Annotated in this window: 66 protein-coding genes and 1 tRNA gene (2 of these 67 cut by a window edge); 64 read left to right on the top strand and 3 right to left on the bottom strand. The window is 27.8% G+C overall.

Features of this window, described 5'->3' with window-relative positions; all coding sequences use genetic code 11:
• Positions 1 to 95, top strand: the 3' end of a protein-coding gene (locus tag BM119_RS04355; RefSeq protein ID WP_090039232.1) for a CD0519/CD1768 family membrane protein. The gene continues 1,060 nt to the left of window position 1, outside the view; only the last 95 of its 1,155 coding nucleotides appear in the window; its start codon lies beyond the left edge, outside the window; it ends in the stop codon at positions 93 to 95.
• A 90-nt stretch (positions 96 to 185) separates the two neighbouring features.
• Here BM119_RS04355 and pdaA read toward each other — a convergent pair whose 3' ends face one another.
• Complete coding sequence (gene pdaA / locus BM119_RS04350; RefSeq protein WP_090039231.1) at positions 186 to 1,025, bottom strand: delta-lactam-biosynthetic de-N-acetylase; 840 nt, start codon at positions 1,023 to 1,025, stop codon at positions 186 to 188.
• Positions 1,026 to 1,055: 30 nt separating this feature from the next.
• Here pdaA and BM119_RS04345 point away from each other — a divergent pair, with 30 nt between their 5' ends.
• Positions 1,056 to 2,828, top strand: a complete 1,773-nt coding sequence (locus BM119_RS04345; RefSeq protein WP_090039229.1) for an Eco57I restriction-modification methylase domain-containing protein — start codon at positions 1,056 to 1,058, stop codon at positions 2,826 to 2,828.
• Positions 2,829 to 3,033: 205 nt separating this feature from the next.
• Positions 3,034 to 4,131, top strand: a complete 1,098-nt coding sequence (gene ychF / locus BM119_RS04340; RefSeq protein ID WP_090039227.1) for a redox-regulated ATPase YchF — start codon at positions 3,034 to 3,036, stop codon at positions 4,129 to 4,131.
• 318 nt (positions 4,132 to 4,449) lie between these two features.
• Here ychF and BM119_RS04335 read toward each other — a convergent pair.
• Positions 4,450 to 4,546, bottom strand: a tRNA-Sec gene (locus BM119_RS04335).
• A 473-nt stretch (positions 4,547 to 5,019) separates the two neighbouring features.
• Between BM119_RS04335 and rsmH the strand changes: the two genes are divergently transcribed.
• The 22 genes from rsmH (at position 5,020) to BM119_RS04225 (ending at position 25,813) form a co-directional block, all read left to right on the top strand.
• A complete protein-coding gene (rsmH, locus tag BM119_RS04330) occupies positions 5,020 to 5,961 on the top strand; it encodes a 16S rRNA (cytosine(1402)-N(4))-methyltransferase RsmH (RefSeq protein WP_090039226.1) in 942 nt (313 codons plus the stop codon).
• Positions 5,962 to 5,979: 18 nt separating this feature from the next.
• Positions 5,980 to 6,465: an FtsB/FtsL family cell division protein gene (locus BM119_RS04325; RefSeq protein ID WP_090039224.1), complete on the top strand. Its 486-nt coding sequence runs from the start codon at positions 5,980 to 5,982 to the stop codon at positions 6,463 to 6,465.
• 28 nt (positions 6,466 to 6,493) lie between these two features.
• Positions 6,494 to 8,671 carry a stage V sporulation protein D gene (locus BM119_RS04320; protein ID WP_090039223.1) on the top strand — a complete coding sequence of 726 codons (2,178 nt, stop codon included), beginning with the start codon at positions 6,494 to 6,496 and terminating at the stop codon, positions 8,669 to 8,671.
• Between the two features lie 86 nt (positions 8,672 to 8,757).
• The gene (locus BM119_RS04315; protein ID WP_090039222.1) at positions 8,758 to 10,203 is read left to right on the top strand and encodes a UDP-N-acetylmuramoyl-L-alanyl-D-glutamate--2,6-diaminopimelate ligase; all 1,446 of its coding nucleotides are present in this window, start codon (positions 8,758 to 8,760) and stop codon (positions 10,201 to 10,203) included.
• Between the two features lie 12 nt (positions 10,204 to 10,215).
• On the top strand, positions 10,216 to 11,580 hold the full coding sequence (locus tag BM119_RS04310; protein WP_090039220.1) for a UDP-N-acetylmuramoyl-tripeptide--D-alanyl-D-alanine ligase: 1,365 nt from the start codon (positions 10,216 to 10,218) through the stop codon (positions 11,578 to 11,580).
• A 123-nt stretch (positions 11,581 to 11,703) separates the two neighbouring features.
• Entirely contained in the window at positions 11,704 to 12,612 is a 909-nt protein-coding gene (gene mraY / locus BM119_RS04305) for a phospho-N-acetylmuramoyl-pentapeptide-transferase (RefSeq protein ID WP_423230996.1), read from the top strand.
• Positions 12,613 to 12,634: 22 nt separating this feature from the next.
• On the top strand, positions 12,635 to 13,738 hold the full coding sequence (spoVE, locus tag BM119_RS04300; protein ID WP_090039217.1) for a stage V sporulation protein E: 1,104 nt from the start codon (positions 12,635 to 12,637) through the stop codon (positions 13,736 to 13,738).
• Positions 13,739 to 13,955: 217 nt separating this feature from the next.
• Entirely contained in the window at positions 13,956 to 14,732 is a 777-nt protein-coding gene (locus BM119_RS04295; RefSeq protein ID WP_090039215.1) for a cell division protein FtsQ/DivIB, read from the top strand.
• A gap of 11 nt (positions 14,733 to 14,743) precedes the next feature.
• Positions 14,744 to 15,466, top strand: a complete 723-nt coding sequence (locus tag BM119_RS04290) for a DUF881 domain-containing protein (RefSeq protein ID WP_090039214.1) — start codon at positions 14,744 to 14,746, stop codon at positions 15,464 to 15,466.
• Between the two features lie 15 nt (positions 15,467 to 15,481).
• The gene (locus BM119_RS04285; RefSeq protein WP_090039212.1) at positions 15,482 to 15,823 is read left to right on the top strand and encodes a small basic family protein; all 342 of its coding nucleotides are present in this window, start codon (positions 15,482 to 15,484) and stop codon (positions 15,821 to 15,823) included.
• A 12-nt stretch (positions 15,824 to 15,835) separates the two neighbouring features.
• The gene (locus BM119_RS04280; RefSeq protein ID WP_090039211.1) at positions 15,836 to 16,573 is read left to right on the top strand and encodes a DUF881 domain-containing protein; all 738 of its coding nucleotides are present in this window, start codon (positions 15,836 to 15,838) and stop codon (positions 16,571 to 16,573) included.
• Between the two features lie 88 nt (positions 16,574 to 16,661).
• On the top strand, positions 16,662 to 17,330 hold the full coding sequence (locus BM119_RS04275; RefSeq protein ID WP_090039209.1) for a YggS family pyridoxal phosphate-dependent enzyme: 669 nt from the start codon (positions 16,662 to 16,664) through the stop codon (positions 17,328 to 17,330).
• Positions 17,331 to 17,348: 18 nt separating this feature from the next.
• Entirely contained in the window at positions 17,349 to 17,804 is a 456-nt protein-coding gene (locus tag BM119_RS04270; RefSeq protein ID WP_090039207.1) for a cell division protein SepF, read from the top strand.
• 2 nt (positions 17,805 to 17,806) lie between these two features.
• Positions 17,807 to 18,574: a YlmH family RNA-binding protein gene (locus BM119_RS04265; RefSeq protein WP_090039206.1), complete on the top strand. Its 768-nt coding sequence runs from the start codon at positions 17,807 to 17,809 to the stop codon at positions 18,572 to 18,574.
• A gap of 12 nt (positions 18,575 to 18,586) precedes the next feature.
• Positions 18,587 to 19,201: a DivIVA domain-containing protein gene (locus BM119_RS04260; RefSeq protein ID WP_090039204.1), complete on the top strand. Its 615-nt coding sequence runs from the start codon at positions 18,587 to 18,589 to the stop codon at positions 19,199 to 19,201.
• A 310-nt stretch (positions 19,202 to 19,511) separates the two neighbouring features.
• Positions 19,512 to 20,312: a 3-deoxy-7-phosphoheptulonate synthase gene (gene aroF, locus BM119_RS04255; RefSeq protein WP_090039202.1), complete on the top strand. Its 801-nt coding sequence runs from the start codon at positions 19,512 to 19,514 to the stop codon at positions 20,310 to 20,312.
• A 94-nt stretch (positions 20,313 to 20,406) separates the two neighbouring features.
• A complete protein-coding gene (locus BM119_RS04250) occupies positions 20,407 to 21,015 on the top strand; it encodes a TraR/DksA C4-type zinc finger protein (protein ID WP_090039200.1) in 609 nt (202 codons plus the stop codon).
• Between the two features lie 24 nt (positions 21,016 to 21,039).
• Positions 21,040 to 21,486 carry a signal peptidase II gene (gene lspA, locus BM119_RS04245; protein ID WP_090039199.1) on the top strand — a complete coding sequence of 149 codons (447 nt, stop codon included), beginning with the start codon at positions 21,040 to 21,042 and terminating at the stop codon, positions 21,484 to 21,486.
• A complete protein-coding gene (locus BM119_RS04240) occupies positions 21,486 to 22,403 on the top strand; it encodes an RluA family pseudouridine synthase (RefSeq protein ID WP_090039197.1) in 918 nt (305 codons plus the stop codon). The genes lspA and BM119_RS04240 overlap by 1 nt, the downstream gene beginning before the upstream one ends.
• Before the next feature lie 152 nt (positions 22,404 to 22,555).
• On the top strand, positions 22,556 to 23,092 hold the full coding sequence (gene pyrR, locus BM119_RS04235; protein ID WP_090039196.1) for a bifunctional pyr operon transcriptional regulator/uracil phosphoribosyltransferase PyrR: 537 nt from the start codon (positions 22,556 to 22,558) through the stop codon (positions 23,090 to 23,092).
• A 51-nt stretch (positions 23,093 to 23,143) separates the two neighbouring features.
• Positions 23,144 to 24,412 (top strand): uracil permease, encoded by a 1,269-nt coding sequence (uraA, locus tag BM119_RS04230; protein WP_090039194.1) that lies wholly within the window; start codon positions 23,144 to 23,146, stop codon positions 24,410 to 24,412.
• A gap of 276 nt (positions 24,413 to 24,688) precedes the next feature.
• A complete protein-coding gene (locus BM119_RS04225; RefSeq protein WP_090039192.1) occupies positions 24,689 to 25,813 on the top strand; it encodes a THUMP domain-containing class I SAM-dependent RNA methyltransferase in 1,125 nt (374 codons plus the stop codon).
• Positions 25,814 to 26,212: 399 nt separating this feature from the next.
• Here the strand turns inward: BM119_RS04225 and BM119_RS04220 are convergent, their stop codons facing one another.
• On the bottom strand, positions 26,213 to 27,910 hold the full coding sequence (locus tag BM119_RS04220) for an Rqc2 family fibronectin-binding protein (protein WP_090039190.1): 1,698 nt from the start codon (positions 27,908 to 27,910) through the stop codon (positions 26,213 to 26,215).
• 146 nt (positions 27,911 to 28,056) lie between these two features.
• On the opposite strand from BM119_RS04220, the gene dapF reads away from it, so the two are divergent.
• From dapF to BM119_RS04025, 39 genes are all read left to right on the top strand, one after another.
• The gene (dapF, locus tag BM119_RS04215) at positions 28,057 to 28,884 is read left to right on the top strand and encodes a diaminopimelate epimerase (protein ID WP_090039188.1); all 828 of its coding nucleotides are present in this window, start codon (positions 28,057 to 28,059) and stop codon (positions 28,882 to 28,884) included.
• 13 nt (positions 28,885 to 28,897) lie between these two features.
• Complete coding sequence (locus tag BM119_RS04210; RefSeq protein WP_090039186.1) at positions 28,898 to 29,941, top strand: hypothetical protein; 1,044 nt, start codon at positions 28,898 to 28,900, stop codon at positions 29,939 to 29,941.
• A 104-nt stretch (positions 29,942 to 30,045) separates the two neighbouring features.
• Positions 30,046 to 31,419 (top strand): GspE/PulE family protein, encoded by a 1,374-nt coding sequence (locus tag BM119_RS04205; protein WP_090039185.1) that lies wholly within the window; start codon positions 30,046 to 30,048, stop codon positions 31,417 to 31,419.
• Positions 31,416 to 32,576, top strand: coding sequence for a type II secretion system F family protein (locus BM119_RS04200; protein WP_090039183.1), 1,161 nt, complete (start codon positions 31,416 to 31,418; stop codon positions 32,574 to 32,576). The genes BM119_RS04205 and BM119_RS04200 overlap by 4 nt, the downstream gene beginning before the upstream one ends.
• 9 nt (positions 32,577 to 32,585) lie before the next feature.
• Positions 32,586 to 33,023 carry a prepilin-type N-terminal cleavage/methylation domain-containing protein gene (locus BM119_RS04195; RefSeq protein WP_090039181.1) on the top strand — a complete coding sequence of 146 codons (438 nt, stop codon included), beginning with the start codon at positions 32,586 to 32,588 and terminating at the stop codon, positions 33,021 to 33,023.
• On the top strand, positions 33,013 to 33,441 hold the full coding sequence (locus tag BM119_RS04190) for a hypothetical protein (RefSeq protein ID WP_090039179.1): 429 nt from the start codon (positions 33,013 to 33,015) through the stop codon (positions 33,439 to 33,441). Before BM119_RS04195 ends, BM119_RS04190 begins: the two co-directional genes overlap by 11 nt.
• Positions 33,419 to 33,865, top strand: a complete 447-nt coding sequence (locus BM119_RS04185) for a hypothetical protein (protein ID WP_090039178.1) — start codon at positions 33,419 to 33,421, stop codon at positions 33,863 to 33,865. The genes BM119_RS04190 and BM119_RS04185 overlap by 23 nt, the downstream gene beginning before the upstream one ends.
• Positions 33,838 to 34,263 (top strand): hypothetical protein, encoded by a 426-nt coding sequence (locus BM119_RS04180; RefSeq protein WP_090039176.1) that lies wholly within the window; start codon positions 33,838 to 33,840, stop codon positions 34,261 to 34,263. Before BM119_RS04185 ends, BM119_RS04180 begins: the two co-directional genes overlap by 28 nt.
• A complete protein-coding gene (locus tag BM119_RS04175) occupies positions 34,253 to 34,966 on the top strand; it encodes a hypothetical protein (RefSeq protein ID WP_090039174.1) in 714 nt (237 codons plus the stop codon). Before BM119_RS04180 ends, BM119_RS04175 begins: the two co-directional genes overlap by 11 nt.
• Complete coding sequence (locus tag BM119_RS04170) at positions 34,918 to 35,331, top strand: hypothetical protein (RefSeq protein ID WP_090039172.1); 414 nt, start codon at positions 34,918 to 34,920, stop codon at positions 35,329 to 35,331. The genes BM119_RS04175 and BM119_RS04170 overlap by 49 nt, the downstream gene beginning before the upstream one ends.
• Before the next feature lie 11 nt (positions 35,332 to 35,342).
• Positions 35,343 to 35,708 carry a hypothetical protein gene (locus tag BM119_RS04165; protein WP_090039171.1) on the top strand — a complete coding sequence of 122 codons (366 nt, stop codon included), beginning with the start codon at positions 35,343 to 35,345 and terminating at the stop codon, positions 35,706 to 35,708.
• A gap of 12 nt (positions 35,709 to 35,720) precedes the next feature.
• A complete protein-coding gene (locus tag BM119_RS04160) occupies positions 35,721 to 36,215 on the top strand; it encodes a shikimate kinase (protein WP_090039169.1) in 495 nt (164 codons plus the stop codon).
• Between the two features lie 314 nt (positions 36,216 to 36,529).
• The gene (efp, locus tag BM119_RS04155) at positions 36,530 to 37,087 is read left to right on the top strand and encodes an elongation factor P (protein WP_090039168.1); all 558 of its coding nucleotides are present in this window, start codon (positions 36,530 to 36,532) and stop codon (positions 37,085 to 37,087) included.
• Between the two features lie 79 nt (positions 37,088 to 37,166).
• Complete coding sequence (locus BM119_RS04150; protein WP_090039166.1) at positions 37,167 to 37,550, top strand: CD1247 N-terminal domain-containing protein; 384 nt, start codon at positions 37,167 to 37,169, stop codon at positions 37,548 to 37,550.
• 156 nt (positions 37,551 to 37,706) lie between these two features.
• Positions 37,707 to 38,636, top strand: coding sequence for a stage III sporulation protein AA (gene spoIIIAA, locus BM119_RS04145; RefSeq protein WP_090039357.1), 930 nt, complete (start codon positions 37,707 to 37,709; stop codon positions 38,634 to 38,636).
• Positions 38,626 to 39,147: a stage III sporulation protein SpoIIIAB gene (gene spoIIIAB / locus BM119_RS04140; RefSeq protein WP_090039165.1), complete on the top strand. Its 522-nt coding sequence runs from the start codon at positions 38,626 to 38,628 to the stop codon at positions 39,145 to 39,147. The genes spoIIIAA and spoIIIAB overlap by 11 nt, the downstream gene beginning before the upstream one ends.
• Positions 39,148 to 39,168: 21 nt before the next feature.
• Positions 39,169 to 39,366 carry a stage III sporulation protein AC gene (spoIIIAC, locus tag BM119_RS04135; RefSeq protein ID WP_090039163.1) on the top strand — a complete coding sequence of 66 codons (198 nt, stop codon included), beginning with the start codon at positions 39,169 to 39,171 and terminating at the stop codon, positions 39,364 to 39,366.
• Positions 39,367 to 39,374: 8 nt separating this feature from the next.
• Positions 39,375 to 39,761, top strand: a complete 387-nt coding sequence (gene spoIIIAD, locus BM119_RS04130; protein ID WP_090039162.1) for a stage III sporulation protein AD — start codon at positions 39,375 to 39,377, stop codon at positions 39,759 to 39,761.
• A gap of 9 nt (positions 39,762 to 39,770) precedes the next feature.
• On the top strand, positions 39,771 to 40,964 hold the full coding sequence (gene spoIIIAE, locus BM119_RS04125; RefSeq protein WP_090039160.1) for a stage III sporulation protein AE: 1,194 nt from the start codon (positions 39,771 to 39,773) through the stop codon (positions 40,962 to 40,964).
• Between the two features lie 3 nt (positions 40,965 to 40,967).
• Positions 40,968 to 41,555 (top strand): stage III sporulation protein AF, encoded by a 588-nt coding sequence (spoIIIAF, locus tag BM119_RS04120; RefSeq protein ID WP_090039159.1) that lies wholly within the window; start codon positions 40,968 to 40,970, stop codon positions 41,553 to 41,555.
• A 14-nt stretch (positions 41,556 to 41,569) separates the two neighbouring features.
• Positions 41,570 to 42,169, top strand: a complete 600-nt coding sequence (gene spoIIIAG / locus BM119_RS04115; protein ID WP_090039157.1) for a stage III sporulation protein AG — start codon at positions 41,570 to 41,572, stop codon at positions 42,167 to 42,169.
• Between the two features lie 34 nt (positions 42,170 to 42,203).
• On the top strand, positions 42,204 to 42,710 hold the full coding sequence (locus BM119_RS04110) for a SpoIIIAH-like family protein (RefSeq protein ID WP_177199307.1): 507 nt from the start codon (positions 42,204 to 42,206) through the stop codon (positions 42,708 to 42,710).
• A gap of 85 nt (positions 42,711 to 42,795) precedes the next feature.
• A complete protein-coding gene (locus tag BM119_RS04105; protein WP_090039153.1) occupies positions 42,796 to 43,182 on the top strand; it encodes an Asp23/Gls24 family envelope stress response protein in 387 nt (128 codons plus the stop codon).
• Positions 43,183 to 43,333: 151 nt separating this feature from the next.
• Positions 43,334 to 43,735 (top strand): transcription antitermination factor NusB, encoded by a 402-nt coding sequence (gene nusB, locus BM119_RS04100; protein ID WP_090039152.1) that lies wholly within the window; start codon positions 43,334 to 43,336, stop codon positions 43,733 to 43,735.
• Positions 43,736 to 43,760: 25 nt separating this feature from the next.
• Positions 43,761 to 44,609: a bifunctional 5,10-methylenetetrahydrofolate dehydrogenase/5,10-methenyltetrahydrofolate cyclohydrolase gene (locus BM119_RS04095; RefSeq protein ID WP_090039150.1), complete on the top strand. Its 849-nt coding sequence runs from the start codon at positions 43,761 to 43,763 to the stop codon at positions 44,607 to 44,609.
• On the top strand, positions 44,599 to 45,801 hold the full coding sequence (gene xseA, locus BM119_RS04090) for an exodeoxyribonuclease VII large subunit (RefSeq protein ID WP_090039149.1): 1,203 nt from the start codon (positions 44,599 to 44,601) through the stop codon (positions 45,799 to 45,801). Before BM119_RS04095 ends, xseA begins: the two co-directional genes overlap by 11 nt.
• Positions 45,802 to 45,812: 11 nt before the next feature.
• Entirely contained in the window at positions 45,813 to 46,031 is a 219-nt protein-coding gene (locus BM119_RS04085; RefSeq protein WP_090039147.1) for an exodeoxyribonuclease VII small subunit, read from the top strand.
• 5 nt (positions 46,032 to 46,036) lie between these two features.
• Complete coding sequence (locus BM119_RS04080) at positions 46,037 to 46,900, top strand: polyprenyl synthetase family protein (protein WP_177199312.1); 864 nt, start codon at positions 46,037 to 46,039, stop codon at positions 46,898 to 46,900.
• Between the two features lie 26 nt (positions 46,901 to 46,926).
• Positions 46,927 to 48,795: a 1-deoxy-D-xylulose-5-phosphate synthase gene (dxs, locus tag BM119_RS04075; protein WP_177199311.1), complete on the top strand. Its 1,869-nt coding sequence runs from the start codon at positions 46,927 to 46,929 to the stop codon at positions 48,793 to 48,795.
• A gap of 16 nt (positions 48,796 to 48,811) precedes the next feature.
• Positions 48,812 to 49,633 (top strand): TlyA family RNA methyltransferase, encoded by an 822-nt coding sequence (locus BM119_RS04070; RefSeq protein WP_090039142.1) that lies wholly within the window; start codon positions 48,812 to 48,814, stop codon positions 49,631 to 49,633.
• A 24-nt stretch (positions 49,634 to 49,657) separates the two neighbouring features.
• Entirely contained in the window at positions 49,658 to 50,506 is an 849-nt protein-coding gene (locus tag BM119_RS04065; protein ID WP_090039140.1) for an NAD(+)/NADH kinase, read from the top strand.
• Positions 50,506 to 50,955, top strand: a complete 450-nt coding sequence (locus BM119_RS04060) for an arginine repressor (protein WP_090039138.1) — start codon at positions 50,506 to 50,508, stop codon at positions 50,953 to 50,955. Before BM119_RS04065 ends, BM119_RS04060 begins: the two co-directional genes overlap by 1 nt.
• A 23-nt stretch (positions 50,956 to 50,978) precedes the next feature.
• The gene (gene recN / locus BM119_RS04055; protein WP_090039137.1) at positions 50,979 to 52,697 is read left to right on the top strand and encodes a DNA repair protein RecN; all 1,719 of its coding nucleotides are present in this window, start codon (positions 50,979 to 50,981) and stop codon (positions 52,695 to 52,697) included.
• 190 nt (positions 52,698 to 52,887) lie between these two features.
• The gene (gene spoIVB, locus BM119_RS04050) at positions 52,888 to 54,099 is read left to right on the top strand and encodes a SpoIVB peptidase (protein ID WP_090039135.1); all 1,212 of its coding nucleotides are present in this window, start codon (positions 52,888 to 52,890) and stop codon (positions 54,097 to 54,099) included.
• Positions 54,100 to 54,287: 188 nt separating this feature from the next.
• On the top strand, positions 54,288 to 55,106 hold the full coding sequence (spo0A, locus tag BM119_RS04045; RefSeq protein WP_090039134.1) for a sporulation transcription factor Spo0A: 819 nt from the start codon (positions 54,288 to 54,290) through the stop codon (positions 55,104 to 55,106).
• A 269-nt stretch (positions 55,107 to 55,375) separates the two neighbouring features.
• Complete coding sequence (locus tag BM119_RS04040) at positions 55,376 to 55,894, top strand: NUDIX hydrolase (protein WP_090039132.1); 519 nt, start codon at positions 55,376 to 55,378, stop codon at positions 55,892 to 55,894.
• A gap of 75 nt (positions 55,895 to 55,969) precedes the next feature.
• Positions 55,970 to 56,593, top strand: a complete 624-nt coding sequence (gene spoIIM, locus BM119_RS04035) for a stage II sporulation protein M (RefSeq protein ID WP_090039130.1) — start codon at positions 55,970 to 55,972, stop codon at positions 56,591 to 56,593.
• Positions 56,594 to 56,689: 96 nt separating this feature from the next.
• On the top strand, positions 56,690 to 57,568 hold the full coding sequence (gene xerD / locus BM119_RS04030) for a site-specific tyrosine recombinase XerD (RefSeq protein ID WP_090039129.1): 879 nt from the start codon (positions 56,690 to 56,692) through the stop codon (positions 57,566 to 57,568).
• A 19-nt stretch (positions 57,569 to 57,587) separates the two neighbouring features.
• Positions 57,588 to 57,671, top strand: the beginning of a protein-coding gene (locus BM119_RS04025) for a phosphopentomutase (RefSeq protein ID WP_090039127.1). 1,089 nt of this gene lie beyond the right edge of the window; 84 of the gene's 1,173 nt are visible here — the first part of the coding sequence; its start codon is at positions 57,588 to 57,590; its stop codon lies off the right edge, out of view.

The following is a 57,671-nucleotide window of genomic DNA, read 5'->3' as shown; positions in this document are numbered from 1 at the left end:
GTAGGAATTTAACAGGTAAAGCTATATTAAGTCATACTTTAGGTGGTTTACTTGCTGGAACTGCAGCACACTGGATATATGTACTTATAGCTTAAGACCAAAATATTCTATGAGAGATTATAATAATTACATAGAATTATCTAGAAATAAAAGTTACAAAGATTTAAACCTTTGTAACTTTTATTTTATTCATGTAAGAATATTGGAGTATCTGGAAGTTCAGTTAATGGTTTGATTTCATATCCCATTGATTTCCATTCTTTTATTACATCATCTAAAATTTCTGTGTTTGTTTTTGATACTGCATGTAATAATATTATTCCTCCATTGTGAGTACGTTTTAATATAGTTTCCTTTGCTTTAGTTTTTTCAGGTTGGTTTTTAATATCCCAATCGTGATATGCAAAACTCCAAAATATACTTTTATAACCTAAATCTTTAGTGTATTTTAGAGATGTTTCACTATATTTTCCCATAGGAGGTCTAAAGAATTTTGGAATATCTTCACCAATTAGATTTTTATATTCTTCTTCTACATTAGAAAACTCTTTATTAAATTTATCTTTGTCAGTAATAGATGCCATTGAAGGATGAGTTGTACTGTGGTTGCACACTAAGTGACCTTCATCGACCATTCTTTTTATTAAATCAGGATTTTGCTTTATATAAGGTTTTACAACAAAAAAGGCAGCGGGAACATTATTATTTTTTAGAATGTCTAGGATTTCAGGAGTAAAACCATTTTCATAACCTTCATCAAAGGTTAAGTAAATTACTTTTGATGAAGTATCACCTAAGTAATAGGAATCGTAATTGGCTATAAAGCGTTTACTTTCTTTTGGAGCATTTGGTGGAATACCATCATTTCGTATTTGAAAGTACCAATTTAACTCTTTGGTTTCTAAGTTACTAGATATGGTTTGGGTATCTGTAATAACACTATTGTTTAAGTTTTCAATCATAGATATTTTTGGTAAACTACATATATGGAGACCAATTAAAGAGTATATAAGAAATTTTCTCATAAAATCACCTCATCTTAGGAGTTGTAATGTATGGATAAATTTGATTTGATTATAAAAAAATATTATAAAGAAATATATTCATCAGATAATAGTATTAACATAAAAGAGAAAATTAATGAGTGTAAAAACTATCTAAACATGGAACAAGAAATATATTTTAGTGATTTTTACAATGAAATTGTAAAGAAACAAAAGGAAAAGGGTGCAGTATATACACCAAGAAATATTGTAAGATATATAATAAAGAATTCTATAAATAAAGAGATGATAATAAAAAATCCATTTATCAAGATACTAGATCCTAGTTGTGGGGGAGGAAATTTTGTAATCGAACTATATAAATATTTATTTGAAATTTATTGTGATAACATAGAAATGATAAATAAAATAAATAATCTTAATTTAAATAAGTATATGTTACATAAGCATATATTAGAAAAAAACATATATGGATTTGATATAGATAAAAAAGCTATAGAGATATTAAGATTAGATTTATGGTCTTTAATTGATGATAACGATTTTAGTGACAACATAAGAAATGATGATTTTCTTATGTTAGATGAAAAAGAAAAGTTTGATGTTATTTTGGGGAATCCTCCATATATAGGTCATAAATCTATAGACAAGTCTTATATAAAGAATATAAAAGAGTTTTATTGTGATGTTTATAAAAATAAAAGTGATCTATGCTATTGTTTTATAAAAAAGGCAAAAAAAATATGTTTAGAAGAAGGTATAGTTGTATTTATAATATCAAGATATTTTTTAGAAGGGCAAAATGCTATTAGTATTAGAAGTTTTATAAAAAACAACTATGAAATCAAAACAATAATTGATTATTATGGATTGAGACCTTTTAAAGGTACTGGGATAGACCCAGCCATATTATTTTTAAAGAACTCATCATGTGTAAACAAAGAATACAATTTTCAGGTTCTTAGACCTTTCTTAAACCAAATAAGAGAAAAAAAATTTAATTTTATAAGTGAAGTTGATACAAAAAAAAACATACATATAATAAAATGTAAATTCGGTGATTTAGAACATGAAAATTGGATTATTCTAGATGAGATTGAAAAAAGTATAGTAAATAAAATTATAAGAAGAAGCAATTGTAAACTTGGAAATTTAGTGGAGAGTTTTCAAGGCGTTATTACAGGTTGTGATAAAGCATTTATAGTGAATGAAGAAATAATTAATAATCATAAAATAGAAAGGGATTTAATACATTCTTGGATTAAAAGTAGTAATATAGATAAGAATAAAGTAAACAAAAGTAATCTAAAATTGATATATTCAAATGATATAAAGGAAGAAATTCATAAAAATTCATTAAACTATATAGAACCATTTAAAGAAAAATTAAATAATAGAAGAGAGTGTATAAGAGGTATTAGAAAATGGTATGAATTACAATGGGGTAGGGATAAGGAGAGTTTTAAAAAGAAAAAAATAATACATCCATATAAATCTAATGAAAATAGATTTGCCATAGATGAGGATGGAAGTTATTTTAGTGCAGATGTATATGGGTTTATACTAGCTAAAGATATATTGTCATATGAAAATCTTACAAAAATTTTAAATAGTAAAATATATGAGTTTTATATAAAAACTGTACTTAAAAAGTTAGGAGATTATTTATATGAATATTATCCTAATAATCTTTTGAAAATAGGTATATTAAGTGATTTGAACAGGTTTTTAAGTTGTAATTTTACAGAGGAAGAATTATATGATTTTTATAATTTAACATCAAAAGAGATAGAATTTATAAACCAAAGCATAAAAAAACAATAAAAACACTTAAAATCTGTAATACTTGACTATTAAGTGGGGCTAACGGTATAATCGTATTCTAGGGATAAAATGCCCTGGAGTAGGATTGAAATTTATACATAAGTTTATTAATAAACCAGTTGTGATAAACAATAATACGTTGTTTTAATACAAGCTAATGGTGGTTTAAAAATATAGATTTAAAACGAGAAAGGAATGTACATAGATGAAACTTGGAATAGTTGGGTTACCTAATGTTGGTAAAAGTACTTTATTTAATGCAATAACAAAGGCAGGAGCGGAGTCTGCAAACTACCCATTCTGTACTATAGAACCAAATGTTGGAGTTGTAAGTGTTCCTGATAAAAGATTAGATGTTTTAGAAAAGATGTATAACACTAAAAGAAAAGTATATACTGCTATAGAATTTTATGATATAGCTGGATTAGTTAGAGGAGCAAGTAAGGGAGAAGGTCTTGGAAATAAGTTTTTATCTCATATAAGAGAGGTATCAGCAATAGTTCATGTTGTTAGAAGTTTTAGTGACGAAAATGTTGTGCACGTTGATGGAAGTGTAGATCCTATAAGAGACATAGAAACAATAAATCTTGAACTTATATTTTCAGATTTAGAAGTTCTAGAAAGAAGAATGGAAAGAGCCTTAAAGCTTGTGAGATCAGGAGATAAAAAGGCTAAAGCAGAATATGCAATAATGGAAAGAATGAAAGAACAGTTAGAAGCAGGAAAACCTGTAAGAACATTAGAAGCTACTGATGATGAGAAAGAATTCATAGATAGCTTGTTTTTAATAACTTCAAAATCAGTTTTATACGTTGCAAATATATCAGAAGATGATTTAATGGATGGAAATATTGAAAATGAATATGTTAAAAAAGTAAAAGAATATGCAGAATCTGAAAATTCAGAAGTTGTAGTTATAAGTGCAAAAATAGAGGAAGAACTGTCAACTTTAGAAGATGATGAAAAAATGGCTATGCTTGAAGAGTACGGTCTTCATGAAACAGGTCTTGATCAATTAGTTAGAAAGAGCTATAAGTTATTAGGACTAATGAGCTATTTAACAGCAGGTGTTCAAGAAGTAAGAGCATGGACTATACACAATGGAACAAAGGCTCCAGCAGCTGCTGGTAAGATACATTCAGATATAGAGAGAGGTTTTATAAGAGCTGAGGTTGTTTCTTATAATGACTTAATTGAGTGTGGTTCTGAGGCTGCTGCTAAAGAAAAGGGATGTTACAGACTTGAAGGAAAAGAGTATGTGATGAAAGATGGAGATGTAGTTCAATTTAGATTTAATGTTTAATTAAAGAAAGAAACACATAATTAGGTTATTATCCTAATTATGTGTGTTTTTATTTATATCAGGGCTACAGATGGTGCCCAACACACCATTTTACTATGTGGGTAAACAGGTAATAAAATATATAACATTTAGATAGTTGAAATAACACCACGTAAATGAAGATTAGTTCTATAATAGATAGATTTAACATTGAAATGGTGTACTAATAAAAGATCTATATATTTTATTAGTTATCAAAGTTATCTACAGATTCGAAATTTTATAATATCCTATAAAGTAAAAAAAGACCGAGAATATTAAATATCTCAATCTTTTTGTTGGCGGGAATATGTGGGAATCGAACCCACCCATGGTGGTCTTAGCACCACAACACGGTTTTGAAGACCGGCGAGCACACCAGCACTCATCTACTCCCATGTAGCTTACGTTTTATATAATATTACAAAATGAAATAATTGTCAACACTTTTATTCTATTTTGTAATATTATAGTGAATTTAATTATAATGTAGCGATTAATGCGAAATATTTTATATCTATATAAGATATTCAACGATTTTTAAAATAATTAGATAAAAACTTGGAATTTATTAGAAGAAAATAATTAGATTGAAAAATACATTTAAAAAAGGTTTTTTAAATTTTTTAGAGAATAAATTTCTATGATGTGAATTAAATATAGTTGAAATTATGCACTTTACAAAAGTTTTAAAATAAAATTTAATACAAAAGCACATTTTTACTAGTTCAAATGAGAAAAGAATATTATAATATATAAAAGGAAAGAGTAAATGTAGTCATATTAAAGGGTTTAGATAATAAAAAAATAATATTAACTATTGAGAAAAAATTAAATAATAAACAAGCAAAATTTAAAAGGAGATTTACTATGGAGTTTAAACACATATCAGTTTTATTAGAGGAATGTATAGATGCATTAAATATAAAAGAAGATGGAATATATGTTGATTGTACATTAGGAGGAGCAGGACATTCTAGTGAAATAATAAAGAGGTTATCCTCAAAAGGTACATTAATTGGTATAGATCAGGATACAGATGCATTAAAAGCTGCAAAAGAAAGATTAAAAGAATATGAAAATGTAATATACGTACATGACAACTTTCATAATATTGAAGAAATACTTAAGAATTTAGGTATAGATAAGGTTGATGGAATACTTATGGATTTGGGAGTTTCATCATATCAATTGGATGCAGGGGAAAGAGGATTTAGTTATATGCATGATGGTGCATTAGATATGAGAATGGATAGAGATAGTGATTTCTCCGCATATGATATTGTTAACGGATATTCTAAGGAGCAGCTATACAAAATAATTAAAGAATATGGAGAGGAAAGATTCGCTAAACGTGTGGCTGACTTTATTGTTGATAGAAGAAGCCCTAAGCCTATAGAAACTACTTTTGAACTTGTAGATATAATAAAAGCGGCTATTCCAGCTAAAGCCAGGAGAGAAGGACCACATCCAGCTAAAAGGACATTTCAAGCAATAAGAATAGAGGTTAATAGAGAACTTGCAATATTAAATAAAGCAATAGAAGATGGGGTAGAACACTTAAATGAGAATGGAAGAATGGGAATAATAACATTCCATTCATTAGAAGATAGAATAGTAAAGGTTAAATTTAAGGCGTTAGAAAATCCCTGTACTTGTCCTAGAGACTTTCCTATGTGTATCTGTAATAAGAAACCCAAGGTGAAAGTTTTAACAAGAAAACCTATTGACCCAAGTGAACAAGAGTTAGAAATTAACCCAAGAAGCAGAAGTGCTAAGCTTAGATGTGTAGAAAAAATTTGTTCTAAATAATCTTAGGGGTGAATAAGAATGATAATAAATGAGAAAAGCATTAATGGATCTACTGTGAGTGTACCAAATGAAGAGCAAGACAGAAAAATAAGTAAAGAATATAGAGAACTTAAAAGGGTGAAAAAAGAACGAAATAAAAGAAATAAGGAACGTCAATGGCAAGTGAAAAAAGGTACTTTGAAAGTTATTGCTTTGTTATTTATATGCGGTTTTTCAGTGGTATATAGCTATGGCAATACGTTTACTAAACAAAAAACATTGTTAGATTTAAAAAAAGAAGTTAGAAAAGTAAATGAGGCAAATGATAACTTAAAAGTAGAACTTCTTAAATTTAGTAATTTTGAATATGTAAAAAGTAGTGCAGAACAGAAGCTTGGAATGGTAGCTCCAGATAGGAAAAATGCTCTTTCTCTTGATTTGAACAAAGACAATTTTCAAGAAGATGAGAAAATAGAGGCTAAAGATAATAGCATGCTGAATTTTTTTAAAGATTTATTCTTTTAGTAATTAGTGCTAGTTTGGAGGTAGCAATGTGTCGAAAGGTGATTACAAAGATGAAGTTGTAGTAAGAAAAAGGATGACAATAGTTCTACTAGGTTTATTCCTACTACTCTTTGTTCTGATTTTTAGATTATTTTATATAATGATGGTGAAGGGAGATTACTTATCATATAAGGCAAAGGAACAATGGACAAGTGAAGTAAAATTATCAGCAAAAAGAGGAAGAATTCTTGATAGAAATGGAAATGAACTTGCTGTAAGTGCCAATGTATATAGAATTGACTTGGATCTGAATGCAATAAGACAAAATAATAATAAAAATAACATAACAATGGAAGAATTGGCAGGTAAGCTTTCAGAAGCTACGTCTATGGAAAGAGATACTGTTTTTAAGATTCTAACAAAAACACTTCCAAGTGGAGAACCAATGGGTTCAGCTAATCTTGTTAGAAGAATTGAAAAGTCAGAAGCGGACAAGGTTAGTGCTTTAAACATAAAGGGAGTTATGGTATCACCAGATACCAAAAGATATTATCCTAATAATAATTTTCTATCACATGTACTTGGATCAACCAATGTAGATGGAGAAGGTTTAACAGGGGTAGAGTTAACATATAATAAATACTTATCGGGTGTTCCAGGGATGCGTATAACAGAGTTAGATAGAAATAGTGGAGAGCTTCCTAACGTAATATCAGAGTATACAGATCCAATACCAGGTAAGGATGTATACTTAACCATAGATGAAAAAATCCAATATTTTGCAGAAAAAGCTGCAGAACAGGCAATGAGTGACAATAAAGCTAAGGCTGTGTCTATAATAGTAATGGATCCAAAAAGTGGTGAGGTTTATGCCCTTGTAAATAAACCTGATTTTAATCCAAACAATCCAAGAGAGGGTGCTGAAAACAGTGATGAACTCCAAAAAATGTGGAGAAACAGAGCTGTAAATGATACCTATGAACCAGGATCAATTTTTAAAGTAATAACATCAACAGCTGCTTTAGAAGAAGGTATAATAAATGATGGTACAACTTTCACATGTCCAGGAAGTATTAAGATTGGAAATAGAACTATTCACTGCTGGAACAGAAATGGACATGGAACTCAAAAATTTCCAGATATAATAAAAAACTCTTGTAATGTTGGATTTGTTGAGTTAGGTAAAATGCTTGGGGCAGAGAAATTAAATAAACATATAGATGAATTTGGATTTGGAAAGCCAACGGGAATAGATTTGCCAGGAGAAGCTAAGGGAATAGTTAAGAAAACGGAAAGTATTAGTGAGATTGACTTAGCAACTATTGCGTTTGGACAAACTAATACAGTTACACCTATACAGTTTTTAGCAGGCTTTAATGCTGTAGCTAATAATGGTGTTTGGATAAAGCCACATGTTATGAAGGAAATTAAAAGCGAAGATGATAGTGATATTACAAAATATGATGACTATGATTCAAAAAGAGTAGCAAGTGAAGAAAATACAACATTATTAAGACAATATCTTGAAAGAGTTGTAACTGAGGGTAGTGGTAAGAAGACCTTTATAGACGGATATCATATAGCTGGTAAAACAGGAACGGCTCAAAAGGTTAATCCACAGAATGGTTCATATGAGGCAGGTAAATATGTTGCTTCATTTGTTGGAATGGCACCATCAAATGACCCTAAAATAACAGTGTTTGTTTCAGTAGATGAGCCAAGTGCAGGGACCTATTATGCATCTGAAGTTGCTGTTCCAGTTGCAAAACAAGTATTTAATGATATATTTAATTATTTAGAATTTAAGTCAGATGCTAGTGCAGAAGATGTTGCAAAAAGCTTATTAAATGATGTTATGGTTCCAGAAGTTAGAGGAATGTCAAAGGATAAAGCTATAGCAGCATTAAAAAATTCTAAGTTGGAGGTAGAAGTTCAAGGAAATGGTGGAAATATTAATGATATGAATCCTAAGCCAGGATATATAGCAAAAGAAGGAGGAAAAATCATACTTTACACTGAGGGAGCTGCAAATTATAATAAAGAAGTGATGGTACCAGAATTAATTGGTATGACTAAAGAAAAGGCCACACAGGTTTTAAATAGTTTAGGTCTTAAAGCAAGCTTTGAAGGAGAAGGATTAGTTTCAGGTCAAAGTGTTGAGGCTAAAACTGTTGTAGCAAGAGGTAATATAATAAACATTACTTTATCAATAAATGGCGGAGATTAATTTTTTAGGCATGTGGTATGTTAAATATTTTAAACGCCACATGCCTATGTTGTGTATATAACTAACTGATGTTAAGGAGTGTAATTATGAAACTAAGTGATATTTTAAAGGGAGTAGATTACGAACTTATACAAGGAAGTGTTAATAAGGATATAAATTATTTGAATTATAATTCAAGACTTATTCAAGAAAATGATATTTTCATATGTGTAAAGGGATTTAAGACAGATGGACATAAATATGTTGAATCTGCACTTACAAATGGGGCAAAGGTAATTATTTGTGAAGATATGGTTGATGTTTCAGAGGATATAACAGTGATTAAAGTTGAAAACTCTAGACGTGTATTAGCTATATGTGCCAAGAACTATTATTGTAATCCATGTGACTCTATGAAGGTAATAGGTATAACAGGAACTAATGGTAAGACTACATCTGTATTTATGCTTAAAACAATTCTAGAAGAAGCTGGGTTCAAAGTGGGGCTTATAGGAACAGTTGCCAATTACATTGGAAGTAGAAAAATAAAGACAGAAAGAACAACACCTGAATCATTAGAACTTCAAAAACTATTTAGGGAAATGGTTGATGAAAAAGTAGAGTATTGCTTAATGGAGGTATCGTCACACTCACTAGCATTAGACAGAGTTTATGGAATAAAATTTTCAAGTAGCATATTTACAAATTTAACTCAAGACCATTTAGATTTTCATAAGACATTAGAAAATTATTTTCAAGCTAAAAAGAAGTTATTTAGTATGACTGAAAATGAAGTAATAAATATTGATGATGATTATGGAAAAAGAATATATGCAGAATTTAAAAATACAGCATTAACTTATGGAATTAATGAAGGTTGTGATTTAAGAGCTTATAATATTGAAAATGAATCTAAGGGTGTTAAGTTTAATTTAGATATAAATGGCAAGACTTATTTAATGGATTTAGTAATACCAGGAAATCATAATGTTTATAATGCTTTAGGGGTTATTGGTGTAGCTTTAAAAGAAAATATAGAAGTTAATAAAATAATTAAGGGTTTAGAGAAAGCTGTTGTACCAGGAAGATGTGAAATAGTGTCAGTGAATAAAGGATTGGACTATGATATAGTTGTGGATTATGCTCATACTCCAGATGGTCTTAAAAATATACTTAATTGTTCTAGAGATTTTACTACAGGAAAACTTATAACTGTTTTTGGTTGTGGTGGGGATAGAGATAAGACTAAAAGACCTATAATGGGAAAGATAGCTTCAGATTTATCAGAATTATGTATTGTTACTTCGGATAATCCAAGGACTGAAGAACCTATAAGCATAATAGAAGATATATTACAAGGAATAAATAAGGATAATTATTTAGTGGAGGAAAATAGAAGAAACGCTATTAAAAAAGCTATGGAAATGGCTAAAAAAGGTGATGTTATTGTAATTGCAGGAAAAGGACATGAAGATTATCAAGTGTTGAAAAATGGTAAGATTCATTTTGATGAACGCGAAATTGTAGATGAAATATTAAAAGAACTTAGATAGGGATGTGAGTGTATGAAACTAGCTATTAATGAAATTTTAGAATCTACAAATGGTAAAATCATATTAGATGGAAAAGAGTATAATTATGAATCAGTAGAAACAGATACTAGAAAATTAAAGGAAAATAGTATATTTATAGCTTTAAAGGGCGAGAATTTTAATGGTAATGATTTTATTTTAGATGCTATTAAAAAAGGCAGTACTATTTGTATAGTATCTGAAATAAAATTTAATAAAGAGGATATTCCAAGTGGTGTAACTATAATACAAGTTAAAGATACAAAAGAGGCTTTATTATTATTATCAAAAGCATACAGGGAAAAACTTAATATAAAAATAATTGGTGTTACAGGATCTACAGGAAAAACTTCTACAAAAGATATAATAGCAGCATTTTTAAGTGATAAATATAAAGTTTTTAAAACAAAAGGTAATTTTAACAATGAAATTGGATTGCCTCTTATGATTTTTTCATTAGATGAAACTTATGATGTTGCTGTGTTAGAAATGGGAATGAACAACCTTGGAGAAATTCATAACCTAGCAAATGCAGCTATGCCAGATATAGCTGTAATAACAAATGTAGGTATATCTCATATTGAGAATTTAAAGACAAGAGAAAATATACTAAAAGCAAAGATGGAAGTAACAGATTTTTTTAATAAGGATAATGTACTTGTAATAAATGTGGATAACGATATGCTTAACACCATCTCTAAAGATAAATATGAAGTTGTTTCTATTGGAATGCAAGAAAATAACGCACAGGTAAGAGGGGTAAATATTGTTTTAGAAGATAACTCTATAAAATTTGATATTGAAGATAATGGAGAAAATGTTGGAACAATAAATTTACCTATGATTGGAAAACATAATGTATTAAATTCATTACTGGCATATGTTGTAGGAAAAAAACTTGATTTAAAAGTTGGGGATATGAACAAAGGAATAGAAAATTTAGAAGCTACTTCTATGAGATTAGATATAATAAAAAAAGATGACTTTACAATTATAGATGATTGTTATAATGCAAGTCCTGACTCTATGAAAGCGGCCATAGATGTGTTAAACTCTATGAATGGTAAAAGAAAAATATTGATTCTTGGCACAATGAGAGAATTAGGACGTGAGTCAGAAAATGCCCATAGAGATGTAGCTAAATATGCAAAAGAAAAAAATATAGATGAACTTATAGCTGTTGGAGAATATAGTAATATGTTTAAAGAAGGTTTTGAAAAAAATATATTAACTTTTAATACTACAGAAGAGTGTTCACAGAATATAGGTGACTTAGTTCAAAAGGGAGATATTATATTAATTAAAGCTTCCAGAGGAATGAAGTTTGAACAAATAGTTAAGAAATTAAAAGAAATATAAATAACTAGCAAATGAAGGGAGGATTCTATCTTTAACAAAGATAGATAATGGGGAATGATTAGTGGAAATTTAAACACAATAATAAACTATAAAACATTGATTGCCATTGTTTTAGGATTTGGTATGGTTTCAATTATAGCACCAATGGTGTTACCGATGCTTCACAAACTGAAATTTGGGCAATATATAAGAGAGGATGGTCCTAAAAGCCACTTAAAAAAGGCAGGAACACCTACAATGGGTGGTTTAATTTTTATAGTAGCTACAACAATTGCTATGTTTATAATGGTTAGATCATTTAATGATAAAGCTATGATTGCTTTATATTCATTTATAGCTTTTGGATTTATAGGGTTTTTAGATGACTTATTAAAAATAATTCATAAAAATAACTTAGGATTAAAATCATGGCAAAAAATGATTTTGCTTATAATAGTTTCATTTGGATTGGCTTATTATGCAAACATAAAAATAGGAACAAAAGTTTTTATACCATTTGCAAATATTTATTTTGATTTAGGAGTTTTATTTATACCCCTTTTGATTTTTTATTTTGCGGGTGCAACTAATGCTGTCAACTTAACTGATGGATTAGACGGTTTAGCTACATCAGTAACAATATTAGTTGTTACATTTTTCGCTTTAGTTAGTTATGGTATGGGAGAATATACACTAGCTATATTTTGTTTAATACTAGTTGGAGCTTTACTTGGATTTTTAAGATATAATGCTTTTCCAGCCAGAGTGTTCATGGGAGACACTGGATCATTAGCATTAGGAGGGGCAGTAGCCGCCACAGCAATGATATTACAATTAGAGGTTATACTAGCTATAGTTGGAGCTATATATGTAATAGAGACCTTATCAGTAATAATCCAGGTGACATCTTTTAAGCTAACTGGTAAAAGGGTATTTAAAATGGCTCCAATACATCATCATTTTGAACAAGAAGGATGGAGTGAAACAAAAATAGTATCAGTATTCTCTATACTAACGGTCATATTCTGCTTTATTGCATTTTTATCGTTTTAGTAATCTTTAGGAGAGGATTTATATGAAAAAAGGTTTACCTCGTAAGAAAGTTGATTTTATATTGTTTTCAACTATAATGATACTTCTTTCTATTGGTATTGTAATGGTATATAGTGCAAGTTCATATTTTGCACTTCATAATAAATTATACCAAGATAGTATGTACTTTTTTAAGAGACAATTGGTGTTCGGAATTTTGGGGTTTATAGCTATGTTAGTTACCATGAGTATAGACTATCATAAGTATAAGAAGCATGGGTTTTGGATACTAGGAGTATGTATAATTTTATTAATAGCAGTATTCTTTTTTCCAGATGTAAATGGAGCAAGAAGATGGATAAAACTTGGCCCAATGTCATTTCAACCTTCTGAAATGACCAAATATGCTATTGTTCTTTTTACAGCAGCAAGCATGTCTAATATGGGTGAAAAAATGAAGGAATTTAAAAAAGGTGTTATTCCATACTTATGTATTTCAGGTTTTTTTGCAGGATTAATACTTTTAGAGAAAAACCTTAGTATAGCAACTATAATCATGATGGTTACAATTATCATTATGTTTGTAGCAGGAGCAAGGGCTAAACATATATTTGGTTTTGTAGGACCAGTACTTTTATCAGGAGTTCTTGCTTTAGCATTTTCAGCTGACTATAGAAGAGCTAGAATGCTTAACTTTTTGGATCCTTGGAAAGATGCTGCTGGAAATGGATATCAACTTATTCAGTCTTTGTATGCATTAGGTTCAGGAAGGTTACTAGGTTTAGGAATAGGAAATTCAAGACAAAAAGCCTTTTATATGCCGGAGCCACATAATGATTTTATATTTGCAATAATAGGTGAAGAATTAGGGTTGATAGGATGTTTATTTATAATTGCACTTTTTATAGTCTTTATATGGAGAGGAATATCAATAGCTCAAAATTCTAAAGATACTTATGGAACTCTACTTGCAGTAGGTATAACATCAATTATAGCACTTCAAGCTATAATAAACATAGCTGTTGTAACAGGATCTATGCCAGTAACAGGAGTGCCTCTTCCATTTATAAGTTATGGAGGAACTTCTTTGGTGATTAACTTGGCAGCAATGGGAATATTACTAAATATATCAAGGAATTTAGAGTAATAAACTTAGAATCAATATATTTTATATTGATTCTAAGTTTATTTTTTATTCAAATTGTATATATTATTTAATCAAATTTTAAGAATTTTTTAATGAAATAAGTTACTATAAATGATATGATATAAATATATATGCTTATAAATTATGCATGAAAAAATAAGAATTGAAATTTAAGAAATAAAAAATATACATATACGCAGCACTTTGGGGGGAAATTATGAAGAAGAAGTTAGAAAACCCTTATTCTAAGGAAAAATTAAAGAAAAGAAGAATAAGACGAAATATAAGGAGAGCTGTATTTTTTGTAATTTTTATTATAGCAATACTTGTAACCATAGCTATAAAAGCTCCTTATTTTAACGTAACTACCTTTTTAATAGAAAATAACAATATTGTGAATAGCGAAGAAATAATAGCAAAATCACCTATAAAAGAAGGAAATAATATCTTTTATTTTAATAAAAAAGATGTTGTAGAGAGCATAAAAGAGATACCTTATATTCAAGATTTAGAGATAATAAGGCAACTTCCTAATACCATACTTTTTAGTGTGAAAGAAAGAGAAGCTTTTTTTTATGGGGTTTTTAACAATAAATTTGTTGTATTTGATAAGGATTTAAGAATATTAGAAATTAGGGATAAAATAGATGGATTAAAACTTGTTAGAGTTATGGGACTTGACTACTCAAATGTTAATGCTGGAGACGTAATAGAGGATAGCAATGAGAGAAGAGACTATGTAATAAAAGAAGTGTCTCATTTATTTAAAGTTAATAAATCAGGTATTAGTTTTGATTGTGTGAACTTAGAAGACTTACTTAATATAAGATTTTATTATAGAAATATTGAAATTAGAATAGGAACAGATGAAGAATTAAAAGATAAATTAAATCAAGCTTTAAATATATTAGAGCAAAAACCAGAGTTTCAAGATAAAAAGGGATATATAGATGTAAGTTTTAAAGGAAATCCGGTAGTTTACATGGAAAAATAGGAGGTTTTATTATGAAGAAATATACATCTCAAATAACAGTAGCCTTTGTATGTGCAATACTAGGATTTCTATTAGCATATCAATTTAGAATTTTAAATGATAATAATAAAAATCTAAATAAAAACGCTTATAACTCTCAAGATTTAGTATCAGAAATTGAACAATTAAAGAAAGAGAAGACAGAGTACGAAAAAAAGAATGAAGAAGTAATGAAACAGATTAAGCAATATGAGGATGCAGCAACTAGCAATGGCGATGTAACAAAAGGACTTAAAGAACAGCTAGATGATACTAGATTATTGATTGGTAGTGTAGATGTAGTTGGTGAAGGAATAACATTAACTTTAACACCAAAAAGTAATATATTTTCAACTAATCTTACAGCTCAGTACTTAAGAGATGAAGAACTTATTTACATAGTAAATGAACTTAGCTACTCTGGAGCTGAGGCTATAGCTATAAATGATAAGAGAGTAACATTACAGACAGGTATAAAGAGCTCTAGTGGAAACAGTCAAATTTTAATCAATGATGAGAGGATTTCGCCTAGAGATAAGATAGTTATAAAAGCCATAGGAAATAAAGAAAATCTTATACAAGGATTAAATTTCCCTGGTGCATTGGATTTTCAAGCATTACAATATTATGATAAAAAAATAGAGGAATCTTCTAAATTAGAGATACCTAAGTTTGGAAAAAGTTATAAATTTGAATATATGAAACCTGTAAAATAATTAGGAGTGAATAATATGATAGCATTTGTAGGGTTATTACTAGGTATTTTAATTGGACTTATTCCAGAAGTAAATATACCAACACAATTTTCACCATATATGTCTGTTGCTATTTTAGCATGTTTGGATTCTGTATTTGGTGCGATAAGATCTTCAATGTCAAACAACTTTCATGCAAATATTTTTATTTCAGGATTTTTTGGGAATGCGGCATTAGCAGCAGCGTTAGCATATCTTGGAGATAAGTTAGGAATACCTATATACATGGCTGCAGTTATAGTATTTGGTGGAAGAATATTTGATAATTTCGCAATAATAAGAAGGCTTTTAATAGAAAAGGCAAAATCTCATGATTAATGAGGTGATTTAATGAAATTAAATGAACCTAAGATCGTTGTTTTTATAGCTGCTGTTGCAATAGGTATATTGATATCCTTAAACATAAATTTAAGTAGTACAGGTGGAGATAGAACCATTTTAAACACAAAAGAATATCAAGATGCATCTAACTTAAAAAATCAAGTCTTAAGTGATGTAATAAGAGTTAAGAATAATTATTTTGAAAACGAGAAAAAATTAGATGGATATAAGAATGTTGAAAATGATAAGGATAAAATTGTGAATGAAATAAACCAAGAAATAAATTTAAATAAAGAAGTTTTAGGATATACTTCTGTAAAGGGGCCAGGACTCAAGATGACTCTTGTTGATGGTACAGGAGAAAAATTTAACAACTCAATTACAGAACAAAGTAATGAATATATAAGATCAAGAATTATTCATGATATAGATATGATAGCAACAGTTAATGAATTGAAAAATGCAGGGGCAGAAGCTATATCATTAAACGGACAGAGGATTATTTCAAACACTGATATTTATTGTTCATGGGCATTTTTAAGTGTTAATGGGGTAAAAACCCCAGCACCATTTTATATAACTGCTATTGGTAATAAAGAGGTTATGAAAAAATATTTATTAAGTAGTGAGAGTTACTTGAAAAGGTTAATAAATAGAGGAATTAATGTAAATATATACGAAGAAGATGAAGTTGTAATTCCAGCATACATAGGAGAAATGGAAAATAAAAACTTAAATTATCAATAAAATAAATAAAAAATGAAGGATTTTCTCAATGAATGCAGAATTATCAATATAATAATAAATATTTAAATTATAGCAAGGAGAGACTGTTTTGGGAATATACGAAAATGTATTAAAATTAAAAAATGATATACCTGAAGAAGTTACTTTGATTGCTGTTAGTAAAACAAGATCTTTAGATGAAATGGAAGAAGCATATAAAGCTGGGGTAAGAGATTTTGGGGAAAATAAAGTTCAAGAATTTAAAGATAAAGTTCGAGAATTTCATCAGGAGATAAGATGGCATTTTATAGGACATTTACAAAGTAATAAAGTTAAATATTTAGTAGATAAGGTATACTTAATACATTCCATGGATAGAGTTTCTTTACTTCATGAAATAGAAAAGCAATATAAGTTGAAAGGTAAAATTTGTAATGTACTTATAGAAATAAATATAGGAAGAGAAGAGAGTAAGACAGGGTTACTTATTGAAGATTTAGAAGAACTTTTACTTGAAGTTGAAAGATGTGAAAAAGTAAAAGTAATGGGTTTGATGACTGTAATACCTAAGGGAGATGAAGAATCTTGTAGAGGTTATTTTAGAGAGATTAAAAATATATTTGACTCTTTAAAGGTTAGAAAATTTAATAACATTTCCATGGATATATTATCCATGGGAATGACCAATGATTATAAAATTGCACTAGAAGAAGGGTCTAATATTATAAGAATTGGTGAAGGAATTTTTGGGAAAAGAACTTACAAAAAACAGATTTAAATTTTAGGAGGTTTTGTTATGGCAAATGTATTACACAAAATGAGAGGTTTTTTAGGATTAGATGATGAATATGATGATGAATATGATGATGATGAAATGGAATTAGAAGAAGAGGAAATTGAACCAGTTGTTTCATCAAATAGAAGAGTGAGTAAGGTTGTTAACATAAATGCAGCACCTTCTGTAAAAAATTCAGCTACAAAAATGTCAATAATTAAACCAACAGATTTTGAACAAGCTACTGATATAGTTGATGATTTACAAGGTAGAAAAATAGTAGTGTTTAATACAACATTATTAGAACCTAAAACAGCTCAAAGATTATTAGATTTTATAAGCGGTGCTAGTTATTCACTAGGTGGTGAACTTCAAGAAGTTGAAAGAGGAGTGTATGTTTTATCTCCATCTAATGTTGAAGTATCAAACGATTTAAAAACTGAAATATCAAGTAAAGGCTTATTTAACTGGAAGTAATAATGAATAAAAAAGATTTTATAAACTGTTTTAAATTTGAGGATAAGGATGCTTTAGCATTGCTATATGATAAAATAAATATAGCGGGTAAGGTGACTTATCCTCTATATACTAACGAGTTTTATCCACCTAGTGTTTGCAACACATTAAACAATCTTAATATGAAATATAATATGAATATTACATTTCTAGGGGGATTTGAAGAGGCAGAAAGAAATGTAATAGCATTTAACCATGAAAGTTATTATGATATGCCATTTGTTATATTAAATATAAAATGTAAATCTAAGTTTCATAAATTGGGTCATAGAGATTTTTTAGGTGCTATAATATCATTAGGAATAGTTAGAGAGAAGTTTGGAGATTTAATAGTTAATGATAATGAAGCATTTATAACTGTTATTAGAGAAGTTTCTCAATACATAATTGATAATATTACATCTGTTTCAAGTGCTCCATGTAATGTATCAGAGGTTAAGGACTATAAAGAACTTCCTAAAATAAACTTTCAAGACTTAAACACAATATCAACGTCTCTTAGAGTAGATTGTGTGGTTAGCGCAATAACTAAGATATCAAGAGGAAATTGTGAAAAATTACTTAAAGAGGGTAAAGTATTGGTTAATTATAGCGAAGTTAATGAAAAGAGTAAAGAGTTAGCTTTGGGAGACACTATAACAATACGAGGATATGGAAAATTCAAGCTTTCAAGTATTTTAGGAAGTACTTCTAGTGGAAGAATTAAGTTAAATGTAAAAAAATATAATTAGAGGTGACATACCATGAAAATAACTCCAATGGATATAAATAATAAAGAATTTAAGCGTATAATAAGAGGGTATAATCCAGAAGAAGTAGATGAATTTTTAGATAAAGTTGTAGAAGATTATGAGTCATTATTTAAAGAAAATGCAGCTTTAAAAGAAAAAATAGCTGCTATGAATGAAAGAATAGAGTATTACACTAAAATAGAAGCAACAATACAAAACACTTTAGTTTTAGCACAGAATGCAGCGGAACAGGCTAAAGATTCAGCTAAAAAAGAAGCAGAGTTTGTTATAAGAAATGCTAATGACACAGCACAAAAAATAATAGATAAAGCTCATAATGATGTAATGCAAGTAACTCAAGAGTACGATAAAATGAAACAAGAATTTATAAAGTTCAGAGCTAAATTTAGAAACTTTATGCAAATTCAATTGGAAACTTTTGATGACTTGGAGAAAGATTTTGTGAAAAATTATAATGTAGGATCACCTATAGAAAAAGAGATAGAAGAAAAAGAAATAGAGCTAGGAGAGCCTATAACATTAAATCTTAATGAAGTTAATGAAGAAGATTTTAAGAAAGATGATTTAGAGGCTATAAAAAGTTTTTTTATAAAAGATGAATCATAAAAACTCACTCAATTGAGTGAGTTTTTTCTTGATTATTTATGATAAAATAAATATTATAAATAAAGTAGATAATGATAATAATAACTTTTTAATTGAAATATAACTTTATTATTACATTGATATTTATTTGTAATGTAAAATACATAAATTGTTATCTGTTTTAAAGTATGTTATCATATACAATACATATATACGTTATATGGTATAATAATTGGAATTAACTTTGATTTTACATAAATAACTTTATAAAAGATAATATTTAGTTGGTAATTAAAGGTTTTTAATTTAAATACAGAAGGTGAATATGAAGATGAATAAATTATTAGTAGAAAAAAATAGTGGTAGTGATATAAAAATAAAGATAGGAAATAAAATATTAGGTGAAAAAGAGAAAATTGTATTTTCAGGACCTTGTGCAGTGGAAAACTATGAAAATATGAAAGATATAGCTGTAAAGCTAAAAAAAATAGGTGTTCATGCATTAAGAGGAGGAGCATTTAAACCAAGAACGTCTCCTTATGATTTTCAAGGCTTAGAAAAACAAGGTTTAGAAATTTTAAAATCTGTTGGAAAAGAAACAGGAATGATTGTATCTACTGAAATAATGGATACAAGAGATGTTGAATATGCATTAGACTACATAGATATAATTCAAATTGGTTCTAGAAATATGTATAATTATTCTTTACTTAAGGAAGTAGGTAGAACTAAGGCACCTATAATATTAAAAAGAGGCATGAGTGCGTCAATAAAGGAATGGGTCTATGCAGCTGAGTATATAATGAGAGAGGGAAATGAAAATGTAATACTTTGTGAAAGGGGTATAAGAACATTTGAAACATATACAAGAAACACTTTAGATTTAAATGCAGTAGCATATATAAAGGAAAAATATAGATTGCCTGTAATTGTAGATCCAAGCCATGGTACAGGCTTAAGAGAATTAGTACATAGTATGTCATTAGCTGGAATAATGGCAGGTGCAGATGGACTCATAATAGAAAGTCATATAAATCCAGAAGAAGCTATATCAGATTCAAGACAGACTATTAACATGGAAAGCATGGAGAAAATCTTAAAAAATGTTAAAATATTGGAAAAAATTATATAGTTTATTGTTATAAAAAATCATCCTATTGTAAAGAGTAATTATATAAAATATAAATTTTATATTTTAAAATTATATTTACAAAGGAGTAAGTGATATGAATAATATAGAAAAAGATTATTTTAAAAATAAGCTTATAAAAGAGAAAAAAAAGGTTGAGGCTTTGATAGATCAATTAAAAGAAAATGAGGCCATTGACTCAAATGAAGAATTTGCTAGTGAATTATCAACATACGATAATCACACAGGAGATTTAGGAGAAGAGTTATTTAATAAAGAAAAGTCTATAGCCATAAAGGGAAATGAATATCATATACTTAATAAAATAGAAACTGCATTAAAATCTATAGAAAATGAAAAGTATGGAATATGCGAAGGCTGTGGCAAAAATATACCTAAGGAAAGATTAGAATTTTTGCCTTATGCAAATCAATGTGTGAAATGTCAAGAAAAAGAGAATGAATTACAGTCAGATAATGTTCTTTCGAAAATTAATAAAGATGAATTTTTGAAAAATCCATTTAGTTATGGGATTAATGATTATAGAGATAAAACTTATTTTGACTGTGAGGACAGTTTACAAAGTGTTGATAGGATAAATTACATTGATGGAGTGCCAGAATATGAGTATGATAATGATGAAGTTTATGTAGAGCCAATCGAAGCTATTAGCAATGAAGAATATAAAAAGCAATTACCAGATTAAAGAACTTAAAGGGGATGGGGACTTTTGGAAATAATTATAATAATATTAGGAATTATATTAGATAGAATATCTAAATTATGGGCTATAGGAACTTTAAAAGAACAATTAGATATAATTGTAATAAAGAATTTTTTTCAACTGTCATATTTAGAAAACAGAGGAGCAGCTTTTGGTATTTTTAAAGGAAAAACTATTTTTCTTACATTGTTTGCATTAATTTTAATCATAGGTATGATTATATTTTTATTTAAACATAGAAAGGATAATAAACTTCTTACAATAAGTTTAGCACTTATAATATCAGGAGCTATAGGGAATTTGATAGATAGAATTTACTACAATTACGTTGTGGATTTTATATTAGTACACTTTAAAAATGTTTATTATTTTCCCACATTCAATATAGCGGATGTATTAGTAGTTATAGGAACGTTTTTACTTGCAATATATATAATAAAGGATGTTAAATAATGGAAGGAAATAATTTTTTAATAGAACAAAACAATGTTGGTATAAGAATAGATAAGTTTCTTAATGAGAAAATAGAAGATAAATCTAGATCGTTTATACAAGGGTTAATAGATGATAATCAAGTATTAGTCAATGAGAAAAATGTTAAAAGCAATTATAAACTTAGATTAGAGGATAAGGTAGTTGTAAATATACCAGAACCTAAAGAATTATGGGTTGAACCTGAAGACATACCATTGGATATTTTATATGAAGATAGTGATGTAATTGTAGTTAATAAACCTCAAGGAATGGTTGTGCACCCAGCAGCAGGAGTTTATAATGGAACTTTAGTAAATGCATTATTAAATCATTGTAAAGATTTATCAGGTATAAATGGGGTTATAAGACCTGGAATAGTCCACAGGATAGATAAAGATACATCAGGAGTACTAGTTATTGCTAAGAATGATTATGCTCACAATAAGTTATCAGAGCAATTTAAAGCCCATTCAATGAAAAGAGAATACTATGCTTTAGTGGAGGGTATAATTAAAGATGAAGAAGGAATAATAGAAACAAACTTAGGGCGTCATCCAACAGATAGAATTAAGTTTGCTGTAGTTTCTAATGGTAAACATGCAATAACTCATTATAAAGTAATAGAGAGATTTAAAACTGCTACATTAGTTAAATGTAATTTAGAAACAGGGAGGACACACCAAATAAGGATTCATATGGCGTATATAGGTCATCCTTTAATCGGTGATTCAGTTTATGGATATAAAAAACAAAGATTTAAAGCAACAGGACAACTTTTACATGCTAAAGTCTTAGGATTTATTCATCCTACTAAAAATGAATTTATTGAATTTGAAAGTCCATTACCAGAATACTTTCAAAAAGTATTAACTATTTTTAAAAATGAATTGAAATAATATAATAAATGTGATATGCTTTTATAAACATAAACCTTTAAGTGGCTCTGTGAAGTCATAAGGAATGAGTAATTTATAAGAGTATTCTTAGTCTTATTCCTTTTGGAGTAAGACTTTTATTTTTATGTTATTATTTTATGAGGTGATTGTTTATGAAATTAAAGACTATTTTATTAGATAATGATGCTGTAAGAAGAAGTTTAGTTAGAGTTTCACATGAAATAGTAGAAAAAAATAAGGGTACAGAAGGTATTGTACTGGTTGGAATAAAAAGAAGAGGATATCCAATAGCCATAAGAATAGCTGAAAATATAAAGAAATTTGAGGGTGTAGATGTAGAAGTTGGACAAGTGGATATCACATTATATAGAGATGATTTAGATACATTAAGTGATTTACCAACAGTAAATAATAAAGAAATTGGGATAGATGTAAAGGGCAAAAAAGTTATATTAATAGATGATGTTTTATATACAGGAAGAACTGTAAGAGCTGCAATAGATGCTATTATGGACTCAGGAAGACCGAGTAGTATACAATTAGGTGTTCTTATAGACAGAGGGCATAGAGAGTTACCTATAAGGGCAGACTATGTTGGTAAGAATATACCAACATCAAAAGAGGAAATTGTATCAGTTGAAATTATTGAGTTTGATAATGAAGATTCAGTAAAGATATATGAAAAATAAAAAATAGGCTTTTTAAAATAACCCTGTGAGGTTATTAAGAGGAGGAAAAACATGAAAAATTTTGTCGATGTAGAAGAAAGATTACCTATAGGGAAGACCTTACCGTTAAGTTTGCAACATTTATTTGCTATGGTTGGAGCAACGATTCTAGTGCCAATGCTTACAGGGATAAGCCCATCAGTAGCATTGTTTTCTAGTGGTGTAGGAACCCTATTATACATTATATGTACGAAGGCTAAATTGCCTGCATATATAGGTTCATCCTTTGCATTTATAGCACCTATGGTTGCAGCTTCAGAAAAGTTTGGCACCAGTAGTATGCTCTCAGGAGTTGTAGCAGCAGGAGTTATATATGTAATTGTAGCATTTATAGTAAAGCTTACTGGTAGTGGATGGATTGATAAAATATTACCTCCAGTTGTAGTTGGTGCAGTAGTTATAGTTATAGGACTAGGACTTGCAGGCGTTGCTATTAACTGGGCTGGTATGAATCCAAATTTCACTACAGATGCGCTTAAGGATGTACCGAGACTTTACTGGATTTTAGTTTCTTTAGTGACATTAGGTATTGCTGTTTTTGGTAGCATGTATTTTAAAGGATTTTTGGGTGTTATACCTATTTTAATTGCTATGATTGTTGGATATATATTATCCCTTATATTAGGACTTGTTCCAGATACAGCAATAGAGGCAATTAAAACTGCAAAATTAATACAAATTCCTGAGTATACTAGACCTACATTTAACATTCAGGCTATAATGCTTATGGCACCAGTAGCTTTTGTTACACTAGCGGAGCATATTGGCCATGTGTATGTTACAAACAATGTTTGTAGTAGGGATTTTACAAAAGATCCAGGACTTCATAGATCATTTCTTGGAGATGGTGTTGCAACCATTTTTGCAGGTTTGATTGGAGGACCTCCAAATACAACTTATGGTGAAAACATAGGAGTAATGGCTATTACTAAGGTATATAGTGTATGGGTAATAGGATTTGCAGGAGTAATTGCTATCATACTTTCATTTATAGGACCAGTAGCACAGATAATAGCGAATATACCTATGCCAGTTATGGGTGGCGTAAGTACATTGTTATTTGGAATAATAGCATCATCAGGTTTTAGAGTTTTTGTTGAAAATAAAATAGACTTTGGTAAAAAGAAGAATCTTATAATAGTATCAGTTATAGTTGTTTTAGGTATAGGTGGTGCTGTTATAAATATAAAAGGAGTTGAACTTTCAGGAGTTGCACTTGCCACATTAGTTGGAGTAATATTAAATCTTGTTTTGCCAGAGAAGAGTAGAACTGAAGAATAAAATACTATATTAATATAACTTTTTGTAATATAATAAGATAAGTGAGGTTTGCCTCACTTATTTTAATGTCTAAGAAAGTATAAAGTTTTTGATTCTAAAATGGTGATAAAATTTAGAATTAAATAGTTTTTTATTAGTAAAAAGTTGCAAGTGATAAGTGATAAGAAAGAAATGTTTTTTAGAAAAACTGTGGTTTTCAACCGCAACTTGTCACTATAAATTTGTCGCTTTAAAATGAAGATTAAGATAATTTTACATAAAGGAGTTTAGATACATATGGATTTTTCTTTAATAGCAACTAGCACATTTGGAATTGAAGCTATAACAGCGAAAGAATTAAAAGAACTAGGATATGAGGACTTAACAATAGAAAATGGAAAAGTAACATTCGAGGGAGATGAAATGGATGTTGCTATTTGTAATACTTGGTTAAGAACGGCAGATAGAGTGCTTATAAAAATGGCGGAATTTAAAGCAGAAAGCTTTGAGGAGTTGTTCCAGGGAACTTTAAATGTTGATTGGGGAAATTTAATACCTAAGGACGGTAAAATGCATGTAACAGGTAAATCTATAAAATCAACATTACATAGTGTACCAGATTGTCAATCAATAGTAAAAAAAGCTGTTGTAGAATCAATGAAGAGAAAATACAATACAGATTGGTTTAATGAGGATGGTCCAGTTTATAAAATTGAAGTAGCAATACTTAAAGATATAGTAACACTAACTATTGATACAACAGGACCAGGGCTGCACAAAAGAGGATATAGAGCTTTAGCAGGGGTAGCACCGTTAAAAGAAACTTTAGCAGCATCATTGGTTTTAATAAGTAAATGGAATGGAGAAAACTTACTTATGGATCCATTCTGCGGATCAGGTACTATTGCAATAGAAGCAGCATTAATAGCTAAAAATATGGCACCAGGAATTAATAGAAGGTTTGTATGTGAAGAATGGCCAACTATGGATAAAGATATATGGGATCAAGTAAGAGACGGAGCAAGAAATACAATAAATGATAAAGAAGTTCAAATATTAGGCTATGATATAGATGGTGGTATTTTAAGAGTGGCTAGAGATAATGCCAGAAAGGCTGGAGTAGATGAATATATAAGTTTCCAACAAATGGATTATAATGATTTTACTACTAAAAAGTCATATGGATTTGTTATAAGTAACCCACCTTATGGAGAAAGAATAGGAGAAGAGAGAGAAATTCAAGAGTTATATAAAAAACTAGGATTTGATTATAAAAAATTAAATAATTGGAAGTTTTTTGTTTTAACATCTTATGATAGATTTGAATCATATTTTGGGAAAAAGGCAGATAAAAATAGAAAATTGTATAATGGAAAGATACAGTGCTATTATTATCAATATTTACAATTAGATAAACAATGAAATTGATAAATTTATTATAGATGAACATTGCAAGTTTTAAGCAGTGACAAGTTGCAATTTAAAAGTTAAGGATGATTTTCTTCATATTGTTCAGAAAAACCATCCATAATTTATCACTTGTCACTACAAATTTGTTACTATAATTTTATTACATTAACAAAAAAGAGAGTATCAATAATTAAAATTATTGATACTCTCTCTTTTTAATTTGTATGAAAATATAAAAAATTTAATTCTAAAATGCTGATAAAATCTAGGGTTAAATGGTCTTTGAATTGAAAATTTAGAATTTACAATTGACAATGTTGGATGAGATCTTCTTAATAAGATTTCTAAAATAACAATAATTGTAAATTATAAACTGTCAATTCTCAATTAGAATGTGGCTTAACCACTTTTTTAAGCTTTATCTATTGTAGGTTCAGTTGGATCCATGTATATAGTTTTATTAGTATAATAAATAACCATACCAGGTTTACTGCCAGAAGGTTTTCTTACATTTTTAACTTCTGTGTAATCAACAGGAACCTTTGAAGAGGTTTTTGCTTTGCTATAAAAGGCAGCTAGGTTAGCAGCTTCTAAAAGCGTAGTATTTGGTATATTGAAACCTTTTATAATAACATGTGATCCAGGAATATTTTTAGTGTGCATCCAAATGTTGTGTTTGTCAGCAAACTTAAGCGTTAAGTAATCATTTTGAATGTTATTTTTACCAACATATATGTCGTATCCTTCAGAAGATACAAAGTGCATTGGTTTTGAAAGTTTCTTTTTTTTCTTATTGTTTTTTTTGAATCTAAGATATCCACTTTCCATAAGTTCACTTCTAACTTCATCAATTTCATCATAAGAATCAATATTATTCAAATTATTTAAAACAGAAGTTAAATATGAAATTTCATCATGGGCAATATCTAATTGAATCAAAGCAGATTTTTCAGCCTTTTTATATTTATTATATTTTTTATAATAAATTTGTACATTTTCAGATGGAGATTTATTTTCATCTAAAGAGATTTCAATATATTCTTCTTTATCCATATTATAATAGTTTAATAGGGATATTTTATTCATACCTGGTTTTATAGAATAAATATTTGCAGTTAGAAGTTCACCTTTTATTCTAATGGATTCTTTTTCTTTGCATTTATCCAAATTATCTTCAAGAATTTTGATTTTCTTATTGCATCTATCCATATTTGTATGAATAACTTTTTGTATATCTAAAGTTCTACTGTTAAGTCTATCTTGTCTATCTTTTTCCAAATAATAATTATCTAATAACTCACTACCACTTTCAAATTCTACTGTTTGATAGTCATAAAGAAAGCTTAAAGGAGTACAATAGAAATCTTTAAGGATATTTTCATTATTTAAATAGGTTAAGAATTTTAGACTTTTCTTGCTATAAAAATCATTAAAAAAATCTTTGGAAAAATCATAAAGATTTTTAGAAGTTTGATTAAATCTTAAAAATAATTCTTTAGACAGAGGTTTACTAACTCCAGTAAACAACATAGAAAAAATTTTGTCATTTATTTCTAATGAATTTGAAAGATTATTAAGTTCTTCTAAGGTAAAGGTTTGAGTATTTAGTTTATTAGACTTTGGTGCATAAACATATTGAATACTAGGATATAAACATCTATAGCTATTTATAGCTGGAGTTATATGTTTAATGCTGTCCATTATAATGTTATCTCTTTCTCTAACCAAAGTTATATTACTATGACGTCCCATAATTTCTATAACTAAATTATAAATACTATCAAAACCAAGCTCATCAGTACTTTCAAACTTAAAGATTAAAATTCTATCTCCGTCTAATTGTTTTAGATCAATTAGTCTAGAATTTAAAAGATATTTTCTAAGAACCATACAAAACATAGGAGCTTTCATAGGGTTTTCTTTAGATGTTTTTGTAAGATAAATTCTAGGGTATGATGAACTAGCACTTATAAGTAATTTCTTGTTACCTCTGAATGTAACAAGAATCTCATCTTTTTCAGGTTGGTTTATTTTATCTACTTTTAAATTTAATAATTTGGTTTTTAATTCTTCTTTTATCGTATATAGGAAAATCCCATCAAGAGCCATTTTAGTCACCCTTTCTTTTGCTAAATATACTTAATAGTTTAACACATAATTTAATTATATATAAATTTCAACTATTTGTAATGATTTTTTTATTAATATCAAGTATTATATAATTGTAACAATAGTATTAGGAAAAGGTGAAAAGAATGAAATTTACTAAAATGCATGGGAATGGGAATGACTTTATAGTTATTGAGGATTTTGAAAGAAGATATTTAAAAAATCAAGAAAATATAGCTATGGAACTTTGCCATAGGAATTTTGGAATAGGTGCAGATGGTGTTTTATTTGTAAGAAATACAGATGAAGCAGATATTGAAATGGTTATAATAAATTCAGATGGCTCTTATGCAGCTATGTGTGGAAATGGCTTAAGATGTTTTGTAAAGTATGTTTACGAAAAAGACATTGTCAAGGCTGATTTAATTAATGTTAAAACAGGTGATGGAATAAAATCTGTAGAAATTAAAGGGGAAAATGGAATCACTCAGCATATTAAAGTTAATATGGGAAACCCAAGTTTTGATTATAAAGATATTCCATTAAGTGAAAATAAAACACTTATAGATTACCCTATAATAATAAAAAACAGAAATTACAATATAACAACCCTAAGAATGGGAGTTCCTCATACGGTAATATTTGGAGAACTTAAAGATTTTAATATTGAAGATGGAAAAGACATAGAAACAAATGAAATATTTAAAGAAGGAACCAATGTGAATTTTTGCGAGATTGTAAATAGAAATCATATAAAGGTTATAACTTGGGAAAGAGGTGCAGGACCGACATTAGCATGTGGGACAGGTAATTGTGCTAGTGCTTTTGCTGCGAAAACTCTTAATTTAGTGGATAATAAAATTCTAGTTGAAGTTCAAGGAGGCAAACTAAATATTTTAATAGAAAATAATCATGTATTTATGATAGGAAATGCCGAGTTTATATGTGAGGGAAATATATTGATGGATTTGTAGGAGATGGGTGAACATGAGATGGAGAAGCGGAGGGTTGTTAATTCCTATAATTATAACTATTTTATTTTTTCAGGGATGTGGAAAAAAATCCAGTATAGCTGAAGAAAATAAAGTAAATTCCTTAATATTACCTGAATATGTTATTGCTGAGGTTGTTGATAATGCAACTAAACTATATAATATTAACAATGGGATTGGTGGAGGAATTGGTCAGGTTGAAAATCTTTTAGATTTACAATATAATTCAAAATCCCAAACCACTGTAAAAGTTATTTATATAGAAAATGGTGAAAATTTAATAAAAAATAAAATTGTTATAGAGCATAATGGTGAACAAGAAGAGTTAAATACTTTTTATAGTGCATTAGACTCAAAGATAAGTCCATCTGGAGATAAAATAGCATATAGGTACTATAAACAGGATTCAATGGATTCAATAGAAGATATGACTGTTTATAATATAAAAGATAAAAAAGTTATTAAATTAAATACAGATACAATAATTTCTGGTAATTTATATGAGTTTATAAATGATAATGAAATTCTATACTATGGGGTTAATTTAAATACTAATGATAGAGGGATATTTAAATATTCTTTAGATACAAATATAGAGGAATTAATATACAAGTTATCAGATGGAAATATAACATCTCTAAAATATGCAGGTGACAACGAAGTATTAGCTGTAAAGAGTGACAATACAGGTAGTGGATTATATAGTATAGATTTAAAAAAATCAGAAATGAAAAAGATACAAAGTGATATAGAAGAAATCTATTCATTTAATAATGTAGGTGAAAATTCATATATATTAGCTAAAGAAAAGGGTAAAAATAGTGCTATTTATAAATGGAGTGGGAATTTAAAAAGATTAACGTATTCATTTCCTAAAAATATAGATTCAAAATCTCCCATAATAAATGATGACAATGGAAATTTATATTTTGTAGGATATGATGATGACAAAAGTAAAAGTGATATATATATGATAAAAAAAGATGGATCGGTTAATTTAGTTTCAAATAGATCAGGTGCATATAAAATCTTTAAATAATATAAAAAAGACATTAGCAATTAATTGCCAATGTCTTTTATTTTTGGAAAATATGATTAAAAACTATAAAAGTTGAAATAATACTCAATAAGAGGTGAGAATGAATGGAAAAAATGGATAATATTTTACTGGATTTAATACCAAGAGAATTTTGTAAAGATAAAAACATTGTTCCATTATCAATGGAAAATAATAAGGTGAATATTTTATGTACAGATAACTTTGATGAAAAGCACATACCTTACTTAAAGTTCTTACTTAAGAAAGATATAAATTTAATTAAAAAGGATAAAAAATATGTTGATACACTATTGAAAAAATACCATTGGCTTTCAAACCCATCAAATACTTTAAATAAAAAGAATAATGAATTTTTAATATCAAAGGAAAATGTAACATCTCCATATGTAGAATTTGTTGAAGAATTAATAATTAAAGCCATAGAAAAAAGAGCCAGTGATATTCATATCGAACCATTTAAAAATCAAGTTCTAATTAGATTAAGAGTGTTAGGAGTTTTACAAGAAGAAATAATAATAAATAGAGATGATTATGAAGGAGTAGTAGGAAGAATAAAAATATTAACTAATATGAATATAACTGAAAAAAGAAAATTTCAAGATGGAAAAATGAGTTTTAATTATAGTAATAAAGAGTATGATCTAAGAACTTCCATAATACCTACAATAAATGGTGAAAAGTTAGTTGTGAGGATCTTATATAAGGATACAAAACTGATATCATTAAATGAATTGAAATACAATGAAATAGTTCTTAAATACTTAAAGAGAGAATTAAAAAATCAAGGCGGAATAATACTTGTTACAGGACCTACTGGAAGTGGAAAAACTACATCACTTTATGCAATGTTAAATTATTTAAATAATGAAAAGGTGAATATAACCACTATAGAAGATCCAGTTGAATATACAATAAAAGGAATAAATCAAGTTAATGTAAACTATTGTCAAGGAGTAACTTTCTCAAGTGGACTTAGAAGTACTTTAAGGCAAGATCCAGATGTGATAATGATAGGAGAAATAAGAGATGAAGAGACTGCAAAGATAGCAATAAGAGCAGCTATCACAGGACATTTGGTTTTATCTACATTACACACTAACAATGCAATAGGAGCAATAAATAGACTTCAAGATATGGGTATTGAAAAATATTTATTATATGATGCTGTTAAGCTTGTAATATCACAAAGACTTGTAAAAGTACTATGTAGTGATTGTAAAACTATAATAGATAATAAAGAGGAAGCTTTAGGAATAAAGAACAGCTTTATATCTAAAGGGTGCGATAAATGTAATTTTAAAGGAGTAACTAAAAGACAACTTATAAGTGAGGCTATGATAATAGATAAAAAACAAAAAAAACAAATATGCTTAGAAACTTTAGAAAACGATGTGAAAAATAAAATTAAAGAAGGAACAATATCGCTAGAAGAAGGGAGGGGTTATTTAAATCTTTGAGTAGTGAATTTTTAAAATATGATTATAAAATATTAAAACACAATGGGGATATAATAAAAAATACTTTTCAAGGAAATGAAGATGAGTTTAAAAAGTGTATAAAAGGCGAGGATGGTTACTTAATAGACTATAAAATTAAAAAACAAAGAAATAGAAGTAAAAAGATATTAACTGATAAATCAATGTATATAATATGTAAGAATCTATATGTTCAAATAAAAAGTGGATTAAATATAAAGTATGCATTTAAAAATTTAAGTGAAATGAATTTAAATAAGGATATTAAAAATATTTTTGAAAACTTATATAAATCAGTATTAACGGGTACTAGCATTAAAGAATCAATGGTAAATTTAAGTTTGCCTAGAGAGTTTATAGTAATGATGGGTGCAGGTGAAACTAGTGGAACAATGGAAGATGTACTTAAAAAATTAACTGAATTTTACATGCATAGATGGAAAACCAAAAAAACAATAATAAACAGAATAACATATCCATTGTTACTATTAATAATATTCAACATAATGATACTGATAATTTTTTCGAAAATTTTACCGAAGTTTAATAATATATCAGAATACAAGATAAGCAACAATGTAAGATGGATATTTGAAATAAGCAATTTTATAAATCAACACATGGTATTAACTATAATTATTAATATAGCTTTATATTATGTATGCTACAAATTTATAAGAAATATTACATTAAATAGAATACCCATTTTAAAGAAATATGTTGAGAAATATTACTATTTAAGTTTTTTTAGTACTTTTGAAATTTTGCATGACACAGGGATTAAGTATGATGAAATATTATTAATATGTTCTGAAGCTGTTGGAAACAAGGAATTAGAAGAAGCAGCAAAAGAAATACGCTTAAATATATTAAGAGGACATGGTCTTACTGAAAGTTTTATATATTCAAATAAATTCCCCCAAATTATAAATAATATTTTAAATAATGGAGAGAATTGTGGCGATTTAACAAGTTCTCTAGAATTAATTAATGAGATATATAAAGAAGAGTTCTTAGATACATTGGATAGACTGATAAAATTTATAGAACCTTTTATAATATTAACTATTGCATTTATAGTAGGAATGTTTCTTGTTAAGATAATGGTTCCTATAATGAATAGTTTTTATGAAATATAGGAGGCAGTTTTGAAGAAAAATGGATTTACATTAATTGAGGTTATGGCTGTTATAAGTATAATAGTTCTATTTTTTACGTCTATAAATTTTTCTATATCTTATTTATATAAATTACAAGAACCTAGTTTAGATGAATTTTCAGACACTATTATTAAATGTATAAATGATGCAAGATTTTATTGCATAAATAATGAATCAAGAGGTGAAATACAACAAATAGAAGAAAATAATGTAATTAGATTCAGGACAACTAATGAGGAGCTTATGAGAATAAATGTACCTAAAAACATAAAAATATATTCAACAGATACTAATAATTTTAAGAAAGGTATCACTATTGATAAATATGGAAGTATAACTCCAGTAAAAGATATTGTTATAAAAAGTGAAAATAAGGAAAGAAGAATAAAAGTTAATTTTTATTCAAGAGGGATATATGAAAAATAAAGATGGAATTATTTTAAGTGATGTATTAGTTGCAACTACTGTTTTTCTTATAATGAGTTTGAGTGTATTTACTCTTCTTTCTTGTGAAAGAGATTTCATTGCAAACAGGAATGAAAGGATAGAAAAGTCAAAGATATTAAAGATGATTAAAAACGAATTAAGATATAATATATCATATTCTTCTTTAGAAGAATACATTAATAAACATGTGTTTATAGATATAGAAGAAATAACAATAAAAGAAATTAAAGAATGTAATGATATAAGGTTATTATTTAAAGACAGTGGCAAGAAAAAAGATATTAAACTAAATTTTACTGAGTCTCATGATAAAAAAATGTCAGTGAATTTTATAAATATAGAATATGAAGTTGATATTTCAAAGGGGAAATTAAATGGTAAATGGATTAAAGGATAATAAAAATGGATTTACATTAGTTGAAATCATAGCAGGAATGTCATTAACATTAATGCTTTTATTTTTAATGAGTTCTTTTATATTTAATACTATAAAATGCTACAAAAAAGTCAATGAAGTAAAGTTAGAAGATGAATATTTAAGACAAAGTATCATTTGTATACAAAAAAATTTAGAGAATTTAAAAGAAATTAATGTAAGTGAAAAACAGGTAGAGATAAAAAATCTTAAAAATCAGATGAAGGTAGCATTAAATAGTTCGGATGACTTAGTCATAAAATATAATAGAGTAAAAAAAGAAGAGATTTTAGCGAGAAATATAGAAGATCTAAGTTTTTATGAGAAAAACAACTTGCTTTATATAAATATAAAGAACAAAAATGGTGGTGAAATAATGTGGTCAATTCCTATAAATATATTATAAAAAAGGGCTTCATAACACCTCTTGTTTTAGTTACAATGATGAGTTTGTTTTTGTTATTAGCATATAATGTTCCTAAAGTGCATGGGATATATAAGAATATAGAGGGATTAGAGGACACTAATAAAGAAAAAAATTTAGAGGTTGTGCAGGGATATTTAAGAGTTATTCTAAAAGATTCAGAAATTCATAATAAAGATGATGCATTAAATATTTTTAGTAATAAAAATGTTAATTTAAACTTAACTGAATTTCAAATATTTTTTGATAGGGATAGAAAATCTTTTGTCAAAAAAGGATTTAAAGAAGAAGTATTATTTTTAGATTTCGATTTTGATTCCGAAAGTAAAAGAATTAACTTTATACCAATAGAAAAAGGAGAGATTTATAATGATTTTTAGTGAAAACAAAATAGTAATAACTAAAGATAACATATATAAATTAAAGGAAAAGACATTGCAAAGTATAAATTTAAAAGATAAAATTTTTTTTGATAAACCCTTAGAAATACTGATTTTAGAAGAAGATATGTATATAGAAACCATAGATATACCAGTATGCAATATTAAAACGATTGAAAAAATAATATATAACCACATAAAAGAAAGATTTTTAAATTGGGATGAGCTATTATTTGATTATTCTATTATAAATAAAAGTTCAACTGGTTATAAAATAGTTTTTTATTGTATTGATTCTAAAGAATTAAGTAAATTACGTTGTTTAAATGAAAAAATAAGGATAAGTAACATAAAGATATTTCAGCATGTTATTGAAGAAGAAAGCAATAAACTTATAAAAGATCAGCAATACATTATATGCACTTTATTTAATAAAAGATTTTATATTTATTTTATCTTTAAAGGTGTTATTATATCAGGGGCTACTTTTTATAAAGATAAACTAACATATAAAAATATAGAAGAATATGTGTTAAGCCTCAAAAATACAGCAGCTGAGCTAAACATAAAGGAAAATATTAATATATGGCAAATAGATTTTAATTTGAAATTCAAACCTGCAAATTTAAGAAAATATAGATGTATGGAGGACATATGTTTAAATATAGAAGAAAAAGAAACATTCCATATTGGTATAAGCTAATAGAAGAAAGAAAAATAGTTAATAAATATAAAGTTTATGCAATAATTATTTTAACAATAGATTTAATATTGTTTCCAATTATTATTAAAGAGATTAGTAATTATAAAAGTAATTTGCATAAGGAAGTAAATGTAGAATATGTAGAAAATGATAGAAAAATATTAGATTTATACAATAATCATATAAATGAAGAGGTTTTTAAAAAGAATTTAAAGTCTATTCATTATATGGAAAATAGCATAAAGTTAGTTTTTGTTTTTGATTCTTTAACTGAAGGTGACAATTCAATGGAAAATCTAAAGTATGATTCTAATATTAAGGTAACACTTAATGAGGGTAAATATATTTATTATGTAGATATATAGGAGAAGGATAAATGATAAAGTCAAAAATATCTTTAATAATTTTAGTAATAGCTATGGTGCTTGAAAGTTTTAGCATACAAATTTTAGACTATAAAAATAAAACTATATCGAAAGAAACTGAAGAATATTCTAATAATAAAAATACAACAAAAGAATTTAATATAGATAACATAGAAGCTTATAGTAATGTTTTTAATATAGAAGAGATGAGCAAAGTTAACCAAAATGTATATTTGTGTTATAATGTTAAGGGCACAATAAAAGAGTGTTTGTATGGAGTAGATTACTATGTAAAAGAAGGTTGTAAAATAGAAGATTTAACGTTGGAAATTTTAGATGGAGATCAAGTATATGGTAAGATAAAAATGAGTTTTTAGGGAAGAAAAAATATGAAAAACATAATTTTAGTAGGAATGAGTGGTTGTGGCAAGTCCACATTAGGAAAGTTCTTGAGTGAAAAATTAAATATACCTTTTTTAGATACGGATAAATATATAGAAAAAAAAGAGAATATGAGCATAGACGAAATTTTCCGTACAAAAGGAGAAAAATATTTTAGATATTTAGAAAATGATATTCTAAAAGATTTAGAAAATTTTAATGGAATAATATCGACTGGGGGAGGTCTCCCAGTTTTTAATAATAATATGTATATTTTAAACAGTTTAGGTAATACTATATTTCTAGACGTAAATGTTGATATATGTATAAAAAGAATATTAAATGATAAATCTAGACCGTTAGCTAAAAAAGGTAATGTTTATTTAAGAAATTTATACAATGAAAGAAAAACTATTTATAAAAAGGCCCAATACACCATAGAATGTACATATAAAACATTAAATGAAATTTTGCAAGAAATGTACATTATAACAAAAAATTAAATGATTTATATAATAAAATGTTTATTAATAATTGCAAATATCCATTTCTTTTGATAAAATAACATTGTTATTTTTAGCTAAGTATGTTATTTTATCATATGGAACTTTAATTTATATAAATTAAAGTTTTATTATCTAGTTATACTATGAAAATATTAAATAGATAATATTCAGCAATATACTTACAAAGATATACAAGAAATATTCAAATACAATATTTGAAAATAAAAAATAATATTTATATCTATTTAGTATCTATGAGGCCTGAAAAGGTTATGTTATAGATGAATTATGGATTTTGGAGGGATACTTTAATGATATCAGCAGGAGATTTTAGAAAAGGTACTACTTTTGAATTAGATGGACAAGTGTTCACAGTTATCGATTTTTTACATGTTAAGCCAGGTAAAGGAGCAGCTTTCGTAAAAACTAAGCTTAGAAACGTTATAGCAGGTGGAATTACAGAGACAACGTTTAACCCAACTACAAAGTTACAAGAAGCAGTTATAGAAAGAAAAGAAATGCAATATCTTTACTCTGATGGAGAGTTATATTACTTTATGGATCAAGAAACTTTTGAGCAAATTCCTTTAAACTTTGAAAAAGTTGAAGATGCAATAAGATTCTTAAAAGAAAATATGTTTGCAGTAATAAAGTTTTATAAAGGAGAGGCATTCTCAGTAGAAGCACCAAACTTTGTTGAACTTCAAATAACTGTAACAGATCCAGGATTTAAAGGTAATACAGCAACAAATACATTAAAACAAGCAACTGTTGAAACAGGAGCTATTGTCAATGTACCTTTATTTGTAAATGAAGGAGACTTTATAAGAATAGATACAAGAACAGGAGATTACATGGAAAGAGTTTAATCTCTTTTATGTATTCATAAAATATGCTAAGCTTTAGGGCTTAGCATATTTTATAATAAAGAAAAAGGTAGGTTACGATATGAAAGAAATAGAAGGTAGAGTTTCTTACATTAAGGGCCTAATGGATGGCCTGAATATAGATAAGGAATGTAAAGAAGGAAAAATATTTACGGAAATTTTGAATCTTATTAATGATTTAGCTTTAGACATGGATAGTAGTCACGATGACCTTGAAGAATATATAGATTCCGTTGACTCTGAGCTTTCTGTTATAAAAAGAGATTATTATGACTTAGATGAGGCTATTGGAGATATTGAGGAAGAAGATGTTGAAGAAGAATACTGTGAGGTACAATGTGATTCTTGTAATGAGGTAATATATGTTGAAAAAAACTTGTTAGAAGAGGACAACAGTATTCCATGCCCTTTCTGTCAACATGAAATACAACTTAAAAAAAAGTAAGAAATTCACTAGGATTAAAACCTAGTGGATTTTTTTTATGTATTTATTTAAAAGAATATTTAAAAAAGAGTAATATTTTCTAGATAACAGAAATAAAAATTAGATATAAAGGGAGGTGAAGGCAAGAAGAAACTGCATGTTTTATTCTTGGGATATATGGATAAAAATTTGAAAGAGATTATAGATGTGTTACCTAACGATGTAAATTCTTTAATTAAAGGGAGAAGCGATGTAAATATGCTTCAAGAAATAAGACTTAGAGTTAATAGGCCAATTTGTATGCAGATTGGAAATAAAGAAGTAGTAACATCATATATAACAAACATGGAAGAAATAAAGTTTATAGTTCAAAGAATAAGTAATTATTCTATATATGCATTTGAAGAAGAAATACGTCAAGGTTATATAACAATAAAAGGTGGACATAGAGTAGGACTAAGTGGAAATTGTGTTATGGAAAATGAAAGTGTAAAAACAATAAAAAATATATCGTCAATAAACATAAGAGTATGTAGACAAGTTATAGGTTGTGGTAAAAAGCTTGTACCTTTTATTTTAGAAGGAAATGATGTATTAAATACTATTATAATTTCACCACCTAAGTGTGGTAAGACAACAATTTTGAGAGATATAAGTAGAATATTATCTAACGGATATTTAAATATACCAGGAAAAAAAATATCTGTAGTGGATGAAAGGAGTGAGATAGCTGCATGCTATATGGGGGTTCCACAATTGGATATTGGAATTAGAAGCGATGTATATGATAACTGCATAAAAAGTGAAGGAATAATCATGGCTATAAGAGCTTTATCACCAGAAGTTATTATATGTGATGAAATAGGAACTGAAAAAGATATGTATAGTATTATACAGGCAATAAATTCAGGCGTTAATGTGATAACAACAATTCATGGATTTGGAGTTGAAGATTTATTTAAGAGAAAGGTATTTTCTAATATTATTGATAATAAAGTATTTAGTAGGGCTATAGTTTTAAGCAATAGAAAAGGAATTTCAACTATAGAAAGTGTTTATGATTTAAGTAAAAATAAAAAGATATGGGGGGAAGGAGATGTTTCTTAAAATATTCGGTCTTCTTATAATTTTTATTGCATGTTCTTTTGGAGGTGTTCTTTTAGGAAATAATTTTATAAAGAGAGAGAATGAACTAAAAGACTTGGAGAGAGCTCTTACAGAGTTAGAAAATCAAATATTATACATACATGAACCCCTTCCATTTGCATTTAAATCAGTAGGTGAGAGAAATAAAGGGAATATTAAAAGTTTGTTTTATGAGACATCAGAATTGTTAAGTAATGGAGAGGTTAAAGATGTATATAACGCTCTAAAAGTATCCTTTGAAAATTTGAATGAATACTTAGCAATGAAGGAAGATGATAAGAATTTGGTATTAAACTTAGGGAAAAGCTTAGGAGCGCTAGACAAAGAGGGACATAGAAAGATATTTGAATTATGTCTAAAAGAATTAAAGGTAAGGATAGAAGAATCCCATGAAGAAAGCTTAAAGAATTCAAAAATGTATAGATGTATAGGTGTTTCTGTAGGACTTACAATAATAATTTTTTTAATATGAGTTTAAATTGGGGGGAGCAAATTGATGGATATTAATATACTCTTTAAAATCGGGGGGTTAGGAATAATACTTTTAATTTTGGAAAAAGTTCTAAAAAGCAGTGGTAAGGATGATATAGCTACCATGGTTAATATAGCAGGAGTAGTTATAATACTTCTTATGGTTATAAGTATGATTGCAAAGCTATTTGACTCTGTTAAGACTATGTTTATGTTTTAGGTGATGATATGGAAATATTAAAGATATCAGGATTTATTCTTATAGCATTATTCTTAGTAATGTTATTTAGAAATGCAAAAAGAGATGACATAGGAATTCAAATATCTATTGTAGTTGGAGTAATAATATTATTATTTCTAACACCGAAGATAATGGGGATAATAACTTTTCTAAATAACCTTTCTCTTAAAGCAAATATAGATACGGTTTATTTAAGCACTGTACTTAAAATTATGGGAATAGCATATATAGCATCATTTTGTAGTGATATCTGTAAGGATGCTGGAGCCGGAAGCTTAGCGTCAAAAGTAGAGCTTTCAGGTAAGATATTAATTTTGGTTTTAGCAATTCCTATACTTATGGCAGTTTTAGATTCTATTCTAAAGATATTGTAGGTGTTAATTATGAAAATAAGAAGAAAAATATTTATTGTATTTTTAATGTTGATAACTATATTTTCAGTGCCAACAACAGTTAATGCAGATGAAGACAAAGGAAAAATAGATACAAATAACACAAGTAATATTGATAAAGAAACTTTAAAAGAAATTGATGGACTATATAACTATATATCAAATATACAAAATGAGAATGAAATTTTAAATGCAATTAATCCAAAAGAGTTTATCAAGGAAAATATGAAAGACGGAAGAGGGGATTTTTCTATAAAGCAATTTTTGCCTGCTATTAAAAAGTTGTTTTTGAAAGAAATATCATCCACAGTTAAGTTGATGCTAGTAATTATAGTTATAGGCACTATTTGCGCTCTGTTAAAAAACTTACAAAGTGCGTTTAATAATGAAAGTGTATGTAAGGTTGCATATTTTGCATGTTATGCATTATTCATAATAGTTTTATCTAAAAGTTTTATTTTAGCATTAGATGTTGCTAAAAATACCATAAGTGACATAACCAATTTTATGGCAGCATTGATTCCGGTTTTATTTGTATTATTATGCTCAATTGGAGGAATAGCTCAAGCTGCAACAATGGATCCTATAGTATTAGGATTAGTTAACATAGTTCCTAGAATATATGTAGATTTTATAATACCGCTTATATTAATGGTGTTTGTACTTCAGTTTATAAATAATATATGTGATGAATACAAAATATCTAAGCTTGTAAAATTGATAAAACAAGTTGCTATTGTAAGTCAAGGAATAATTATGACGATATTTATAGGAATTTTAAGTATAAGAGGTATAACAGCAAAAACATTAGATGCGGTAACGATAAAAACAGCTAAATTTGCAATAGATAATTTCGTTCCAATTGTAGGAAAAGCATTATCTGATGCAGTAGCAACTGTGGCTGGGTATTCATTAGTATTAAAAAGCTCAATAAGCACATTGGGGCTTATAATATTGGTTTTAATGATATTAGCACCAATAATAAAAATATTCTTAATGTCTATAATATACAAATTAACAGGGGCCTTATTAGAGCCTATAAGCGATGGGAAATTAGTAGAGTGTATAACATCGGCAGGAGATTCCTTAGTTCTTATAATGTCATGTGTAATAAGTATATCAGTTATGTGCTTTATAATGATAGCTATAATGGCATCTGCTGGAAAATTTGTGATAGGAGCATAGTATATGGAAAGTTTAAAATCTTGGATAACAACCATATGTGTTGCAGTTATATTTATTACTGCTGTAGAAATGATTCTTCCAGACAATTCGCTAAAGAAGTATAGCAAATTTGTTTTAGGATTAATTCTTATGACTGTGATTTTAAATCCAATTTTAAAGATATTTACTCATGACAATCTAGAATTGCAGGGGTATTTTGATAAGTATGAGGACATGATTAGTAATAGTTCAGAAGAAAATAAAAAGAGCAAGGAAAAAAATATTGAATCAACACTAAAAAACTTTGAGACAAATATATCTAAGTCTTGTGAGAAACTTTTAAAAGATAAATATCCTAAGGATAATTTTAATGTTCAAGTAAAAGCTGACTATGATGGTAAAAATTTCAGTGTTTCTAAAGTTGATGTAGGATTTGAAAAGGATAGCTATATAAAACCTATTGAAAAGGTTGAAATTAATACTAATAGCTCAGTAGATTATAGTAAACAGCCTAATGAATACACTGAAAAAGAAAAAAGTATATCGATTTATGTAAGTGAAAACTTAAATATAGAAGAAAAGCAGGTTTGTGTATATAAGTTAGGTAAATAATAGGGGGAATAGTTATGGATTTTAAAAAGCTTATTAAAAAGCTTGAGAAAAAAGGTTTGAAGAAAAATTTCTATAACATTTTAATAGTTTTATTAATTGGTGTATTTATTTTGCTAATAAGTAGTATATTTACAAATAAACAGTCTATAGGAAAGACAGAGGCAAAGGCAGAGGAAAGCAATAAGATAGAGGAGGTGGGGGATAAGACAAATATATCTGATTATGAGCAAACTCAAAAGAATCAACTGAAATATATATTGAGTAGTATTCAAGGTGTTGGTAAAGTGGAGGTTATGATTTCTTTTGAGAGTAGCGAGGAGCATGTTCCAGCTTTAGATGTCAATAATTCTGTAAGTACAACTGAAGAAAAGGATAATGGGGGAGGTACAAGAGTTAACACTCAAGAGAATAATGGAAAAAAGGTTGTTGCATCAAATAAAGGCAGTAATAATGAGCCATTTATCTTAAAAACGTTGAATCCAAAGGTAACGGGAGTAATTGTAGTAGCAGAAGGAGCTGAGAATAAAGAATTACAATATCAAATAACTAAAACAGTTTCTTCTGTATATAATATTCCAGAGCATAAAGTTAATGTATATTCCATGAAAAAGTAGCATATAGTTTAATAAATAGATGGGAGGAGATATTATGAATAAAAAGCAAGCAGGTATAATATTAGGATTACTTGCACTAATTGTATTGGCGGGGGTTGCTGCTATGAAAATTAATGGTCCCGTGCAGGATATTGCAGGAAATGAATGGAACATAGGTAAGCCAACAGCGAACTTAGAAAATGCTGGAGGAGATGATTATTTCAACAATGCAAGACTTGATAAAGAAAAGAAAGATTCAGAAATCCTTCAAACACTAAGTAACATAGTTAATAATGAAAATGTTTCAAAGGACAAAAGAGATGAAGCTGCTAAAAAACAATCAGCTTTAGCATTAAAAAATGAATATGAAGGAAGAATAGAAATATCATTAAAAGGAAAAGGTTTTGAAGATGTTCTATGTTTAATACAAGATGATAATAGAGCTGTAAATGTTATAGTAAAATCAAAAGAACAATTAGATGAAAAACAAAGACAACAAATACAAGAAACAGTTGTAGGCACTTGTAAGATAAAGAGTGTAGAGGTAGAGAATAGACAATAATAATTAATTGTAAATTATAAATATATTTGATATAATTAACGTAAGATTAGTAAGTTTTGCTATGCAAAAGCAGGAGGGTTGTTCTATGGATGAATTAAATAGAGATGATTGCAATATGGGGATAGTAAAGATTTCTGATGAGGTAATTAGTGTCATAGCAGCCATAGCAACATCAGAAATAAAAGGTGTTATAGGAATGAATCCAGGTATGACAGCAGGTGGGATTACCCAGTTATTAACAGGTAAGAAGAATAACACAAAAGGTGTCAAAGTAACTGTAGATAATGAAAATACAGTATTGGATGTGGCACTTACGGTAGAGTATGGTGTGAATATTCCTGATATTGTAACTAAAGTTCAGGAAAATGTTAAAAAATCAGTAGAGGCTATGACAGGATTAAATGTATCTAGTGTCAATGTATTTGTACAACACATAGTTGTAGAGAAACAAGTATCTAATAATGAACAGTAGTTATAAACACCCTCTTGAATAGAGGGTGTTTAATTGATTTATTAAAGTGTTAGGGAAATTAAGTTATTTTTAATAAAATTAGTTTCTTATGCACATATTATAGTATAATTAGCATATGTGAAAGTTTATTCGACATAAGTAGGAGGAAATTATGAACAGAAAGAAATCAAGAGAAGTAGCAATGGAACTTTTATTTGAAAACGCAATAAAGAAGGATGACCTTAAGGATCTTATGGAGGATTTTAAGGAACATACAGACCATGATTTAAATGAATTAGATATGGTGTACATAAATAAGGTTATTTATGGAGTAAGAAACAACATAGAGAAAATAGATTCAGATATAGAAAAATACTTAAACCAATGGAAGTTAACTAGAATATCAAAAGTTAATTTATCAATATTAAGACTTTCTACATATGAAATATTATTTGAAGATGATATTCCATTTAAAGTATCAATTAATGAGGGTGTTGAACTTGCTAAAAAGTATTCTGATGAACCTTCAATAAAGTTTATAAATGGAGTACTAGATAAGATTGCTAAGCAATAATAAAATTTAGAAATGAGGGGTAAAAATGGGAGATATTATTAATGGTAAGATTTTAGCAGAGGACTTTAAACAAAAGATTAAGGCACAAATAGATGAGGCTGTATCAAAAGGATATAGAGTGCCTTGTCTAGCTACTATAGTAGTTGGAAATGATGGTGGTTCCATATATTATGCTAATAATCAAAAGAAACTATGTGATAAACTAGGGTTGAAAAACAGAAGTATATTCTTAGAGGAGACCATAGATGAAAAAGATCTTATTTTATTAATAAAGGAATTAAATGAAGATAATACTGTTGATGGTATAATGCTTCAGGTTCCTCTTCCTAAAAATTTAAATGAAGAAGAGATTACAAATTTAATATCACCATATAAGGATGTAGATGGACTTACTGATTTTAATAATGGTAAATTTTATAAAGGCAAAAAAGCATTTGTTCCATGTACGCCTAGAAGTGTAATGCATCTAATAAAATCCACAGGAATGGATATTTCAGGTAAAAATGCAGTTGTTATAGGAAGAAGTAATATAGTTGGAAAGCCTGTAACGCAACTTTTATTAAATGAAAATGCTACTGTGACAGTATGTCATTCAAGAACAAAGGATTTAAAATCTGTATGCAAAAATGCAGATATATTAGTAGTTGCTATGGGAAAGCCTAAATTTATAGATGATTCTTATATAAAAGAAGGTGCAGTGGTTATAGATGTAGGTACATCTTCAGTAGATGGTAAAATTTGTGGTGATGTTGATTTTGATAAGGTTATAAATATTGCATCTCATTTAACACCAGTTCCAGGGGGTGTTGGTTCAGTTACAACAACTCTCCTAATAAAGAACACCTGTGAGGCTTGGGAAAAAAATGTATATTAAAACACTAACAGTTTCGTCATTAAATAGCTATATAAAAAGAACAATAGATAGCGATATTATACTTAACAATTTAAGCATAAAGGGAGAAGTTTCTAATTTTAAGCTTCATACTAGTGGACATATGTATTTCTCACTAAAGGATGAATTTGCTAAAATAAACTGTGTTATGTTTAAGGATAAAGCCCAACTTGTTAAGTTTGACATAAAAGATGGAATGAAAGTAGAGATAAAAGGTAGAGTAAGTGTTTACTCTAAAGAGGGAAGTTACCAATTATATTGTGATAATATAAAACAAGAAGGGCTTGGAGATCTTTACCAAGCATTTCTTGAGCTTAAAGAAAAGTTAAAAAATAAAGGATTAATGGAAGAGGAATATAAAAAACCTCTTCCATTATACCCAAAAAAGGTAGGTATAATTACTTCTCCAACAGGAGCAGCTATAAGAGATATTATAAATGTAGCTAGAAGGAGAAATAAAAATATACCTATTTTAATATATCCAGCACTAGTCCAAGGGATTTCTGCAAGTGAAAGTGTAATAAAGGGTATAAAAACTTTAAATAAAGTTAATGATGTAGATGTTATAATAATAGCAAGAGGTGGAGGTTCCATAGAAGAATTATGGGCATTTAATGATGAAAAATTAGCATATGAAATTTTTAATTCAAGGAAACCTATTGTTACAGGTATAGGCCATGAAGTTGATTTTACTATTGCTGATTTTGTAAGTGATAAGCGTTGTCCAACACCTTCAGCAGCAGCAGAAATTACAATACCTTCACTAGACAATATGATTATAGAACTTAGCAATATAAATACGGTATTACATAGAAAAATAGACTATTTATTAAATGAAAAAAGAGTGCAAATAGATTTTTTGAAAAATAACTTAGAATATACTAATCCTAAAAATTATTTAATAAATCAGTATGAAAAAATAGATAGAATCAATGAAAAACTTAAAACATTGGCGTTGGCTAAAATTGATAAGGAAAAAAATAATATAAGAACTTTTAACTCTTTATTAAATACAAATAATCCTTTGAATATATTAAATAGAGGGTATACAATAGTACAAAGTAAGAAAAAGGTTCTTACAAGTATTAAAGATTTTGAAAAGCCAGTTGATATAGATATAATTCTTAAAGATGGAAAGACATCAGGAAGGTTTATTCCTGAAAGTTCACTCTAAGGGAGGATTTTATGGCTAGAAAAGCAGAAAGTTATGAGGAAATTTTATTAAAACTTAAATTAATAGTAGATAATATGGAAAATAATGAGCTTACTCTTGAAGAATCAATGAAGCAATACGAAGAAGGGGTTAAGCTTTCTAATAAATTATATGGTATATTAAATAAAATGGAGAGTAAAATCAATATTTTAAATAATGAAAAAGAAGAGGAATTTGGTGAAAATATATGATTACAATAGATATTTTAAAAAAAGACATTGATAATTATATAGAAGATTATTTTAAAAACAAAGATGGATATAATAAAATTATATATGATGCTATGGGATACAGTATGAAGATAGGTGGAAAAAGAATAAGACCAATGCTATTAATTCTTTCATACAATTTGTATGAAGAAGAATATAAGGATATACTTCCTTTGGCAGTAGCAATGGAAATGATACACACATATTCTTTAATACATGATGATTTACCATGTATGGATAATGATGATTTAAGAAGAGGAAAACCTACTAATCATAAGGTTTATGGAGAAGCCATAGCAACTCTTGCAGGAGATGCACTTTTAAATGAGGCCATGGTTGAAATGTTTAAATACTCTTTAAAAAGAGGGGAAAATGCTTTAAGAGCTAGTAGACTCATAGCTGAAAGTGCAGGAGCAGAGGGAATGATAGGCGGTCAAGTTGTAGACATATTAGGTGAGAATAAAAAAGTTGATTTAGATGAGTTATTATATATGCATAAGAATAAAACAGGGGCATTAATAAAGACATCTATATTAGCTGGAGCAATAATGGGAAATGCTACAGAGAAAGAATTAGAAATATTAAATGAATATGGTGATGACTTAGGATTAGCTTTTCAAATTAAAGATGACATATTAGATGTTACAGGAGATGCTAAAGTCTTAGGCAAAAATATAAATAAGGATGAAGAAAGTAATAAAAGCAACTTTATAACCTTTTTCGGACTTGAAGAATGTGAAAATAAATGTAAAGAATTAACTGAAAAATGTATTAAGAATCTTAAGAAGTTAAATAGAAATGCAGAAAATTTAGAGTATCTTACAAAGGTTTTATTAGATAGAACTTTTTAAAGAAAACTATTGATGAAAAGGATAGGATTGGTATGTATAAGATATTAGATAGATATAAAAATCCTAATGATATAAAATTGATGTCTTTAAAAGAATTAAATTATTTATCCTCTGATATTAGAGAATTTTTAATTGAAAGTGTATCTAAAACAGGAGGACATCTTGCATCAAATTTAGGTGTTGTTGAATTAACTTTAAGTTTATATAATGTATTTGACATGGAAAAAGACAAAATCGTATGGGATGTTGGACATCAAAGTTATGTACATAAAATTTTAACATATAGACGAGATAAGTTTTCAACCTTAAAAAAATTTCAAGGACTTAGTGGGTTTCCTAAAAGATGTGAGAGTAAATACGATTGTTTTGATACAGGGCACAGTAGCACATCTATATCAGCAGCATTAGGAATTGCTAGGGCGAGAGATTTGATGAAAAAGGATTTTGATGTTATAGCTGTTATAGGTGATGGAGCATTGACAGGTGGAATGGCATTTGAAGCATTAAATGATTTAGGATTTAATAAAACTAAATTAATAATAATTTTAAATGATAATCAAATGTCTATATCTCAAAATGTTGGAGGGCTTTCAACGTATCTAAGTACTTTAAGATTAGATCCAAGTTATAACAGATTTAAAAATGATATTAACAACACATTAGAAAAAGTAGTGTTTGGGAAAAATATAGTATCATCTTTAAATAAAATTAAAGATGGGATAAAGCAAATGGTTGTGCCAGGTATGTTTTTTGAGGAGATGGGAATTAAGTATTTAGGACCCATAGATGGACATAATATAAAAGATATGAGCAAAGTTTTGAAAATGGCAAAAGAAATTGATGGACCTGTAATTATACATGCGATTACACAAAAAGGTAAAGGGTATAACTTTGCAGAAGAGAATCCTAATAAATTTCATGGAATAGGACCATTTGATTTAGAAAGTGGTAAACTTCCATTAAATAATTCAAAAAGTTATTCAGCTGCCTTTGGAGATGGGTTGATTGAAATTGCAAATGAAAATCAAAATGTGGTGGCCATAACGGCAGCTATGCCTGATGGCACAGGTCTTAAGAAATTCTCTAATATATATAAAGACAGATTTTTTGATGTAGGAATAGCAGAACAACATGGAGTAACTCTTGCGGCAGGGTTAGCAACTCAAGGAATAAAACCTGTATTTGCTGTGTATTCTACATTTTTACAAAGGGCATATGATCAGGTGTTGCATGATGTCTGTATTCAAAATTTACCAGTAGTATTTGCTATAGATAGAGCTGGAATTGTTGGTGAAGATGGAGAAACCCATCAGGGCGTATTTGACATATCTTATTTGACACCTATACCAAATATAACATTGGTTAGCCCAAAATGTGTCGAGGAACTTAAATACATGTTAAGATGGGCAGTTGATTTTAATGAAGGACCAGTAGCTATAAGATATCCTAGGGGTGGAGATTTAAAGGATATAACTTTAAGTCCCTTAGAAAACTTTTCTTATGGAAAGTGGGAGATTTTAAATCAAGGAGAAAAAATAGCTATAATTGCGGCTGGTAAAATGGTACAACATAGTATTAAAGCTAAAAATATACTTCAAGAAAAGAATATAAATCCGATAATAATAAATGCTAGTTTTATAAAGCCTATGGATATTAGTCTTTTAGATGACTTATGTGATAAAAAATATAAAATAGTAACAGTAGAAGATAATATGATATCAGGTGGATTAGGGCAAAGCATAGTGAATTACATAAAGGATAAAAAAGAGAAAATCTATGTAAAAAATTTAGGATTTAAAGATGAGTTTATTCCACATGGTGATGTAAATAAACTTTATAGCATAAATAATCTTCATCCAGAAGGAATAGCAGAAGAAATACTTAAAATGATTTAAGATAAGGGAGAGTAGAATGGCAGAAGGTAAAGCAAAGACAAAAGAGAGATTAGATATACTTTTAGTTGAGAGAGGAATTATTTCATCAAGAGAAAAAGCTAAATTTGAAATAATGGCAGGAAAAATATTTGTTGATGGATTTAGAGTTGATAAATGTGGAGAAAAAATAAAGGTAGATGCAAATATAGAGTTCAAAGGTGATACCCTAAAGTACGTAAGTAGAGGGGGACTTAAACTGGAAAAAGCTATGGCTAAATTTGGAATAAATTTAGAAGATTCTATATGTATGGATATAGGAGCATCTACTGGAGGATTTACAGATTGTATGCTTCAAAATGGGGCGAAAAAAGTTTTTGCAATAGATGTTGGATATGGACAATTTGCATGGAAACTTAGAACAGATCCTAGAGTTGTTTGTATGGAAAGAACGAATGTAAGATATGTTGAAAAAGAGCACATAGTAGATGAACCAGATTTTGCTAGTATAGATGTGTCTTTTATATCTTTGACCAAAGTAGTTCCAGTAGTGCTTAATTTGCTAAATGATAAAGGGTCAATTGTTGCTTTAATAAAGCCACAATTTGAAGCTGGAAGAGACAAAGTGGGCAAAAAAGGAGTTGTAAGAGAAGCCTCTACTCATAAAGAAGTAATTGTTAAAATAGTAGAATTTTTATTAGAAAAGGGAGTAACAATTATAGATTTAGATTTTTCTCCAATCAAAGGACCAGAAGGAAACATAGAATACTTAGTTTATTTCACTAAAGATAATAGTGTTATATCAGAATTTAACATGAACAAGGTAGAGGAGATAGTTTCAGAATCACATAAGGATTTATAATTTATTAGACGGTTGGTGATTGCTATGAAAAAAGTAGGGGTAAATATAAATACTTCAAAAGATGAAGATGAAAAAAATTTAAATTTCATAAAAAATATTATAAACAAATATATGGAATGTGAAATAATTGTTTTTAAAGACTCTGAGGGATTAGATTGTCATGAAATTAAGAATTTACAACTTTTAATTTCGTTAGGTGGAGATGGGACAATGTTAAGTACAGCAAGAAAGGTTAGTAAATATGATGTTCCTGTTTTAGGTGTAAACATAGGGACATTAGGTTTTCTAACAGCTGTAGAAATTTCTGATTTTGAAAATGCCGTTAAGGATATTTCAGAAGGAAAATTTTCTATTGAATCTAGAACTATGCTATATTGTAATATATGTAAGGATAAAGAAAAAATAGAATTTAATGCACTAAATGACATAGTAATAACTAAAGGACCCTTAAGTTCAATGATAACTCATGAGATAAAGGTTAATGATAAATTTTATTCTTCATTTATAGCTGATGGTGTAATAATTTCTACGCCAACAGGTTCTACAGCATATGCATTGTCAACAGGGGGACCCATAATATACCCTACTTTAGATGTAATAGAAATAACTCCAATATCTCCACATACTCAAGGAATAAAAACAATGATTTTACCATCAGATGATAGGATAAATATTAGTGTTAAAAATAGAAGTTCAGACATGATTTTAATGGCAGATGGTCAAGAATCTGTTAATATTAATTATGGAGAAGAAATTACTATAACAAAGAATTTTAATTCATGTAAAATTTTAAGAATGGACAATTATGATTATTTTGAAATTTTAAGAAATAAAATATTATGGAGAACTATGGAATGTGTGGGTGATAAATAATGAAATCAGTAAGACATAAAAAAATATTAGAGATTGTAAATTCAAGTGATATAGAAACTCAAGATGAATTAGCAGAAGCACTAAGACAAAATGGATTTGATATAACTCAGGCAACAATATCAAGAGATATAAAGATACTAAAACTAGCTAAAGTTATGGCAGCAAATGGAAGATACAAGTATGTTTCCGTAGAAAAAGATACTATGGATTTTTCTAATAAACTTGTAAAAATTTTTGCAAATACAGTTCTTAATGTGGAATCAGTAGATAATTTTGTAGTAATAAAAACATTATCAGGATCAGGATCAGCAGCAGCAGAAGCTATAGATAGCTTAGGGTTAAAAGAAATTGCAGGAACAATAGCTGGAGACAATACTATCTTTATACTAACTAGAAGCAAGGAAAATTCAAATCAGTTAGTTGATAAAATTAAAGCTATGATAGAATAAAGAGTGGTTAAGGTGGGAAATGTATGTTACTTCAGTTAAATATAAATAATTTTGCCTTAATAGAGAACTTATCTCTTAATTTAGAACAAGGCTTTAGTATACTTTCAGGTGAAACTGGTTCTGGTAAATCAATTTTAATAGATGCAGTTAATTATGTATTGGGCGGAAAGTTTAACAGAGATCTTATAAGAACAGGAGAGTCAAAGACATTTGTTGAAGCTATATTTACATTAGAAAATAAAAAAACAGAGAATATTTTAAAAAAATTAAATATACCATATGAAGATTTAATAATTATTAGCAGAGAGTCATTTCAAAATGGCAAAACAGTGGTGAAAGTTAATGGGAAATCTTTAATGATATCAACTTTAAAAACATTGTCAGAAACTTTACTTGATATACATGGACAACATGAAAATCAAAATCTTTTGGAGAGTAACAATCATATAAATTATTTAGATGATTTTGGATTAGAAGTTTTAAAAGATAGTAAAGATGAGTACACTATTTATTATAATAAATATATTGAAGTGAAAAATAAAATAGAAAAAATAAATGGAAATAGTGATAGAGAAAAACTCATAAGTTATTTAAAATATCAAATAGATGATATAGAAGAAGTTCAACTTAATGAAGAAGAAGAAAAGGAGTTAGAAGAAAGATTTAATATTTTAACTCATTCGGAAAAAATAAGCTTTGTATTAAATAATTCATACAGATTGTTATATGATACAAGGGATGATAGTAGTTCAATATATGACTCGTTGAACACAATAATAAAAGATTTAAGACATATAGAGGAACATATAGATAAGGCAAAAAAAATAGGTGATGCTGTAGAAAATGCTTATTTTATATTGGAAGATGCCATATGTGAAATAAGAGATTTAAAAGATACTGTTGTATATGATGAAGAAGAATTAGAAAGAATTAATAGAAGAATTTATACTATTTCTGATTATAAAAAGAAATATAATAAGAAATCTATTAAAGAGCTAATAGATTACAAGAATGAGCTAATTTCTCAATATGATGAACTAATAAATAGTGAAGAAATCATTAAAGCTTTAGAAAATGAAAAATTAGTATTAGAAGAAAAACTTAAGAAACTAGGTTTGGAATTGCATAAAAAGAGACAAGATTTAAGCAAAAAACTTGAAGAAAACATATATGAAGAATTAAAATATATAGGTCTTGAAAAGAGTACATTTAATATTGAAGTTATAAAAGAAGAAAGTACATTTAAATCAAATGGTTGTTCTAAAGTACAGTTCTTAATTTCTACAAATCCAGGAGAGCCTCTAAAACCTCTAGAGAGAATAGTCTCAGGTGGAGAACTTTCAAGAATAATGCTTGCATTAAAAACTGTATTTGTTGATAAAGATAAGATACCTACAGTCATATTTGATGAAATAGATACAGGAATAAGCGGAAGAATTGCTCAAGCAGTTGCGGAAAAGATGTATTCAATATCAGTACGTCACCAAGTATTTTGTGTAACTCATCTTCCTCAAATTGCAAGTATTTCAGATAATCATTATTTAATCAGCAAAGAGGTAAAAGATAATAAAACTTATACTAAAGTAAAACTTTTGTCATATAATGAGAAAGAAATAGAAATTGCGAGAATGATAGGTGGAGCAGAGGTAACAAACGTAACTTTGCAAAATTCAAAGGAAATAATAAATATGGCCAGTAAGAAAAAAGAAACATTAAAATCTTTTAAAAAAATACATAATTAAAAAAAATACTGGGTAAAATAACCATAAGCTTTAATGCTTATGGTTATTTTTATTTAATAAATAAAAAAATAAAATAAAATCCTTAATTATCTTATTACTTAATGATTTTACTTTAATAACATATGTATTACAGCATAATGACTAGAAAAAAGGGTAATTTAAAAATAGACTTAAAAAAGGAGGTCAGAAAATGAAAAGAAAACAACTATTTAAAACAACACTTATAATGACTCCTATACTAATACTTTTTTTTACCCTTTATTTAGAGGTAAAATCAATACCAACAGAGTTATATGTTAAAAATTTAGATAAAATTAAAATAAATAATTTATTTACAGTAGAAAAAACAACTCCAGTAAACACATCAAATATAGTGAACAGGAAAACTCATGTTAAACTTTTGGGAATGCTGCCAGTAAAAGAGGTAAATGTAAATGAAATTTCTAATTTGGAAGTTTATCCAGGAGGAGTACCTATAGGTATAAAAATGAATACAAAGGGCTTACTTATAATTGCATTTTCAGATATAAAAAATGCTGATAATACAAATATAGATAATCCTGGTGTTTTAGCTGGGTTAAATGTAGGTGATATAATCTTAAAAGCTGATAATGAGCAATTATCTACATCATCAGAGCTTATTAAAATAATAAATGATAAAAAGGGAGAAAGCATAAAACTTTCAATAGATAGATGCGGAGAAATTTTTGAAAAAGAATTGAAACCGGTAAAAATAGATGAAGAAGATAGATATAAAATAGGATTATGGCTAAGGGATTCTACTGCAGGAGTTGGAACATTAACATTTTATGATGAAAATTCAAAACATTACGGAGCATTAGGTCATCCTATAACAGATATAGATACTAATAGCCTGTTAAAAGTAGGAAAAGGAAGTATAGTAGAATCATCCATAATAAGTGTAAAGAAAGGTCAGCGAGGAAATCCTGGAGAATTAAAGGGTATATTTGTAAATGAGAAGAAGGAATTAGGAGATATAAAAAATAATACGGAATGTGGTATATTTGGGATAAGTAATAACAATTTAAAGAATCTTATTAATACAAAGCCAATGAAAATAGCATTGAAAAATGAAATAAAAGAAGGGCCAGCTCAAATAATAACTACTATAGACGAAAATGGGCCTAAATATTATGATATAGTAATAGAAAAACTTTTAAGTCAAGATTCACCAGGAACAAAAAGTATGGTGATTAAAGTAACGGATGCTACTTTGTTAGAGAAAACAGGTGGTATAGTGCAAGGTATGAGTGGTAGTCCAATAATACAAGATAATAAGATTATTGGGGCAGTTACACATGTTCTTATCAATAAACCAGATACTGGTTATGGTATTTATATAGAGTGGATGATAAGAGATTCAAATATTTTATCAAAATAGTGTAGTAATTTTATTGGAAAAAGTGTAATATAATAATATGGGTAGTATAATATGTAATATTGTTTGTACTATTCATATTTTTTTATATTAATTAACAGAAAATAAATTTTTCAGAAGGAATTGGGAAATTTTTATCGAATAATTTAATTGTTAGGATATGGAATAAAATTCAAAAGGGGAGTATTGTGATGGAAAATTCTAAAATAAAGGTACTTATAGCAGATGACAATAAAGAATTCTGCAATATATTGAATGACTATTTAATGAATGAAAGAGACATCGATGTAATAGGAATTGCAAAAGATGGGTTGGAAGCATTACAATTAATAGAAGAAAGAAGTCCAGATTTGGTAGTATTAGATATTATAATGCCACATCTAGATGGATTAGGGGTTTTAGAAAGATTAAATACTATGAATTTAGATCCTATGCCAAGAATAATAGTTTTATCAGCAGTAGGACAAGACAAGATAACTCAAAGGGCAATAACCCTTGGTGCAGATTATTATGTAATAAAGCCTTTTGATATGGAAGTTTTCACTAAGAGAATAAGACAAATGTTTAACAATACTATAACTAACGATGATAATAAGAAAAACATGTCTATGGGAGACAGTTCAACTATGGTTAGACAAGCTGCTAGGAAAGAGCCCATAGATCTTGAATCTGAAATAACAAATATAATACATGAAATAGGGGTTCCAGCTCATATTAAAGGGTATATGTATTTAAGAGAAGCTATAACTATGGTAGTTAATGATATGGAGCTTTTATCAGCTGTTACAAAGGAGCTATATCCTTCTATAGCTAAGAAGTACAATACTACAGCAAGTAGAGTTGAGAGAGCTATAAGACATGCTATAGAGGTAGCGTGGGGACGAGGACAAGTTGAGGCTATAAACAGAATCTTTGGATATACTATACACAATGACAAAGGCAAGCCAACAAACTCAGAATTTATTGCAATGGTAGCTGATAAATTAAGACTTAAGAATAAGGTAAGTTAACACAGAAACTTAAACACCTAAATTTGTAATTATACAAATTTAGGTGTTTTTTATATATTAAATTAGAGTTAAAGTTTAAAAAACTATAAATATGTGCTAAAAAAAATAATAAAATAGCTAAAATTTTGAAAATAATATGGTATTATATAAATACGAAGAAGCAGTCTAATGCTGTTTATATGATATAAAAAACAATTATTGTGTAACTTATATAATATAAATTTAAAAATAATAAAATTATAAAAGTTATATTGAAAGGATGATAAAAATTGGATTTTTTTGAAGAAACTTTAGAGGAAAATAAAATTTTTCAAGGTAAGGTAGTGAACTTAATAACTCAAAAAGTTAAGTTGCCAAATGGGTTAGAGGCAGAAAGAGAGATTATACGTCATCCTGGTGGGGTTGCTATATTAGCCTTTAAAGATGAGGAAACTATACTTCTTGTTGAGCAGTTTAGAAAACCTTTAGATAAGATATTATTGGAAATACCAGCTGGTAAACTTGAAAAAGGTGAAAAGACTGACAAATGTGGAATAAGGGAATTAGAAGAGGAAACAGGCTATAAATGCAATAAATTCACATATCTTGGTAAGATAGTTACAGCTCCAGGATTCTGTGATGAATATATATATCTTTACAAAGCAGAAGATCTTTATAAAGGAATAAAAGGCGGAGATGATGACGAATTTATAAATGTTAAGGAAGTGAAACTTAATAAAATAAAAGAAATGATAAAGAGTGGAGAAATAGAAGACGGAAAAACTATTGCAGCTTTAATGTATATTTAATTAAAAAATCTTTCATATCTCTTTATGATTAATCATAGATATTAAATATGATTTATTGCAGAGAGGAGAAGGATTATGAATCAAAAAGGATTTTTAGTTTCATTAAAAGAGTATTTACATGAAAACAAATGGTTTTATCTTATTTCATTATTATTTTTGTTTACAGGTATAGTTATTGGAATATATGTTATTTTGTATATGGGAGACACATATAAACAAGACATATCTAGCTATTTTTTGAATTTTGCAGATCAATTTAATTCAATAGATATAAATAAAGAAAAAATATTATTAGGTGGACTTAAAAGTAATTTAATAATGATAGGGGCTATAATCATATTAGGTATTATAATAGTTGGTGTACCAATTATATTTATTATTAATATAATTAAAGGGTTTACAATAGGGTTTAGTACAGGAGTTATCATAAACTCTATGGGATTAAAAGGTGGGCTTGTAATACTTGCATCTATAGTTCCACAAAACTTACTATATGTATCCGCTATAATAATAACCTCAGTATTTTCATGTGAAATGGCTTTGAATCGTCTAAAGTCTAGGTTAAACAAAAATTCTTATGGAAATAAACAATGTTTAAGCAATTATATACCCTTATGTATTTGTATTGGAGTAATGTTAATTTTGGGAGCTATAATAGAGGCTTATTTTATACCAACAATACTAAAATACATAATATAGAACATTAGAGAAGGATTTCATTAAATTTTGTCGAAATAGTTTCTTATGATAAAAGTCTAGGCGTTAATAATAAAATAAGGATGTAGGATTTTAAATATGAATGATTTAATACAAAAGTACAAAGTTTATATAGAGAATAAGGGATTATCCAAAAATACCATAGAGGCATATATAAGAGATTTAGATCAATATGTTGAATTTATAACTAATAGAGATGAAGATATAAATTTAGCAGATGAGATAACTATAAATGCATATATACAGAAATTAATGGAAGAAAAAAAGTCTATAGCATCTATAAATAGGAAAATGGCCTCAATAAGAAATTTTTATAAGTATTTAAATCTATATGGTTATACCAAAGAAACTCCTTCATTTGTATATGAACTGCCTAAATCAAAAAAAGAAATTCCAATAACTCTTACAGTTGATGAAATAGATAGATTATTATCTACACCTAATATAGAATGCGATAAGGGAATTAGGGATAGAGCAATGCTTGAAATTATGTATGCCACAGGAATTAAAGTTTCAGAACTTTTAAATTTAAGGTTACTAGATTTAAATTTGAAAATGCAATATATAATATGCAATGGAAGTAAAAAAAGGCAAAGAGTTATTCCATTAGGTTCATTAGCTATAAAATATATGGAACAATATTTAAAAGTAAGAGGAAACCTAGGATATAACAATGAAAATCTACTATTTTTTAACAATAGAGGAAAGAAGATGACAAGACAAGGCTTTTGGAAGATTGTAAAAGAATATGCTAGAGAAGCTAATATAAATAAATCAATAAATTTATATACATTGAGACACTCTTTTGCTGTACATTTATTAGAAAATGGAGCAGATATAAAGTCAGTTCAGGAACTGCTTGGGCATGCAGATTTATCAGCTACTGAAAGATATTCGTATATAACTAAGAAAAATAGGTTAAAAGAAGTATATACAAAAGCACACCCAAGGGCTTAATTAGAGAGGAGAAATAACTATGGCTAAAAAAACAATATTAATAGTATTAGACAGTGTAGGAGTTGGTGAATTACCAGATGCTAATCTATATCATGATGAAGGA

Source organism: Clostridium frigidicarnis (genome assembly GCF_900111985.1).
In the GTDB taxonomy this organism is placed as follows: domain Bacteria; phylum Bacillota; class Clostridia; order Clostridiales; family Clostridiaceae; genus Clostridium_Z; species Clostridium_Z frigidicarnis.
The sequence above is the reverse complement of the archived record's forward strand: the minus strand, read 5'-3'. Positions and strand labels throughout refer to the sequence as shown.

Coding starts and splice junctions, on each gene's coding strand:
- pdaA (WP_090039231.1), bottom strand. CDS start 1,025: ATGAGAAAATTTCTTATATACTCTTTAATTGGTCTCCATATATGTAGT.
- BM119_RS04345 (WP_090039229.1), top strand. CDS start 1,056: ATGGATAAATTTGATTTGATTATAAAAAAATATTATAAAGAAATATAT.
- ychF (WP_090039227.1), top strand. CDS start 3,034: ATGAAACTTGGAATAGTTGGGTTACCTAATGTTGGTAAAAGTACTTTA.
- rsmH (WP_090039226.1), top strand. CDS start 5,020: ATGGAGTTTAAACACATATCAGTTTTATTAGAGGAATGTATAGATGCA.
- BM119_RS04325 (WP_090039224.1), top strand. CDS start 5,980: ATGATAATAAATGAGAAAAGCATTAATGGATCTACTGTGAGTGTACCA.
- BM119_RS04315 (WP_090039222.1), top strand. CDS start 8,758: ATGAAACTAAGTGATATTTTAAAGGGAGTAGATTACGAACTTATACAA.
- BM119_RS04310 (WP_090039220.1), top strand. CDS start 10,216: ATGAAACTAGCTATTAATGAAATTTTAGAATCTACAAATGGTAAAATC.
- mraY (WP_423230996.1), top strand. CDS start 11,704: ATGGTTTCAATTATAGCACCAATGGTGTTACCGATGCTTCACAAACTG.
- spoVE (WP_090039217.1), top strand. CDS start 12,635: ATGAAAAAAGGTTTACCTCGTAAGAAAGTTGATTTTATATTGTTTTCA.
- BM119_RS04295 (WP_090039215.1), top strand. CDS start 13,956: ATGAAGAAGAAGTTAGAAAACCCTTATTCTAAGGAAAAATTAAAGAAA.
- BM119_RS04290 (WP_090039214.1), top strand. CDS start 14,744: ATGAAGAAATATACATCTCAAATAACAGTAGCCTTTGTATGTGCAATA.
- BM119_RS04285 (WP_090039212.1), top strand. CDS start 15,482: ATGATAGCATTTGTAGGGTTATTACTAGGTATTTTAATTGGACTTATT.
- BM119_RS04280 (WP_090039211.1), top strand. CDS start 15,836: ATGAAATTAAATGAACCTAAGATCGTTGTTTTTATAGCTGCTGTTGCA.
- BM119_RS04270 (WP_090039207.1), top strand. CDS start 17,349: ATGGCAAATGTATTACACAAAATGAGAGGTTTTTTAGGATTAGATGAT.
- BM119_RS04265 (WP_090039206.1), top strand. CDS start 17,807: ATGAATAAAAAAGATTTTATAAACTGTTTTAAATTTGAGGATAAGGAT.
- BM119_RS04260 (WP_090039204.1), top strand. CDS start 18,587: ATGAAAATAACTCCAATGGATATAAATAATAAAGAATTTAAGCGTATA.
- aroF (WP_090039202.1), top strand. CDS start 19,512: ATGAATAAATTATTAGTAGAAAAAAATAGTGGTAGTGATATAAAAATA.
- BM119_RS04250 (WP_090039200.1), top strand. CDS start 20,407: ATGAATAATATAGAAAAAGATTATTTTAAAAATAAGCTTATAAAAGAG.
- BM119_RS04240 (WP_090039197.1), top strand. CDS start 21,486: ATGGAAGGAAATAATTTTTTAATAGAACAAAACAATGTTGGTATAAGA.
- pyrR (WP_090039196.1), top strand. CDS start 22,556: ATGAAATTAAAGACTATTTTATTAGATAATGATGCTGTAAGAAGAAGT.
- uraA (WP_090039194.1), top strand. CDS start 23,144: ATGAAAAATTTTGTCGATGTAGAAGAAAGATTACCTATAGGGAAGACC.
- BM119_RS04225 (WP_090039192.1), top strand. CDS start 24,689: ATGGATTTTTCTTTAATAGCAACTAGCACATTTGGAATTGAAGCTATA.
- BM119_RS04220 (WP_090039190.1), bottom strand. CDS start 27,910: ATGGCTCTTGATGGGATTTTCCTATATACGATAAAAGAAGAATTAAAA.
- dapF (WP_090039188.1), top strand. CDS start 28,057: ATGAAATTTACTAAAATGCATGGGAATGGGAATGACTTTATAGTTATT.
- BM119_RS04210 (WP_090039186.1), top strand. CDS start 28,898: ATGAGATGGAGAAGCGGAGGGTTGTTAATTCCTATAATTATAACTATT.
- BM119_RS04205 (WP_090039185.1), top strand. CDS start 30,046: ATGGAAAAAATGGATAATATTTTACTGGATTTAATACCAAGAGAATTT.
- BM119_RS04190 (WP_090039179.1), top strand. CDS start 33,013: ATGAAAAATAAAGATGGAATTATTTTAAGTGATGTATTAGTTGCAACT.
- BM119_RS04185 (WP_090039178.1), top strand. CDS start 33,419: ATGGTAAATGGATTAAAGGATAATAAAAATGGATTTACATTAGTTGAA.
- BM119_RS04175 (WP_090039174.1), top strand. CDS start 34,253: ATGATTTTTAGTGAAAACAAAATAGTAATAACTAAAGATAACATATAT.
- BM119_RS04170 (WP_090039172.1), top strand. CDS start 34,918: ATGTTTAAATATAGAAGAAAAAGAAACATTCCATATTGGTATAAGCTA.
- BM119_RS04165 (WP_090039171.1), top strand. CDS start 35,343: ATGATAAAGTCAAAAATATCTTTAATAATTTTAGTAATAGCTATGGTG.
- BM119_RS04160 (WP_090039169.1), top strand. CDS start 35,721: ATGAAAAACATAATTTTAGTAGGAATGAGTGGTTGTGGCAAGTCCACA.
- efp (WP_090039168.1), top strand. CDS start 36,530: ATGATATCAGCAGGAGATTTTAGAAAAGGTACTACTTTTGAATTAGAT.
- BM119_RS04150 (WP_090039166.1), top strand. CDS start 37,167: ATGAAAGAAATAGAAGGTAGAGTTTCTTACATTAAGGGCCTAATGGAT.
- spoIIIAA (WP_090039357.1), top strand. CDS start 37,707: ATGGATAAAAATTTGAAAGAGATTATAGATGTGTTACCTAACGATGTA.
- spoIIIAB (WP_090039165.1), top strand. CDS start 38,626: ATGTTTCTTAAAATATTCGGTCTTCTTATAATTTTTATTGCATGTTCT.
- spoIIIAD (WP_090039162.1), top strand. CDS start 39,375: ATGGAAATATTAAAGATATCAGGATTTATTCTTATAGCATTATTCTTA.
- spoIIIAE (WP_090039160.1), top strand. CDS start 39,771: ATGAAAATAAGAAGAAAAATATTTATTGTATTTTTAATGTTGATAACT.
- spoIIIAF (WP_090039159.1), top strand. CDS start 40,968: ATGGAAAGTTTAAAATCTTGGATAACAACCATATGTGTTGCAGTTATA.
- spoIIIAG (WP_090039157.1), top strand. CDS start 41,570: ATGGATTTTAAAAAGCTTATTAAAAAGCTTGAGAAAAAAGGTTTGAAG.
- BM119_RS04110 (WP_177199307.1), top strand. CDS start 42,204: ATGAATAAAAAGCAAGCAGGTATAATATTAGGATTACTTGCACTAATT.
- BM119_RS04105 (WP_090039153.1), top strand. CDS start 42,796: ATGGATGAATTAAATAGAGATGATTGCAATATGGGGATAGTAAAGATT.
- nusB (WP_090039152.1), top strand. CDS start 43,334: ATGAACAGAAAGAAATCAAGAGAAGTAGCAATGGAACTTTTATTTGAA.
- BM119_RS04095 (WP_090039150.1), top strand. CDS start 43,761: ATGGGAGATATTATTAATGGTAAGATTTTAGCAGAGGACTTTAAACAA.
- xseA (WP_090039149.1), top strand. CDS start 44,599: ATGTATATTAAAACACTAACAGTTTCGTCATTAAATAGCTATATAAAA.
- BM119_RS04085 (WP_090039147.1), top strand. CDS start 45,813: ATGGCTAGAAAAGCAGAAAGTTATGAGGAAATTTTATTAAAACTTAAA.
- BM119_RS04070 (WP_090039142.1), top strand. CDS start 48,812: ATGGCAGAAGGTAAAGCAAAGACAAAAGAGAGATTAGATATACTTTTA.
- BM119_RS04065 (WP_090039140.1), top strand. CDS start 49,658: ATGAAAAAAGTAGGGGTAAATATAAATACTTCAAAAGATGAAGATGAA.
- BM119_RS04060 (WP_090039138.1), top strand. CDS start 50,506: ATGAAATCAGTAAGACATAAAAAAATATTAGAGATTGTAAATTCAAGT.
- recN (WP_090039137.1), top strand. CDS start 50,979: ATGTTACTTCAGTTAAATATAAATAATTTTGCCTTAATAGAGAACTTA.
- spoIVB (WP_090039135.1), top strand. CDS start 52,888: ATGAAAAGAAAACAACTATTTAAAACAACACTTATAATGACTCCTATA.
- spo0A (WP_090039134.1), top strand. CDS start 54,288: ATGGAAAATTCTAAAATAAAGGTACTTATAGCAGATGACAATAAAGAA.
- spoIIM (WP_090039130.1), top strand. CDS start 55,970: ATGAATCAAAAAGGATTTTTAGTTTCATTAAAAGAGTATTTACATGAA.
- xerD (WP_090039129.1), top strand. CDS start 56,690: ATGAATGATTTAATACAAAAGTACAAAGTTTATATAGAGAATAAGGGA.